Origin of the sequence: Puerhibacterium puerhi (genome assembly GCF_009846865.1) — a bacterium.
GTDB lineage: Bacteria > Actinomycetota > Actinomycetes > Actinomycetales > Cellulomonadaceae > Puerhibacterium > Puerhibacterium puerhi.
The window spans coordinates 1-55881 of the sequence record NZ_WUWN01000020.1; the positions used below are offsets into that span (position 1 = coordinate 1).

The following is a 55881-nucleotide window of genomic DNA, read 5'->3' on the forward strand; positions in this document are numbered from 1 at the left end:
CCGGCCGGTGCCGGCGCCCACGAGCGCGGGCTCGCCCTGCGCACCCTCGTCGGGGTCCACCTCGGCGGCGACGTCCTGCGCCACCGTCTCGGGCATCGCCACGCGGCCCGCGCCGACGTAGCGCGGCTTCGCCGCCGAGATCATCAGGCGCTCGCGCGACAGCCCGGACAGCGCGTGGCCGTCGCGGAAGAACCGCATCCGCGCGATGAGCTCCATCATCGGGTGCGTGAACCACACGACGACGGCGACGTCGATCACCGTGGTCAGGCCGAGGGTGAACGCGAAGCCCTGCACGCCGCCCACGGCGAGGTAGTACAGGATGATCGCGGAGATGAGGTTGACCGCCTTGGCCGCGTAGATCGTGCGGCGGGCGCGGCGCCAGCCGCGCTCGACGGCGTACTGCAGCGAGCGTCCGTTGCGCAGCTCGTCGCGGATGCGCTCGAAGTACACGATGAACGAGTCGGCGGTGAAGCCGATGGCCACGATCAGGCCGGCGACGCCCGCCAGGGACAGGCGGTAGCCCATGCCCCAGCTCAGCAGCGCGATGGTCGCGTACGTGATCAGGCCCGCCACGACCAGCGACGCCACGGTGAGCAGGCCGAGCGTGCGGTACTGGAACAGCGAGTAGACGACCACGAGCAGCAGGCCAATGAGGCCGGCGACGAGGCCGTTGCGGAGCTGCTCCGAGCCGAGGGTCGCGGAGATCTCCTGCTGGCTCTGCACCTCGAAGGTGATCGGCAGGGCGCCGAAGCTCAGCTGGTTGGCCAGCGTGGCCGCGCTGTCGCGGGTGAACTGGCCGGTGATCTGCGCCTGACCGTTGGTGATCGGGCCGTTGGTGATCGACGGCGCCGAGACGACGAGGCCGTCCAGCACGATCGCGAACTGGTTGCGCGGCGACTCCAGGGAGTTCAGGCGCGTGGTGGTGTCGGAGAACTGGCGCGCGCCCGTGGAGTCGAAGTCCAGCATGACGCCCCACTCGTTGGTGGTGACGCCGTTCGGGCCGGCGACCAGGCCGGAGGTCGCGTTCCTGATGTGGGTGCCCTCGAGCTCGACCGGGCCGAGGATCCACTTGGTGGTCCCGTCGGTGGAGCAGGTCACCAGCACGGCGTCCGGGTCGTCGCCGCCGCCGCCCTTGAGGTTCGCCGGGTCGGTGCAGTCGAGGTTCTGGAACTGCTCCTGGATCTCCGGGGTGATCTGCGCCAGGTCGCTCGGGTCCGCGGCGGCGGTGCCGGTGTCACCCGAGGGGGACGGCGACGGCGACGGCGAGGCCGACGGGTCCGCGGCGGCCGGCGCCGGCGCGGGCACGGTGCCCGCGGCGCTCTTGCCGGCCGGGCTGGAGCCGGCGCTCTGCGACGCCGACGGCGCCGGGCTGGCCTCGGCGGAGGCCGACGGCTCCGGGCTCGCGGCGGCGTCGCCGGAGGCCGACGGCTGCGGCGTCGGCGTCCCCATGCCGTACGTCAGCACGGGACGGAACCGCATCTGCGCGGCCTGGCTGACCAGGTCGACGGTCTCCTGCGAGGGGCGGCCGGGGATCCCGACGACGATGTTGGCCCCGCCCTGGCTCGTGATCTCCGCCTCGGTGACGCCCGAGGAGTCGATGCGCTGGCGGATCACGTTGATCGCCTCGTTCACCGTCTCGTCGGTGACCCGCGACCCGTCCGTGGTGGTCGGCGTCAGGATGATCTGGGTGCCGCCCTCGAGGTCGAGGGCGAGGCCCGGCGTGAGGCTCGCGCCTGCAGGGTTCTCGGTGGTCCGCCCGTCGAGCTGCGTGCCGACGACGAGCCCGGCGATCGGCAGCAGGATGGTCAGGACCATGAAGATCACGAGCGTGCGTACCGGCCGCGATCGCCGCGTGCTGGAGTTGGCCAACGTCAGTCTTCTCTCTGGTGCGCGCCGCCGGTGTGGTCGGCGCGGGATGGTGCCGGCCGGGGCGGCCCGGCCGGCACTGCGTCAGTGATGGGTCACTTGCCCTCGGCGTCGCCGTCGGCCTTGCGCTGCTGGTCCCGGTACTCGCGCTGGGCGGTGTCGAGGCCAGAGATGTCGTCCGGCACGTCGATGACGTCGGCAGAGCTGGACCCTGCCGGCGCGATGGTACCCGCCGAAGCCGACGGATCGGTGTCACCGGCCTCGACGGCGGTGTCCGCGGGCGCGTCGACGCGCTTGGCGATCGCGGCCCGCAGCCAGCGCGAACGCGTGCCCGGGGTGGACTCGATCGTGATGATGTCGTTCGCCTCGTCGACCTCGACGATGGTGCCGAACATGCCGGAGCCGGTCATGACCTCCTGGCCGGGCGCGAGCTCGTTGCGGAACGCCTGCGCCTCCCGCTGCTGCTTGCGCTGCCGCGACGTCATGAAGAACATCAGGCCGAGCAGCACGACGATGAGGATGAGGAAGGAGAGATCCACGGAGAGTCCTTGGTCTGGTGCGGTCGTGTGGTGCGTCGGCCCCTGCCCGGCGTGCGGCTGGGCGACCTGTCAAGTCTAGGCGCCGACCTTCATCCAACGTCGCCGGCCGCCGCCGGGTTCCCGCCGCCGAGGTCCTCGAAGAGGGTCCCGGCCGCGGCGCCCGGCGCCCCGGCGGGCGCGACGAGGCCCAGGTGGGCCCACGCGGCCGGCGTGGCGACGCGGCCGCGCGGCGTGCGGGCGACGAAGCCCTCGCGCACGAGGTACGGCTCGGCCACGGTCTCGACCGTGTCGGGCTCCTCCCCCACCGTCATCGCGAGGGTCGACAGCCCGACCGGGCCGCCCGCGAACCGGCGGCACAGCGCGTCCAGGACCGCCCGGTCGAGCCGGTCGAGGCCGAGCGGGTCGACCTCGTAGACCTCGAGCGCCGCCTGCGCGGCGTGGTGGTCGAGCACGCCGTCGCCGCGCACCTGCGCCCAGTCGCGCACCCGGCGCAGCAGCCGGTTGGCGATGCGGGGCGTGCCCCGCGAGCGTCCCGCGATCTCGTGGGCGGCCGCGTGCTTGATCTCCACGCCGAGCAGGCCGGCGGACCGGACGATGACGCGCTCCAGGTCGGCGGCGTCGTAGAAGTCGAGGTGGCCGGTGAAGCCGAACCGGTCGCGCAGCGGCGCGGGCAGCAGGCCCGCGCGCGTGGTGGCGCCCACGACGGTGAACGGCGGCAGCGCCAGCGGGATCGCGCTCGCCCCGGCGCCCTTGCCGACGACGACGTCGACGCGGAAGTCCTCCATCGCCACGTACAGCAGCTCCTCGGCCGGGCGGGCCAGGCGGTGGATCTCGTCGATGAACAGCACCTCGCCCTCCTCGAGCGAGGACAGCACGGCGGCGAGGTCGCCCGCGTGCTGGATGGCGGGCCCGCTGGTCACCCGCAGCGACGTGCCCAGCTCCGAGGCGATGATCATCGCCAGGGTGGTCTTGCCCAGGCCGGGCGGGCCGGACAGCAGCACGTGGTCCGGCGGTGCGCCGCGCGCGATGGCCGCCTGCAGCACCAGCGACAGCTGGTCGCGCACGGTGGCCTGGCCGACGAACTCCTCGAGCCGCTTGGGGCGCAGCGCGGCCTCGGCGGCGCGCTCGACGTCGTCGGCCGACGCGGTCACCAGCCGCTCGCTGGTGAACTGCGGTTCTTCGTAGCGGCCGTCAGCCACGGCGTCCGCCCAGCGAGCGCAGCGCCGCCCGGAGCGTGGCGGCGACGTCGGCGTCGGACACCGCCTCGGCGCCGGAGTCGGCCAGCACGGTGGCGACCGCCTCCTCGGCCACCTTGGCCGTCCAGCCGAGGCCGACCAGCGCCTCGACGACCTGGTCGCGGCGGTCGCCGGGGGCGGCCTCGGGGGCCGCGGCGCCCTCGGGCGCCTCGGCGTCGGGCGCGGCGAGCTTGCCGCTGAGCTCGAGCACGATCCGCTGGGCGCCCTTGGCGCCGATCCCCGGCACGCGGGTCAGCGCCTTGACGTCCTGGGTGGCGACGGCGCGGCGGATGGCGTCCGGGGTGTGCACGGCCAGCATCGCGAGCGCGATGCGGGGACCGACGCCGGAGACCGACTGGACGGTCTCGAAGATCTCCCGCTCGGCGGCGTCCGCGAACCCGTAGAGCGTCATCGAGTCCTCGCGCACCACGAGGGTGGTGGCCAGGTGCGCCTCCTGGCCGACCCGCAGGCCGGCGAGCGTGGCGGGCGTGGCGAGCACGAGGTAGCCGACGCCCCCGACGTCGAGCACCGCTCGGTCGAGCGTCACGTGCGAGACCACGCCGGTCAGGGAGGCGATCACCCGGGCTCCTTCCGTCGAACACCCGTACGACGGGCGCCACTCTAGCAATCGGCGGCGACACGCCGTCGGCGGCGCCGGCAGGGCCTCAGCGCGCGACGCGGCGGGCGCGGCCGCGGGCGGCGTGCTCCGCCGCGGCCCAGGCGCGCTGGGCGGGCGTGAGCTCGTGCCGGTCCCCGCCCTGCAGGGCGCCGGCGGGCCGCCACAGGTGGGTCACCGCGAGCGCCAGGGCGTCGGCGGCGTCGGCCGGCTGGGGCGGCTCGGCCAGACCGAGGATCTGCTGGACCATCCGCTGCACCTGCTCCTTGCCCGCCCGGCCGGAGCCCGTCACCGCGGCCTTGACCTCGCTGGGCGTGTGCAGCGCCACGGGCACGCCGCGCCGGGCGGCCGCCACCATGGCGAGCCCGGCGACCTGGGCGGTGCCCATGACCGTGCCGACGTTGTGCTGGGCGAAGACGCGCTCGACGGCGACGACGTCGGGCACGTGCTCGTCGAACCAGGCGTCGAGCCGCTCGGCGACGTGCAGCAGGCGCAGGTCGGGGCTCGTCTCCGGCGCTGTGCGGATCACGCCCACGGCCACGAGCTCGGCGCGCCGGCCGGACAGCGAGTCGATCACCCCGACCCCGCACCGGGTCAGGCCCGGATCGACCCCCAGAACGCGCACACCCTCACCCTCTCACGAGGGCGAGGGTGCGGCGGGGCAGGCGCGCGGCGACCGTCACTCCTCGTCGAGCGCCGCCATGACCTCCTCGGAGGCGTCGAAGTTGGCGTAGACGTTCTGCACGTCGTCGCTGTCCTCGAGGGCGTCGATGAGGCGCATGATCTTCCGGGCGCCCTCGACGTCCACCTCCACCTGCATCGAGGGGTGGAAGATCGCGTCGGCCGAGTCGTACTCGATCCCCGCGTCCTGCAGCGCGGTGCGCACCTGCACGAGGTCGGTCGCCTCGCACAGCACCTCGATGGTCTCTCCCTCGTCCGTGACCTCCTCGGCCCCGGCGTCGAGCGCGGCCAGCATGACGTCGTCCTCCGTCACGCCGTCGGACTTGGGGACCACGACGAGGCCCTTGCGGGAGAACAGGTAGGACACCGAGCCGGGGTCGGCCAGCGTGCCGCCGTTGCGCGTGAACGCGAGGCGCACCTCGGAGGCCGCGCGGTTCTTGTTGTCGGTGAGGCACTCGACCAGGACGGCGATGCCGTTGGTGCCGTAGCCCTCGTACATGATCGTCTGGTAGTCGGCGCCACCGGCCTCCTGGCCGGAGCCGCGCTTGACGGCACGGTCGATGTTGTCGTTGGGGACCGACGACTTCTTGGCCTTCTGGATGGCGTCGAACAGCGTGGGGTTGCCCGCCGGGTCGCCGCCGCCCGTGCGCGCCGCGACCTCGATGTTCTTGATGAGCTTCGCGAAGAGCTTGCCACGCTTGGCGTCGATCGCCGCCTTCTTGTGCTTGGTCGTGGCCCACTTGGAGTGACCGGACATGCGCTACCTAACTCCTTCGCGAATCTTCGACGAGGCGGGCGAACAGCGCGTGCACGCGGACGTCACCCGTGATCTCCGGGTGGAACGCGGTCGCCAGGAGCCTCCCTTGACGTGCTGCCACGATCTTACCGGCGGCGGCCCCCGCGTCCCTGCCGTCCGCCGTCGTGGCCGGGATCCGCGCCAGGACCTCGACGCCCGGGCCGGCCTGCTCGACCCACGGGGCGCGGATGAACGCCGTGCGCACCGGGCCGCCCGGGACGCCGGCCACCTCGAGGTCGGCCTCGAACGAGTCCACCTGGCGGCCGAAGGCGTTGCGCCGCACGAGCACGTCCATCCCGCCGAGCGTGCGCTGCCCGGCCGCCCCGCCCTCGATCCGGTCGGCGAGCAGGATCATGCCGGCGCACGAGCCGTAGACCGGCATGCCCTCGGCGATCGCCGCGCGCAGCGGCTCGTCGAGCTCGAAGAGCCGCAGCAGCTTGTCGATCGTCGTGGACTCGCCGCCGGGCACGACGACGCCGTCGACGGCCTCCAGCTCGCTGCGGCGGCGCACGGCCACGGCGCGCGCGCCCACCGCCGCCAGGGCGGCCGCGTGCTCGCGGACGTCGCCCTGCAGGGCGAGGACGCCGATCGTCGGGCCGGCGGCGAGCCCGCTCGCGGCGCGGGCCGCGGCGCCGGGCGCGGGGACGGTGGCGGCCGGGCCGGCCGGCGGGGTCACGGGGACTGTCACGGCCCAGGATTCTAGGCGCGGTCGGGCCGCAGCGGGTGAAATCCGGGCCGGTGGGCCGAACCGGCCGCCGAGGGCATGGTCACCGTCACGGGCGCGTGTCAGGATTCCTGAGTCGCACGACATGGCGATCCAGGGGGCGCCACCACCTGTCTGCGGCCCGTCGTCAGCGGGTCGCGTCAGGGGGCCCACCCGACGCCGTGGGCCTCCTTCGACGAGGGTGAGCGGGCGCGGCCGCGGTGGCGGCGCGTGGCCGCGCCGCCCCTGCCCCGCGCACCGCGGCCCTCGTTCCCCCCGTTCCCGGAGCCCGGCACCGGGCTCCGCTCCTGCCTCCCGCGCCGGCGGAGGAAGGAGGAGCGACATGGTCCACGACGCCGCGGCCCGCCTGGTGCCGCCCGTCCTGCCCCCGCTCGCGGTCGACCCCGTCGCCGCGCCGACCAGCGCAGCCCCGACGCCCGGGCACACCCGCCGCACGCTGCCGGCGGCGCCGCGGGCGGTGCCCGCCCACCTCAGACCGGAGGCCTGACCGGGCGCGGCGCGACGCCGGCCCGCCACACCCCCACCACGCACCCACCTGCGCACCTCGAGCGCGCGGGCCGTGCCGGGCGCGCCCCGACGCCGCCCGCGGCAGGTGCCCGTGACCGTCCGCCCCTCAGAGCTCCGAAGGCGAGCGCACCGTGGTCAAAGACGCACACCGAGCCGCGTCCCCCTCCCTGCCCGTGTTCTACGACCCGCGCGGCCGGCGCCAGCGGTGGGTCGTGGCGAGCATCGTCCTGGCCGTCCTGGCCGCCGCCCTCCTCGCGCTCCTCGTCGCGCCGCGGGTGCTGGCGCCGACCTGGCCCGCCGCCCGGAACGCCGACGTGTCGTACCCGGAACGGCTCCTCGCCCAGGGCGCGGAGGACGACATGCCGGTGCTCAGCGAGGACGGCGGCTTCGTCTTCCAGCGGGTGGCGCTCGTCGAGCGCTCGGGCTCCCGGGTCGTGCTCAAGGACCCGTTCAGCGACGAGGTGTTCCGCGAGCCGTCGGCGGAGGAGCTCGAGCAGATCGGGGACAGCCCGTACGTGCTCGAGACCTACGGGCGCCCGGCGGACCGCCAGCTCATGCTGACCTTCGACGACGGACCGGACCCGCAGTTCACGGCCGCCATCCTGGACGTGCTGTCCCGCGAGCACGTGCCGGCCACCTTCTTCGCGCTGGGCTCGAACGTCGACCGGTACCCGGAGCTGGTCGACCGGGCGGTCCGCGAGGGGCACATGGTGGGCAACCACACGATGAACCACATCGACTTCTACGCCAACGACGCGACGCTCAACCGCTTCGAGCTGATCGGCACCGACCGGCTCGTGCGCGCGGTCGCCGGGTACCAGACCCGCCTCTTCCGCATCCCCGAGGGCGACCCGTACGACAACCCGCGCGCGGTCCTGCAGGCCCAGCAGCTCGGCTACCTGCACGTGGACTTCGACCTCGACACGCTGGACTGGGACCACCCGCCGGGCGAGGAGATCCCCGTGCCCGAGCTGGACGGCGAGGGGCACGTGGTCCTCATGCACGACGGCGGCGGCGACCGGGCGCAGACGGTGGTGATGCTCGAGCGCCTGATCGCCGAGGCGAAGGCCCAGGACTACGAGTTCACGACGCTCGCGCCGCTCCTCGACGCCCGGAGCATGCCGCGGGAGGAGGTCTCGCCGGACACGGCCGACTACGCCACGCTCGTCGCGACGTCGAGCGTCCTGGTCGCGCCCAAGAACCTCGGCACGTGGCTGTTCTGGTCCGGGATCATCTCGCTGACGGCAATGTCGCTCCTGTACGTCGTGCTGGCCCTGATGGAGCGGCGGCGGCAGCGCAAGGCGTGGGCGATGATGCCGCGGCCGCGCGACCTGCCGATGGTGAGCGTGGTCCTGCCCGTCTTCAACGAGGAGCGGGTGATCACCAAGACGCTGGACGCCCTGCGCGCCAGCGACTACCCCAGGTTCGAGGTCATCGCGGTCGACGACGGGTCCACGGACGGCACCCTGGGGCTCCTGCGCGCCTACGCGCTGCGCTGGGGCCGCCTGCGGGTGCTCACCCAGGAGAACGGCGGCAAGTCGCGGGCGAGCAACAACGGCATCGCCCACGCCCGTGGCGAGGTGGTCGTCACCCTCGACGGCGACACCCTGTTCGAGCGGGACACCGTCCGGATGCTCGCGCGCCACTTCGTCGGCCCCGACAACGGCAGGCCGGTCGGCGCGGTCGCCGGGCTGGTGAAGGTCGGCAACCGGTGCAACCTCCTGACCGCCTGGCAGAGCCTCGAGTACATCTCCGGCATCTGCGTGACGCGCATGGCCGAGGGCTTCGTCGGGGCGATCTCGATCGCGCCCGGGGCGTGCGCCGCCTGGCGCCGCGACGCGCTCCTGCAGATCGGCGGCTACTCCCACGACACGCAGGCGGAGGACGCCGACCTCACGCTGTGCGTCCAGGCCCTGGGGTACGGCGTGGTCCAGGACAACGAGGCGGTGGCGTGGACCGAGGCGCCCACCCGGCTGCACGCCCTGGCCAAGCAGCGGCTGCGCTGGACCTACGGCAACATCCAGGCCCTGTACAAGCACCGGGACATGCTCTTCCGGCCGCGCTACGGCGTGCTCGGCCTCGTCACGCTGCCGTACGCGCTGATCTCGGTCCTGGTGCCGCTCGTGTTCATGCCGTTCGTCGTCCTGGTGGCGGTGACCAGCATCGTGGGCGGCAACTGGGAGAGCGTCGCCGCGTTCGCCGCCGCCGTGGCCCTCATCCACCTGATCATCTCGATCGTCGCCATCCGGCTGGTCCACGAGCGGCCCTGGCACCTGCTGGTCGTGCCGATCTACCGGCTGGTCTACGAGCCGCTGCGCGCGTACGTGCTGTACGGGTCGCTGGTGCGGATCGTGCGCGGCAGGATCGTCGGCTGGTACCGCCCGGAGCGCACCGGGACCGTCGTCGCGACGGCGCCCGCGCGGGTGCCCGAGCCCGTCGCGTGAGGGCGGTCGCGTGAGGGCGGCCGTGTGAGGGCGGCCGTGTGAGGGCGGCCGTGTGAGGGCGCGGGCACCGCTCACGCGGGGTCGTCCGCGACCTGCTCCAGCAGCAGGCCGGCGTCGAAGACGCCCGCGGGCTCGGCGCTGGTGCCGCACACCCCGTCGGACTCGCCCGGCGCCTTGACGTAGGCCTCCTCGACCCACGCGTCGGGGTCGAAGACGGTGTCGGGCAGGGTGCCGACCCGCTCGCCCTCCGGGTTGCACCACTCCAGGAGGTCGCCGGTGTCGGCAGCCCCGTTCATCGAGCTGTCGACCAGGACGTGCACCCGCCGCCCCAGCGCGTCCCACAGGTCGGCGGCGTAGTCCCGCAGCTCGGCCACCGGGCGCTGGTTGGAGACGTTGAGGGCGACGCCGGTGACGAGCGTGCCGTCGGGGTCGACCCGCTCGACGAGCTCGGCGGCCACCCGCGGGGCGAGCCACCGGGAGTGGCCGACGTCGAGGTAGACGGCGGTGCGCGGGTTGCCCTCCTGCAGCACCGCCAGGGCGTCGTGCAGCATCTGGACGCGCGCTGCCTGCCGGGCCGCGTCCATGTCGGGCACCGCCGCCAGCGCGTCGGGCTCGAGCACCAGGACGGCGGGCGTGTCCCCGATCGCGTCGCTCACCGAGCGGATCCAGGCGAGGTAGTCGTCGGCGTCCGCGCTGCCCCCGCTGGACTCCCCGCCCAGGTCCCGGTCCGGGATGCTGTAGGCGACGAAGAGCGGCACGGAGCCCTGCGCGGCGGCCGCGCGCAGGTTGTCCTCCACCGCCCGCGGGGTGTCCGTCGGCGGCCCCGTGAGCCACTGCGCGACGGGCGTCTCCAGCAGCGCCTCGATCCGGCGCTGCGAGCGGGCGTCCGGCGCCTGCCGCAGCGCCGCGGCCAGGTTCTGGAAGTACTGGTCCTGCGCGTCGAGGAGGTAGTCGGCGCGCCCCGGTGCGTTGCGCTCGACCGGCGCCCGCCCCGACGTCTCGGGCGGTGCGGGCTCCTCGCCGCCCGTGCACGCGGTCAGCGCCGCGGACGCCGCGACGCCGCAGGCCAGCGCCGCCCAGCGGCGCAGCGCCCCGGGCGGTGGCGCGCACGACGCCGCGGCCGGTGCTGGGCGCGCACGACCGCGAGGGGGGTGCCGGGGCGGTCGAGTCACCATCGCGCGGCCTTCCCGATCTCGGCGGCTGTGCCATCGACGCAGCTGCGCGACTCCCCCGTCCCGGTCCGCGCGCCCCGAGCGCGGCGTCCCGGCGTCGCTCGCGTCCCAGGCTAGCCCGCCCGCGCGACGGCGCACGCGCGGGGCCGCACGGGCAGGGCCGCACGGACGGGGCCGCACGGACGGCCGTCAGCCCTCGGCGACCGCCTCGTCGTCGTTCTCCGTGCCGAGGTGTCGCACGACGCCGTCCCACCCGCCCGCGAGGGCCTCGACGACGTCGGGCAGCACGGTCGGGAACACCTCGTGCGGCTGGGCCCGCAGCTCGTCGGCGCTGAGCCAGCGCAGCTCGTCGAGCACCTCGCGCTCGACCTCCGTCCAGCCGTCGGCGACCGGCACGTGGCCGGCGCCCACCCGGGCGACGAAGAAGACCTCGTCCTGGCGGCAGGTCTCGGCGAAGAAGTGGAAGATCCCGGCGCGGGTGAGCACCGGACCCTCGAGGTCCTCGGGGGCGAGCACCAGACCCGCCTCCTCGCGCAGCTCGCGCAGCGCCGCCTCGACCTCCGTCTCGCCGGCGTCGATCCCGCCGCCCACGGTGAACCACCACGAGCGGTCCGGCTGGTCGGCGTCGTGGCCGCGCACCAGCAGCGCGCGCCCCGCGTCGTCGAGCACGATGACGCGCGCCGCGCGCCGGTGGCGCAGGCCGTCCTCCCCGAGCACCCAGTCCGGGCCGAGCGAGGTGGTGGTGGCCAGCCCTTCCTCGGGCGTCACCGGCCGCGCTCCGCCCCGCGCGGCGGCGCCGTCCCGGCGTCGACGTCGGTGCCGCGGTCCAGCACCGGTGACCCTGCGGCGACGAGCCAGGAGCAGCGTGGGATGTGCATGCCGCAAGGCTAGTCCCGCCTGCCGTCCGCGCCGCGCGGCCGGCCGTCGAGAGCCTCGCCCGGCGAGCGCGGAGCGAGCGCCGGGAGGTCTCGTGCCCGTGCCGGCACGCCGGCGGGGCCCCCGGACGGTCGTGGGGGCGCGGCGCCGGGGGCGGGGGCGCGGGCCCCCCGCGGGGGGGGGGCCAACCCACCCCGCGCGGGCCCGGCCCGCCCCCGGGGCGCCCCCCCCGGCGGGTGGTGGCCCCGGCCGGCGGGGGCGCCCCCCCCCCCCCCACGGCGGGGCGGTCTCCTACCAGCCGCGCTCGGCCAGGCGCACCGGCGCCGGCTCGGCCTCGACGTTGATGCCCACCATCGCCTCGCCGAGGCCGCGCGAGACCTTGGCGATCACGTCGGGGTCGTCGTGGAAGGTGGTGGCCTGGACGATCGCCTTCGCGCGGGCCGCCGGGTCGCCCGACTTGAAGATGCCGGAGCCGACGAACACGCCTTCGGCGCCGAGCTGCATCATCATCGCGGCGTCGGCCGGGGTGGCGATGCCGCCGGCGGTGAACAGCACCACGGGCAGCTTGCCGGTGCGCGCCACCTCCGCGACCAGCTCGTACGGCGCCTGCAGCTCCTTGGCGGCGACGAACAGCTCGTCGGTGGGCAGCGACGTCAGCCGGCGGATCTCCTGGCGGATCTGCCGCATGTGCGTCGTCGCGTTGGAGACGTCGCCGGTGCCGGCCTCGCCCTTGGAGCGGATCATGGCGGCGCCCTCGGTGATGCGGCGCAGCGCCTCACCGAGGTTGGTGGCGCCGCACACGAACGGGACCGTGAAGGCCCACTTGTCGATGTGGTTGGCGTAGTCCGCCGGCGTCAGCACCTCGGACTCGTCGACGTAGTCGACGCCGAGGGACTGCAGGACCTGCGCCTCGACGAAGTGGCCGATGCGGGCCTTGGCCATCACGGGGATGGAGACGGCGTCGATGATGCCCTCGATCATGTCGGGGTCGCTCATCCGCGCGACGCCGCCCTGGGCGCGGATGTCCGCCGGCACCCGCTCGAGCGCCATGACGGCGACCGCGCCGGCGTCCTCGGCGATCTTCGCCTGCTCGGGGGTGACCACGTCCATGATGACGCCGCCCTTGAGCATCTCCGCCATGCCGCGCTTGACCCGCGCGGTGCCGACCTCGCCGAGGCCGGCCTCACCGGCGCCGGGACGCGTGCTGCTCTCGCTCACTTCTGGGACCTTCTCTCGCTGTGGTGCCGCCGGCCTCGTGCGGCCGGCGTCACGATCCTAAGCGCGCACAGCGGGCCCGGAACCCGCCATCGCGTCGGGCATCTGGTCGTCGAGCTCGACGGTGCGCGGCGACGGCGCCCGACCGGCCAGGTGCAGGGCGCGCACCCACCAGTGCCGGCGCACCCGCTGCGCCTGGGCCACCGCCTCGTTGTGGAAGCGCCGGGCGAGCTGGGCGCGGTACCACGTGGCCACGAGGGTGGCCAGGAGCTGCTCGCCAGGCGGGCCGGAGCGCAGGTCGGCGAGCACGTCGGCGTCACCGAGGGCGGAGCGCAGGGTGGCCGACAGCGCGCTCTCGGCGCGCTCGCGCCCCGCACCGAAGCCGTCCATCGCGAGGGCCTGCTCGGGCGAGGCGACCGGGCCGGCGTCGTCCACGACGGCGTAGGCGGCGTCGGCCACGAGCACGCTCGAGGCCGGGTCGAGCAGCCCCGAGCTCGCGAGGTCGACGGCGGCGCTCGCGCGCCGCACGAGCTGGGCGTCCAGGGCGATGCGGGAGGCGGCGACCTTGCGGTGCAGGCGGTCCAGCCGGGAGGCGGACACCCACGCGAGCCAGACCCCGACCGCGACGACGACCAGCGCCGCAAGGGCGGTCTCGGACCAGCTCATCGCCCGCTCCCCGCCTCGACGCCGTCGCCGCCGAGCAGGCGCCACGGCCCGCGGCGCCCGGCGGCCTGGCGCACGGGCATGGCCTCGCCCGCGGCGACCGCCATCTCGTACACGGCGAGCACCTGGTCGGTGACGGTCGACCAGTCGTAGCGGCGCACCCACGCGGCCGCGTGCTCGCGCCGCGCGGCGGTCGCGGCGCGGTCGGCGAGCGACTCGAGGACCGCCCGGGCGAGGTCGTCGGCGTCGCCGGTGCGGAACAGCGCGCCGGCCGCGCCGTCGTCGAGCACCCGGCGGAACGCGCCCAGGTCGCTGGCCACCACGCCGGCGCCGGCGCTCATCGCCTCGACCAGCACGATGCCGAAGCTCTCGCCGCCGGTCTGCGGGGCGACGTACAGGTCGACGGAGGACAGCAGCGCCGCCTTCTCGGCGTCGCTGATGCCGCCGAGGAACTCGACGCTGCCGGCCAGCGGGCCGAGCGTCTCGACCGCCTCGTCGCGCCCGGCGTCGCCCTGGCCGGCCACGAGGAACCGGGCGCCGGGGTGGGCGGCCAGGATCCGCGGGATCGCGGCGGTGAGCACCTGCAGGCCCTTGCGCGGCTCGTCGAGCCGCCCGAGGAACGCGACCGTGGGCGCCCCCGGCGTGCCCTGCCACCGCGGGTCCGGGGACGCCGCGGCGAAGGTGTCGGCGTAGACGCCGTTGGGGATGACGACGGCGTCGCCGCCCAGGTGGTCGACGAGCGTGCGGCGGGAGTCCTCCGAGACGGCGACCCGGGCGGCGATCTTCTCCAGGCTCTGGCGCAGCAGGGGGAAGGCCACCTGCAGCGCGCGGGAGCGCACCTGGGCGCTGTGGAAGGTGGCCACGACCGGGCCCTCGGCGATCCACAGGGCGAGCATCGACAGGCTGGGGGTCATCGGCTCGTGCAGGTGCAGCACGTCGAACGCGCCGCTCTCGATCCAGCGCCGCACCCGGGCCGCGGCACGGGGGCCGAAGGTCAGGCGGGCGACCGAGCCGTTGTAGCGCACGGCCACCGCCTTGCCGGCGGGCACGACGACGTCCGGCACCGGCGTGTCGTCGTCGGCGGGCGCGAGCACGGAGACCTCGTGGCCGCGCGCCTGGAGCGCCTGCGCGAGGTCGCGCACGTGGAACTGGACGCCGCCGGGGGCGTCGAAGCTGTACGGGCACACGATGCCCACCCGCAGCGGCCGGCTCGCGTGGGGCGCCGTCACAGCTCCCCCGCCTCCGCCCGCGTCTTGGCGTACCGCTCCGGGTCGAGGTCCTCGACGAAGACGCGCTGCAGCATGTGCCAGTCCTCGGTGTGCTCACGCAGCGCCGCGGCCAGGTGGTCCACCCAGCCCTGCGTCATGGCCGCCACCTGGCGGCGGCGACGCTCGGGCGCGGGCAGGTCGGGGTCGCCCGGCGGGACCTCGACGAACGGCGAGAACCACACGACGATCCCCCACGGGGTGCCGGCCGCGCGGCGGCGGGCCCCGGTGAGGCGCTCGTACGTGATCGCGGCGGTGACGAGGGGGACGTTCGCGGCCAGGGCGAGTGCCGCGGGCCCGGCCGCGACCCGGGCGCGGTGGCCGGCGAGGTCGACCTCGACGCCCGACGCCGCCAGGTCGCGGTCGGCCAGGAGCGGCACGACCCGGTTGCCGCCGCGCGCGCCGCGCACGAGCCGCCGGAAGACGTCGGGGTCGCCGAGCCCGAGCACGTCGATGCCGATGGACCGGCGGAAGCCGACGAACTCCTCGAAGAGCGCCTCGGGCTTGAGCCTCTCGGCGACCGTGAGCACCGGGGCGAGGTTCGGGGTGGCCCACGCGCCGGCGAGGTCCCAGTTGCCCAGGTGCCCCAGCGCGAGGGACAGGCCCCTGCCGCTCGCCACGTGCTCGACCACGTGGTGGCCGTCGGCCAGCCGCACCCGCGCCCGGATCTGCTCGGGCGTGGCGCCCTGGAGCGTGAACGCCTCGCGGAAGTACCGCATGTAGGAGCGCATGCCCGCGCGGGCCAGGCGGCGCACCGCGGCGGGGTCGAGCTCCGGCCGCACGCGCGCGTAGTTCGCCTCCATCCGGCGCACGCCCTCGGTGCGCCGCAGCCAGGTGAGGTCCGCGACGGCGGTGAAGGCCGCACGCAGCACCGGCTCCGGGATCCGCGGCGCGTGCCGCCACGCGAACGTGTACGCCTTCGCGACGTCGACGCGCAGGCCCATCACGCCGCCCCGCCCGCGACGCCGCCCTCGCCGGCCACGCCCGCCTCGCGCGAGCGCAGCTGGCGGTGCACCGCGCTGACGCGCTGGACAACCGTCACGAGGCTCGCCACCGCGAGCAGGCCGAGCACCACGACGAGCACGAGGACCGGCAGGCCGAGCTGGACCAGCCCCGTTGGCACCAGCGCGATCACCAGGCGGTCGGTGCGCTCGGCGATGCCGACGTGGGCGTCGGCGCCGACGCTCTCGGCGCGGGCCCGGGCGTAGGGCACCACGCCGCCGAGCACGAGGCAGGCCAGCGCCGCGCCCGCGCCCCACGTGGCGTAGGGCTCGTCCGGGTGCAGCACGAACCACAGGGTGATGCCGGCGAACACGGCGCCGTCCGACACGCGGTCGAGCGTGGAGTCGAGGAACGCGCCCCACGGTCCGGACCGGCCCGTCATCCGCGCCAGGACGCCGTCGAGCGAGTCGAACAGCGCGAAGACGCCGATGAGCAGGGCGCCGAGGAACAGGTGGCCGGTGGGCAGCAGGCCCAGCGCCAGCGCCGTGACCACCACGGTGCCGGCGATCGTCACCGCGTCGGGCGAGACGCCCATCCGCATCAGGGCGGCCGCGAGGGGGGAGAAGACGCGCTGCATCGTCGCGCGCAGGCCGGAGAACATCAGGCGGTCTCCCCCGGCGTCGGCTGCTGCGCGCCCGGCACCTGCGCGCCCGGCACCTGCGCGCCCGGCACCTGCGCGCCCGGCACCTGCTCGGCAGACGCCACGACCGCCGGCCACGCCGCGGCGAGGCGGGCGCGGGTGTCGGCGAGCAGCTCGGGCAGCGCCTTGGTCCGCCCGACGATCGGCAGGAAGTTCGCGTCCCCCAGCCAGCGCGGCACCACGTGCTGGTGCAGGTGCGCCGCGATCCCGGCGCCGGCGACCTCGCCCTGGTTCATGCCCAGGTTGAAGCCGGCGGGCGCGTAGACCGCCGTCAGCACCCGGATCGCGGTCTGCGTCATGCGGGCGAGCTCCACCGTCTCGTCGGCCGTGAGGTCGACGTAGCCGGGCACGTGCCGGTACGGCAGCACCATGAGGTGCCCGCCGTTGTACGGGTAGAGGTTGAGCAGGGCGAAGCAGGTCGCCCCGCGGGCGACGACGAGGCCCTGCTCGTCGTCGCCCGCGGCGATGCGGCAGAACGGGCACGCCGACGCCGTGGCGTCCGCCGGCTTGTCCTCGCCGCCGATGTAGACCATGCGGTGCGGCGTCCACAGCCGCTGCAGGTCGTCCTCCCGGGGGCCGAAGCCCGAGGCGTCCTCGACCGGCTGCCCCATCACACCTGCACCCGGTCGCGGACCGCGGCGACGATGCGCTCGACCGCCTCGGCGACCGGCACGCCGTTCTCCTGCCGCCCGTCCCGGTAGCGGAAGGAGACCGCGCCCGCCTCGGCGTCCTCGCCGCCCGCGATGAGCACGAACGGCACCTTCTCCTTGGCGGCGTTGCGGATCTTCTTGCCGAACCGGTCGTCCGACAGGTCGATCTCCGCCCGGATGCCCTGCGCCTTGAGCCGCGCGACGACGTCCTTGAGGTAGTCGTCGAACGCCTCGGCCACCGGCACGGCGAGCACCTGCACGGGCGCCAGCCAGGCAGGGAACGCGCCGGCGTAGTGCTCGATGAGCACGCCCATGAACCGCTCGATGGAGCCGAACTTGGCCGAGTGGATCATCACCGGCTGCTGCTTGGTGCCGTCGGGCGCGGTGTACTCCAGGCCGAACCGGGCGGGCTGGTTGAAGTCGTACTGCACCGTGCCCATCTGCCAGGTGCGGCCGATGGCGTCCTTGGCCTGGACCGAGATCTTCGGCCCGTAGAACGCCGCGCCGCCCGGGTCGGGCACCAGGTCCAGCCCGGTCTCGCGCGCCACCCGCTCCAGCACCGCGGTCGCCGAGGCCCAGTCCTCGTCCGAGCCGACGAACTTGTCGGGCTTCGAGTCGTCGCGGGTCGACAGCTCGAGGTAGAAGTCGGTCAGGCCGAAGTCCTTGAGCACGCTGAGCATGAAGTCCAGCAGGTGGCGCACCTCGCCCGGCGCCTGCTCGGGGGTGACGTAGGAGTGCGAGTCGTCCTGGGTCAGGCCGCGCACGCGGGTCAGGCCCTGCACCACGCCGGACTTCTCGTAGCGGTACACCGACCCGAACTCGAACAGCCGCAGCGGCAGCTCGCGGTAGGAGCGGCCGCGCGAGGCGAAGATCAGGTTGTGCATCGGGCAGTTCATGGCCTTGAGGCGGTACTTCGAGCCCTCGAGGTCCATCTCGGGGAACATCGTGTCCGCGTAGTACGGCAGGTGGCCCGAGGTGTGGAACAGCCCGTCCTTGGTGACGTGCGGCGTGCCGACGTAGGAGAAGCCCTCCTCGATGTGCCGCTGGCGGACGTAGTCCTCCATCACGCGCTTGATGACGCCGCCCTTGGGGTGGAACAGCGGCAGGCCGGAGCCGACCTCGTCCGAGAACGAGAAGAGGTCCATCTCGGCGCCCAGGCGGCGGTGGTCGCGGCGCTCGGCCTCGGCGAGCCGCTCCAGGTAGGCCTTGAGGTCGTCCTTGCTGGGCCACGCGGTGCCGTAGATGCGCTGCAGCTGCGGGTTCTTCTCGCTGCCGCGCCAGTAGGCGGCGGCGCTGCGCATGAGCTGCACGCCGTTGCCGATGAGGCGGGTGTTGGGCAGGTGCGGGCCGCGGCACAGGTCCTTCCAGACCACCGTCTCGCTCTCGCGCCCGGCGCCGCGGACGTTGTCGTAGATCGTCAGCACGCCGCCGCCGACCTCGACGTCCGCGCCCTCGGCGGCGTCGCCCGCGGAGCCCTTGAGGCCGATGAGCTCGAGCTTGTACGGCTCGTCGGCGAGCTCGGCGCGGGCCTCCTCCTCGGTCACGACCCGCCGCCGGAAGGTCTGGCCCTCCTTGATGATGCGCGCCATCGCCTTGTCGAGGGCCTTGAGGTCCTCGGGGGTGAACGGCGTGGCGACGTCGAAGTCGTAGTAGAAGCCGTCGGTGACCGGCGGGCCGATGCCGAGCTTGGCGTCGGGGTTGACCTGCTGCACGGCCTGGGCGAGCACGTGCGCGGCGCTGTGGCGCAGCACGGCGAGGCCGTCGGGCTCCGAGAGGGTCACGGGCTCGACGACGGCCCCCTCGGCCAGCGGCTGGTCGAGGTCGGTGAGCACGCCGTCGACGCGCACGACGACGACGTCCTTGCGGTCGGCGAACAGCTCGGCGCCAGTCGTCGGCGTCGCCACCGTCACCGCGCCCTGGGGCTCGCTGGGGGCTGAGGGGATCGACGAGGCGACGTCGGGCACGTGCTGCTCCTTCAGGTCGGTCCGGCCGGCAGACGAAGGCCGCCCGGCTCAGGGTCGCGCCCCGCAGACCTGCGGGGACACGTCGAGGGGCGCCGTCCGGCGGACGGCGCCCCTCGATCGTACCGACCTGCGCCGGAGGGTCGGACCCGCCCGGCGCCGCGAGTCGGGCCCGGCGCCGGACCCAGCGTCGGGCCCGGCGTCGGTTCAGCGTCGGTTCAGCGCTGGGGCGCGCGGGGGTCGGGGGCCCCGCGCCCCTCGCCGGGGCCCGTGCCCTCGTCGCCGTTGAGGTCCTTGGCCTTCTCGGCCGCGCGGTCGACGAAGCGGTCGACCTTGCCGGGCGCGACACCCTTGATCGCCGACGCCGCCCTGTCGACGTTCTCGTCGGTCACGAGCCGCTTGGCCCGCTCGAGGTTCTCCGGCGTCGCGAGCTTCCGTGCCTTGTCGAAGATGCCCATGCCACGAACCTAGCGCCGGGCGTGGCGCCTCGCAGCGGCCCGGCCCGCTCGCCTCGGGCCCACCGTCGCTGCACGATGTCGAGGTGCCCCCGCCGCTGCCGACGCCCCCGCCCCCCGACGACCCGTCGTACCCCGCCGCGGCCCGCGACGCCGTCGACCTCGCCGCGCTGGACCGTCACCTGGTCGAGTGCCGCGCGTGCCCGCGCCTGGTGGCGTGGCGCGAGGAGGTGGCCGTCACCAAGCGCGCCGCGTTCCGCGACCAGGAGTACTGGGCGCGTCCCGTGCCGGGGTTCGGCGACGCGCGGGCGCGCGTCGCCGTCGTCGGCCTCGCCCCCGCCGCCCACGGCGCCAACCGCACCGGCCGGATGTTCACCGGCGACCGCAGCGGCGACTTCCTGTTCGCAGCGCTGCACCGGGCCGGGCTCGCCGACCGGCCGGTGGCGCTGCACGCCGGGGACGGGCTCGCCCTGCGCGGGGTGCGGCTGGTGGCGCCGGTGCGCTGCGCGCCGCCGGCGAACAAGCCGACGCCGGACGAGCGGCGCCGCTGCGGGCCCTACCTGGCGCGCGAGCTCGAGCTGCTCGGCCGGGACGTGCGCGTGGTGCTGGCGCTCGGCGCGATCGGCTGGGGCGCCACGCTCGACACCCTCGCGGAGCAGGGCTGGGCGGTGCCCCGCCCCCGCCCGCGGTTCGCGCACGGCGCCGAGGTGGTGCTGCGCGCGACGGCGCCGGGCGGGCCGGACGGCGCGCGGCCGCCGACGCTGACGCTGCTCGGCTGCTTCCACGTCTCGCAGCAGAACACGTTCACCGGACGGCTGACCCCGGCGATGATGGACGCCGTCCTGGAGCGGGCCAAGGAGCTCGCCGGCCTCTGAGCGTCACTCCCCCAGCCGGCGCCGGAGCCAGGCGACACCCACCTCCGCCTGCGCCCGCTGGAACGCCCGCACGTGCGGGATGCCCGGCGGCGGGGGCTGCAGCGAGCCGTGGACGAAGTAGCCCACCAGGTCGGCCAGGTAGCAGGTCACGGCGTCGTCCTCGACGCCGGTGGGCAGCGGGTGGCGTCGCAGCACCTCCTCGGGCTCGGGGCCGCCCTCCAGCCGCACCGAGGGCAGCATCGCGACGAGGTCGAGGAACGGCGCGGCGCGCACGGCGTACGGCCAGTCCACGGCGACCGCGCCCGGAGCGTCCGGCGCCCGGGGCACGACCAGCGCGTTGTCGCCCCGCAGGTCGCCGTGGGCGAGGTGGGGCCCGGTCACCGCCTCGCGCACCGGCGCCGCCAGGGCGGCGAGCCGGTCGAGGTTCTTCGCCACCCAGGGGTCGTAGGTGTCGAGCCCCTGTGGCCGGTCGTCGGCCAGCACGGCCCACCGCCCGCTCGGCAGCTCGTCGGCGGCCTCCGGCAGCACGCCGGCGGGGACCTCGTGCGCGGCGACCCGCCGCGCGAGGTCGACGACGGCGTCCAGCTCGTCCGGGTGCCACGGCGTGCGCGGCGGACGGCCGGCGACGGCGTCGGCCGCGACGACCACCCAGCCGGGGCCGCCGTCGCCGGTGCCCACCTCCAGCGACCAGCGGACGCGCGGTGCCGGCACGGTCGGCGGCAGCACGGCGGCGCGGCGCGCCTCCTCCCGGTACAGGGCCCGGGCCACGTCGTTGCCCGGGCCGGTCGCCTTGACGAAGACGCGCCCTCGCGTGGTCTCGAGCACCGAGGCCATCCCCGGCGAGTACCCGCCGTCCCGGCTGGCCCAGCCCGTCACGCGGGCGCCGAGCCGGTCCTCCACCGCGGCGCGCACGGGCGCCGGCAGCTGCGGCCACACGGGGCGGCGGCGGGCGGGCTGGGGCGTCGGCATGCCGGGACGCTCTCACACCGCCCGGGCCCGGGCAACGTCATTCCGTGGCCGGGCGGCGCCCCCGCCCGGCCACGGACCCGGATCGTGCCCGGACCGGGCACGGTGCCGCGCAGCCCCGCTCAGCCCCGGGCCGGGACGAGGCGGCGCAGCTGGGTCACGTGCGCCGGGGTGAGCTCCTCGAGCGAGGCGACCTCGAGCAGCTTCATGGTGCGCACGATCTGCTCGGTGAGGATCTGGATCATCCGGTCGACGCCGGCCCGGCCGCCGGCCATGAGGCCGTACAGGTAGGCGCGGCCCACGAGGGTGAAGCGGGCGCCCAGCGCGATCGAGGCCACGATGTCGGCGCCGTTCATGATGCCGGTGTCGACGGCCACCTCCAGGTCGGTCCCGACCTCGCGCACCACCTTGGGCAGCAGGTGGAACGGCACGGGCGCGCGGTCGAGCTGGCGCCCGCCGTGGTTGGACAGCACGACGCCGTCCACCCCGAGGTCGGCGAGCCTGCGCGCGTCCGCGACCGTCTGCACGCCCTTGACCACCAGCTTGCCCGGCCACATCCCGCGGATCACGTCGAGGTCGGCGAAGCTGATCGACGGGTCCATCGCCGAGTCGAGCAGGTCGCCCACCGTGCCGCCGGTCGAGGTCAGGGAGGCGAACTCCAGCTTGGGAGTGGTCAGGAAGTCGTACCACCACCACGGGCGCGGGATGGCGTCCAGCACGGTGCGGGCCGTCAGCTGCGGCGGGATGGAGAAGCCGTTGCGCCGGTCGCGCAGCCGCGCCCCGGCGACCGGGGTGTCCACGGTGAAGAACAGCGTGTCGAACCCGGCCTTGGCCGCCCGCTCGGTCAGCGCGTAGGAGACCTCGCGGTTCTTCATCACGTACAGCTGGAACCAGTTGCGCCCGCGCGGGTTGGCCGCCTGCACGTCCTCGATCGAGGTGGTCCCGAGCGTGGAGAGGGTGAACGGGATGCCCGCGGCGCCCGCCGCGGAGGCGCCGGCGATCTCGCCCTCGGTCTGCATCAGCCGGGTGAACCCGGTCGGCGCGATGCCGAACGGCAGCGCCGACGGCCCCCCGAACACCGTGGTGCCGGTGTCCACGGTCGAGACGTCCTTGAGGATCGACGGGTGGAACTCCACGTCGCGGAACGCCTGGCGGGCGCGCGCGAGCGAGATCTCCCCCTCCGCGGCGCCCTCGGTGTAGTCGAACGCCGCGCGGGGCGTGCGGCGCTTGGCGATCGCGCGGAGGTCCTCGATGGTGAGGGCCGCCTCGAGGCGCCGCTTGCGCAGGTCCAGCTGCGGCTTCTTGAAGCGCATCAGCTCGAAGACCTCGGCGGGCTTGGGAACCTGACGTTGAACCACGGGATGTCCTAACGGGGGCGGTATCGGGTGGGGGTGAAGGTGGCGGCGACCAGGGCGCGCAGGTCCTCCAGGTCGCCGTCGACCAGGCCGCGGGCGCGCGCCTGGACCAGGAGGTTGCCGATGGCGGTGGCCTCGACGGGGCCCGCCACGACGGGCAGCCCGGCGCGGTCCGCCGTCGCCTGGCACAGCAGCGCGTTCTGCGCGCCGCCGCCGACGACGTGGATCGTCGCGACGGTCCGCCCGGCCAGCTTGGCGGCCGTGTGCACGGCGTCGGCGAAGGCCTGCGCCAGGCTCTCGACGATGCTGCGCACGTGCTCGCCCGGCGTGGCCGGCACCGGCTGGTCGTGCTCGCGGCACCAGTCGGCGATGCGCGCGGGGATGTCCCCGGGCGGCAGGAACCGCGGGTCGTCGACGTCGAAGACGGCGACGGGCGCCGTGACGTGCGCCGCCTCGGCGAGCAGGCCCTGCAGCGTGGCCGAGCGCTGGGCGGCGGTCGAGCCGCGCTCCCAGGTGCGGATCGACTCCGACAGCAGCCACAGGCCCATCACGTTGTGCAGGAACCGCGTGCGCCCGTCGACGCCGCCCTCGTTGGTGAAGCCGGCCTGGCGGGCCTCGTCGGTCAGCACCGGCGCGTCGAGCTCGAGGCCCACCAGGCCCCAGGTGCCGCACGAGACGTACGCGACGTCCCGGTCGGCCGCCGGCACGGCGACGACGGCCGAGGCCGTGTCGTGCGAGCCGACGGCGGTGACCTCGAGCGGGCGGCCCACCTGCGCGGCGACGTCCGTCGTGAGCGCACCGAGCGCCGTGCCGGGGTCCACGAGCGGCGGCAGGATGCCCGCCGGGATCCCGACCAGTTCCGCCAGCCCGGTGTCCCACTCCCCCGTGCGCGGGTCGAGCAGCCCGGTGGTCGAGGCGTTGGTGCGCTCGGCCACCTGCGCGCCGGTCAGCCAGTACGCCAGCAGGTCCGGGACGAGCAGCAGCCGGTCGGCCAGGTCGAGCACCGGGCCCTCGGCGGCGAGCTGGAACACCGTGTTGAACGGCAGGTGCTGCAGCCCGTTGCGCCGGTACAGCGCGGCGGCGTCGACGCGGGCGTGGACGGCCTCGACACCGGCCGCGGACCGCGCGTCGCGGTAGTGGTACGGCACGCCGAGCAGGCGCCCCTCGCGCAGCAGCCCGTAGTCGACCGCCCACGAGTCGATGCCGACGCCGGCGATCTCCCCGGGCGCCTCCCGCTCGGCCGCCGCCAGACCCTCGAGCACCTGCCGGTACAGCTCGAGCAGGTTCCAGTGCAGGCCGTCGCGGGTGCGCACCGGGTCGTTGCCGAACCGGGCCACGTGCCGCAGCTCCAGCTCGCCGCCGCCGACGCGGCCGAGGATCACCCGGCCGCTGGTGGCGCCGAGGTCGACGGCCGCGAGCGTGCCCGCCCGCCGCGACCTCGGCACCCTCGCGCCAGTCGTGCTCGCGGTCATCGCAGGAACGCCGCCGCGACGCCGGCGTCGACCGGCACGTGCAGCCCGGTGGTGTGCGAGAAGTCGGGCGTGCACAGCGCGAACACCGCGTTCGCGACGTGCTCGGGCAGCACCTCGCGCTTGAGCAGCGTGCGCTGGGCGTAGAACTCGCCGAGCTTCTCCTCGGGGATGCCGTAGGTCTTGGCCCGGTTGGCGCCCCAGCCGGACGCGAAGATGCCCGAGCCACGCACCACGCCGTCGGGGTTGATGCCGTTGACCTTGATGCCGTGCTCGCCGAGCTCGGCGGCCAGCAGCCGCACCTGGTGCGCCTGGTCGGCCTTGGTCGCCGAGTAGGCGATGTTGTTCGGCCCGGCGAACACCGAGTTCTTCGACGAGATGTAGACGATGTCGCCCCCGAGGCCCTGGTCCACCAGGATGCGCGCGGCGTTCTTGGCGACCAGGAAGGAGCCCTTGGCCATGACGTCGTGCTGCAGGTCCCAGTCGGCCTCCGTGGTCTCGAACAGCGACTTCGACAGCGACAGCCCGGCGTTGTTCACCACGATGTCGACGCCGCCGAAGGCCAGCACCGCCTCGCGCAGCGCCGCCTGCACCGCCGCCTCGTCGGCGACGTCCGCCGCCACCCCGACGGCGACGTCGGCGGAGCCCAGCTCCGCGGCGACGGCCTGAGCCTTCGCGGCGTCCAGGTCCGCGACGACGACGCAGGCGCCCTCGGCCGCCAGCCGCGTGGCGATGGCCTTGCCGATGCCCGAGGCGGCTCCGGTGACGAACGCGATGCGGGTGGCCAGCGGCTTGGGCTTCGGGCGACGGCGCAGCTTGGCCTCCTCCAGCGCCCAGTACTCGATGCGGAACTTCTCCGCCTCGTCGATGGGCGCGTAGGTGCTCAGCGCCTCGGCGCCGCGCATCACGTTGATCGCGTTGACGTAGAACTCCCCCGCCACGCGCGCGGTCTGCTTGTCCGCGCCGTAGGAGAACATCCCGACGCCCGGCACCAGGACGATCGCCGGGTCCGCGCCGCGCATGGCCGGGGGCTCCTCGCCGCGGGCACGGGCCGCCGCGGCGCCGCGCTCGTAGTAGGCGGTGTAGTCGGCGCGGTAGGCCTCGTGCAGCGCCGGCAGGCGGTCGACGATCTCCTCGACGCTCGCCGTGGCCGGCAGGTCGACGACCAGCGGCTTGACCTTGGTGCGCAGGAAGTGGTCGGGGCAGCTCGTGCCCAGGGCCGCGAGCGCCGGGTGCTTGGCGTGGGCCAGGAAGTCGAGCACCACGTCCGCGTCGGTGTAGTGGCCCACCTGCGGCGCGTCGTGCGAGGCGATCGCGCGCAGGTGCGGCGCGAGCGCTGCGGCCTTGGCGCGGCGCTCGGCCGCGGGCAGCGGCCCGTAGCCGGCCAGGGGCGCGCCGAACGGCTCGGGCCGCCCGTTCGCCTCGATGTACGCCGCGGCGGTCTCGATGATCCAGCGGCTGTTGCGCTCGGCCTCCTCGGAGGTCTCGCCCCAGGCCGTGATGCCGTGCCCGCCCAGGATCGTGCCGACCGCCTCCGGGTGGGCGGCCTTGATGGCGGCGATGTCGAGGCCGAGCTGGAAGCCGGGGCGGCGCCAGGGCACCCACACGACCTTGCCCCCGAAGATCTTGGCGGTGAGGTCCTCGCCGTCGGCGGCGGTGGCGATCGCGATGCCGGCGTCCGGGTGCAGGTGGTCCACGTGCGCCGCGTCGACCAGGCCGTGCATCGCGGTGTCGATGCTCGGGGCCGCACCGCCCTTGCCGTGCAGGCAGTAGTCGAACGCGGCGACCATCTCGTCCTCGCGCTCGACGCCGGGGTAGACGTCGACGAGCGCGCGCAGCCGGTCGAGGCGCAGCACGGCCAGGCCGCGCGCGGTGAGCGTGCCGAGGTCGCCGCCCGAGCCCTTGACCCACAGCAGCTCGACGGGCTCGCCCGTCACCGGGTCGGTGGCGGTGCCCTTGGCCGAGGTGTTGCCCCCGGCGTAGTTGGTGTTGCGCGGGTCGGCGCCCAGGCGGTTCGAGCGGGCGATCAGCTCATCCACGACAGGGGGGACGGCCGGGTGGGTCATGGGATCACTCCGTGGTTCGGTGCGGGTCGGTGCGGGTCGGTGCGGGTCGGTGCGGGTCGGTGCGGACGCTCAGGCGCCCCAGGAGGCCTGGGTGCCGCCGACCCGCTCGGCGGCGATGCGCTGCTGGTAGCCGGACTCGGCGTAGGCGCGCACCGGGTCCTCGGGCAGGCCGCGCGAGGCCCGGTAGGCGGCCAGGTCGGCACGCACGTCGGTCCAGAACGCGTCCATGAAGATCGCGTTGGCGCCCAGCACGTCGCCCTCCTGCTGCGCCTTGGCCAGCGCCTCGCGGTCCAGCAGCAGCGCCTTGGCCACGGCCTCCTGGACGTTGAGCACCGAGCGGATCTGGCCGGGGATCTTGTCCTCGACGTTGTGGCACTGGTCGAGCATCAGCTGCACGCCGCTGCCCGGCTCCAGCCCGCCGCCGCGCACCACCTCGACGATGATCCGGAACAGCTGGTACGGGTCCGCGGCGCCGACGATGAGGTCGTCGTCGGCGTAGAAGCGGGAGTTGAAGTCGAACGACCCGAGCCGCCCCAGGCGCAGCAGCTGCGCCACGATGAACTCGATGTTGGTGCCCGGGGCGTGGTGCCCGGTGTCCAGGCAGACGAACGCCCGCTCCCCCAGCGCGGTCACGTGGGCGTAGCTGGTGCCCCAGTCCGGCACGTCCGTGTGGTAGAACGCCGGCTCGAAGAACTTGTACTCCAGCACCAGCCGCTGGTCGTCGGCCAGCTGGGCGTAGATCTCGGCCAGCGAGGAGTGCAGCAGGTCCTGGCGCGTGCGGATGTCCGCCTGGCCCGGGTAGTTCGAGCCGTCGGCGAGCCAGATCTTCAGGTCGCGCGAGCCGGTCTGCCCCATGATCTCGATGCACTCGAGGTGGTGGTCGATCGCCTTGCGGCGCACGGCGGCGTCGGTGTGCGTCAGCGAGCCGAGCTTGTACGCGTCGTCCTGGAACGTGTTGGAGTTGATCGTGCCCAGGTCCACGCCCTGGTCCTGCGCGTACGCCCGCAGGGCGGCGTAGTCGTCGACCCGGTCCCACGGGATGTGCAGGGCGACGGTGGGGGCCAGGCCGGTGAGCCGGTGCACGGTCGCCGCGTCGGCGATCTTCTCCTGCGGCGTGCGCGGCGTGCCGGCGGTCGCGAACACCTTGAAGCGGGTGCCGGAGTTGCCGTACGCCCAGGAGGGCACCTCGATCGCGAGGCGATCGAGCACGGGGACGATGTCGTCGAAGGTCATCAGATGTCTCCTTGCTGGGGGTCCGCGGCGCCCTCGGCGCCCTGCGTCGGGGGCGCCGGCACCGCCGCGCCGTCGGCGCGCTCGCGTGCCGGCCCGCCCGCCGCCGCGGCGGCGAGCTGGGTCTCGAGGTGGAAGACCTCGGTGAGCGTGGTCATCTGGTCGTCCGGTCCCGCGCCGTCGAAGAACCGCGACATGGCCGCCTGCCAGCGGGCGTTGACGTCGCGCTGCGCCATGCCGGCGCGCGCCGCGTCGATGTCGTCACACTCAACGTAGCCGACCACGGTGCCGTCGGGGGCGGTGAAGATCGAGTAGTTGTGCCAGCCGGTCTCGTGCAGCGCCTGCAGCATCTCGGGCCACACGGCGGCGTGGGCGGCCGCGTACTCGTCCAGCAGCTCGGGGCGCACGCGGAAGGTGAACAGCACGCGGCTCATCGCACCGCCCCCGAGCGCGCCGCGGCCGCCTGCGCGGGCCGGGCCGGCGCGGCACCGCCGGCCGGCGTGCCGTAGCGCTCCGCCTCGATCTCCTCGAGGGAGCGGCCCTGGGTGCGGGGCGCCCAGATCGTCCCGACGAGCAGCGCCACCACGAGCAGGCCCAGGATCAGGTAGCCCAGCGAGTGCAGCCCGATCGAGGTGAGCAGCACCGGGAACACGCTGCTGAGCAGGCCGACCATGACGCGGGCGAGCATGAACAGCACGCCCTGGGCGCTGGCCCGGTACCGCGTGGCGAACAGCTCCGCGGTCCACAGCCCGTAGAACGCCTGGGCGCCGATGCCCGAGGACACGCCCCAGCCGACGGCGAAGACGTAGAGGGAGACCGCGCCGGGCGGGGCGTAGATCAGCACGGCCCAGGCGACGACGCCGAGGGCGGCGCCGGCGAGGTACAGCCAGCGGCGGTCGACGCGGTCGGCGTAGCGCATGAAGCCGAACCAGGTGGCCGCCACGGTGCAGCCCCACAGCAGCACCTGCAGGAGGTTCTGCGACGTCGGGTCGGTCAGCCCCGTGGCCTCGTAGACGCGCGGCTGGAAGATGCCGGCCTGGCCCGCCACGGTGTTCCACACGGCGTAGACGCCGAGCAGGAAGAGCAGCGGCACGAGGTTGCGCCGCTCGCGCAGCAGGTCCACGACCCCGGAGAAGAACCCGCGGCGCCGCCCGGCGGCCGCCGCCTCGGCCTTGCTCTCGGTCCACAGCCGCGACTCCGCCAGGCCCCGGCGCACCCACCAGGTGATCGCGGCCACGACGCCCAGGTGCAGGAAGATCAGGCGGTTGCCGAGCAGCCCGAGCGGCTCCACCAGCACGGCCAGCCCGAAGCCGACCATCGGGCCGACCGACCAGGCGAGCTGCGCGGTGCCGACGTGCTTGGCCCGCTCGTGCGCGGGCGCCTCCTCGGCGATGTAGGTCCACGACGCCGGCACGCCCGCACCCACGGCGACACCCATGAGCACCACGCCCGCGAGCAGCATGCCGACGTTGCCCGCCAGCGTGACGACCACGGCCCCGACGAGGAAGACGATCAGGTCGTAGGTGTAGATGAACTTGCGTCCCAGGTGGTCGCACAGCGGCCCGCCGATCGCGGCACCGATCGCCGCGCCGAACGCGTTGGCGCTGAGCGCCGCCACGAGCCCCGCGACCGTGTCGTCGAACCCGAGCTGCGCCTGCCACGCCGTCAGGCTCGTGGCGATCGCGATGATCGCGCCGGCCTCGATGTAGTTGGACATGGCCACCGCCACGGTGGCCTTCCACCCGGTGGTCCTGCTCGCTCCCATGCGCACTGCGTCGGTCCCTCCGTCTTCGTCGACGTCGCGGCCAGGTTCGGCCCGATTCGTCCGTGAATCGATTCAACCGTGACGCACGCTACACGGACGGCAGCCGAGCCCGCAAGACCGGCGCCCCGGCGCCCCGGCTCTCGGCCCGTCGCGCCCTCGGACGCCACCACCAGGACGGATACTGGTCCGGACCCGTCACCCCCGGAGGAGCCGTGCCCCAGCCGTCCCGCCGACGCCGCGCGTCGATCTCCGACGTCGCGCGCCTGGCCGGCGTGTCCGTCGGCACCGTCTCGAACGTGCTCAACCGGCCGCAGCGGGTCTCCGCGGCCACCCGCGAGCGGGTCGAGGCCGCGATCGCGGAGCTGCGGTTCGTCCCGAACGGCTCCGCACGCCAGCTGCGGGTCGGCTCGATGACCACCGCCGGGGCGATCGTGCTGGACCTGACCAACCCCTTCTTCACCGACGTCGCGCGCGGCATGGAGGACCGCCTCGCCCAGGACGACTGGACCCTGATGGTGGCCAGCTCGGAGGAGGACCCCGAGCGCGAGACGCGCTTCCTGCGCCTGTTCGAGGAGCACGGCGTCCAGGGCGTGGCGCTCGTGCCGTCCACCGAGGACGTCGACCGCCTGCTCGCGCTGCACGAGCGCGGCGTGCGCGTCGTGCTCCTCGACCGCCCCTCGCCCGTGCCGGAGCTGGCCTCCGTGGCGGTCGACGACGTCGCGGGCGCCGCGATGGCGGCGCGCCACCTGCTCGCGCAGGGGCACGAGCGCCTCGTCTTCCTCAACGGGCCGCGGACCATCCACCAGTGCGCCGACCGGCACGCCGGCGTCGTCGCCGCGCTCGCCGCGGCAGGCCTCGACCCGCACGAGGCCCTGGAGGAGGTCACGGTGCCGCTCAACGCCGACGGCGGCGAGCAGGGCGCGCGCGAGCTGCTGGCGCGCCGCACCGGGCGGCCCGTGGCCGTGCTGTGCGTCAACGACCTCGTGGCGCTCGGCGTCCTGCGCACGCTGCGCCGCGAGGGCGTCGACGTCCCCGGCGAGGTCGCCGTCGTCGGCTACGACGACGTCACGTTCGCCGCCGAGCTGACCATCCCGCTGACCTCGGTGCGCCAGCCGACCCACGACCTCGGGTGGACCGCGGCAGACCTGCTCGTGCGCGGCGGCGCTGCCGAGAGCGTCGTCTTCCAGCCGGAGCTCGTGGTGCGCGAGTCGAGCGGCGGGGCCGCCTGACGGCCGGTCAGCGGCCGCGGGCGGAGCCGAAGCCGAACGGGATGGGGATCGGCCCGCAGCAGCAGACGCCGCGCACCTGGGCGTTGGTCAGCAGCCGGGCGGCCTGGTAGCAGGCCAGGAGCTGGGCGGCCACCGGCACCACGCCCCGCACCACGCCGCGCTGCGCCACGATGCGGCGCACCGCGGCCGAGCAGGTGGTGTCCCCGTGCGCGACCCCGTAGGCGCAGCGCCACCCCTTGCGGGGCGAGAGGTGGCGCTGGTAGGCGCGGACGGCGGCGTCGACGGCTCGGGCGGCGGGCGTCATGCACGCCACGGTACGAGCACCCGTCGCCGCCCGCGCGCGGCGACGGGTGCGGCCGCCGCGCCGCCACCCCGGGACGCCGCCACCCCGGACGTCGCCGCGGGCGACCGGCGCGCGCCGCGCCTAGCCTGGACGGATGGCCAGGCGGCGGGTCCGCGCCGTGGTGAGCGGCATCGTGCAGGGCGTGGGCTTCCGCGCGGCGGTGGAGGACGCCGCGGTGGGCCTGGGCCTGGCCGGCTACGTCCGCAACACCGCCGAGGGCACCGTCGAGGTCGAGGTCGAGGGCGACGGCGGCGCCGTCGAGACCATGCTGGCGTTCCTGCACGAGGGCCCCCGCGCCGCGCGGGTGACGAGCGTCCAGGTGCGCGACGTCGCGGTGCGCGACGACGCGGGCTTCGACGTGACGGGCTGACCCCGGGCGCCCGGGCGGGTGATCTCCGGCGCCCGCCGCGCGCCTGTCGGACCCGCGGCGCAGGATGCCGCCATGCCCGCCGACCTCGCGCTCCCGCCGGAGCCCGCCCGCGCCCCGGACCTCGACGACGACTTCGCCGGCGGGCGCCTGGACGCGCGGCGCTGGGTCGACCACTACCTGCCCCACTGGACGACGCCCGAGCGGTCGCGGGCGCGGCTCGACCTGGACGGCGCGGGCCTGCGGCTGCGGATCGACCACGACCAGCCGGACTGGCGGCCCGAGGACGCGCCGCTGCGGGTCTCGCACCTGCAGACGGGCACCTTCTCCGGCCCCGCGGGGTCGCCGCGCGGGACGCACCGGCACCGCCCCGGCCTGCGGGTGCGCACCGCGACGCCGCTGCGGCTGCTGTGGGCGCCCACGGCGGGCCGGGTCGAGGTGACCGTCAGCGCCACCCGCGACGCCGGGTGCATGCTCGCCGTCTGGCTGGTCGGCACGGAGCACCTCTCCCCCGGCCACAGCGGCGAGATCTGCCTGTGCGAGATCGACGCCGAGGCGGTCGGCCCCGACCGCGCCCGGGTGCGGTCGGGCGTCAAGTCCCACGGCGACCCGGGCCTGACCACGGACATGGCCGAGGTCGAGGTCGAGGGCGACGCGACCCGCCCGCACACCTGGACGGCGGTCTGGGGCGCGGGCACCACGGTGATCGGCTGCGACGGCGTCGTGGTGCGGCGGCTCGCCCAGGCGCCGGCGTACCCGCTGTTCCTCATGGTCGACCTGTTCGAGGTGGCGCCGCCCGGGCCCGCGAGCGAGTACCCGAAGACGGCGCGGGTGCACCGCGTGCGCGGCTGGCGCGGCCCGGCCTGACCGCGGCCCGGTCGCGGCGGCGGGTCAGCCCTGACCCAGCCCCTCCTCGCGGGCCCGGACGATCGCCGCGGAGCGGTCGGGCACCGCCAGCTTCGTCAGCACGTTGCTCACGTGGTTGCGCACGGTCTTGGGGCTGAGCACCAGCCGGCGGGAGATCGCGGTGTTGTCCAGGCCGCGCGCGATGAGGTCGAGCACCTCCCGCTCCCGGTCGGACAGCTGCGGGAACGGCACCCTGCTCCCCGCCCGGCCCCCGACCACGTACGCCATCGCGCGCTCGGCCACCGTGGGCGCGAGGATCATGGCGCCCCCGGCCACCGCGTGCACGGCGCGCTCGACCTCGGCCGGCCCGGCCGACTTCACCAGGTAGCCCCGGGCGCCGGCGCGCACGGCGGCCACGACGGCGTCGTCGGACTCGTGCATCGTCACCACGAGCACCCGCGCGCCCGGCCGGGAGCGCACCAGCTCGCGGGTGACGTCCACCCCGGACCCGTCGCCGAGGTCGAGGTCCATGAGCACGACGTCCGCGGCGACGCCCGCGCCCGCGCCGTCCAGCCCGAGCAGCGCCCGGGCCTCGGCCGCCGAGGCGGCCTGCCCGACCACCTCGGTCCCGGCGAGCGAGCCGAGCAGCGCCACCATGCCGAGCCGGAACACGGGGTGGTCGTCGACGACGGCGACCCGCACGGCGGCGCTCATCCGGCCACCCCCGGAGCCGCGGCGCCCGACACGGCGCCCGACACAGCGCCCGACACGGCGCCCGACACAGCGCCCGACACAGCGCCGGGCAGAGGCCCGGCCGCCGGGGCGCCGCCCCCGCGCCCCGGCAGCAGCGGCAGCTCGGCGCGCACGCGGGTGCCGGCGCCGACCTCGCCGGGCCGGACGGGCTCGATCGCGAGCGCGCCGCCCAGCTCGGCGGCGCGCTCGCGCATCGAGCGGGTGCCCACGCCGGCCGGCGTCCCCGGCGCGATGCCCCGCCCGGCGTCCTCGCACGTCACCGTCAGCGTGGTGGGCCCGACGTCGACCGCGAGGCGGCACTCGGCGGCGCCGGAGTAGCGCGCGGCGTTGACCACCGACTCGCTGGCGATGGCGTAGGCCGCCGCCGCGACGTTCGGGTCGAGCCCGGCGCACGGGTCGCACCGCAGGTCGACGACGAAGCCGGCCACCGCCTGGCGGCCGGCCAGCTCCGAGAGCGCCGCCTCGAGGCCGAGGTCGTCGAGGGACGGCGGCAGCAGGCTGCGCGACAGCGCCCGGACGTCCTCGGTGCGCTGGCGCACCTCCTCGCCGAGCGCGTCGAGCACCGCCGCGGCGGCGGCCGGGTCGGTGGTCAGCGCGTTGCGGGCACCCTGCAGGCCCAGCCGCAGCCCGCTGAGCCACGGGCCGATGCCGTCGTGCAGCTCGCGCCGGATGACGCGGCGCTCCGCCAGGCGCGCCGCCGTCGTCGCCTCGCGCGCCGCCTCCAGCTCGCGCGCCGCCTGCGCCAGCGCGAGGCCGGCCCCCAGCACGGGCAGGATCTGGTCCAGCGCGTCGCGGGTGCGCGGGTCGAGCCGCTCCCCCGCGCGCGCGGTGACGCGCAGCCGGCCGAGCACGCGCCCGCCGTGCACGACGTCGCGCGCCGTCTCGCCGGGCGCGTCCGCGCCCGCACCCTGGGCCACGCCGGCCGCGGACGGCGCCGCCGGCCACTCGATCGTCGCCTGCTCCAGCCGCAGCCCCTCACGCACCCCGGCCGCGAGCGCGGCGACCAGCCCGGCGGCGTCGCCCGCCGACGCCAGACGACGCCCGACGCTGAGCGCCGCCCGCCCGGGGTCGCCGCCGTCGCCGTACACGAGGACGTGCACCCGCCGGCGCAGCCACGCGTGCAGGGGCTGGACCGCGAGCGCGACCCCGACGGCGGCGACGACCTGGGCGGCCGCCCCGCGGACGACGGTGGCGGCGACCACGACGACGACGGCGTACACGAGCGCGAGGCCGAGGGCGAGCATCCCGGCGACGGTGGCCCGCGAGAGCACGAGGTCGAGCCCCCAGAGCCGGTTGCGCAGCACGCACACGAGGATCGCCGCGGGGAAGAGCGCCTGGCAGGCCAGGTGGGTCAGCGGCAGCGCGTACGCCACGTCGGGCGACGCCCAGGTGGCCAGCAGCGGCACGAACGACAGCGCCATGAGGGCGGTGCCGAGGGCCAGCAGGCCGAGCCCGCGCCGGTCGGCGACGGGGCCGCGGCGCCACCGCCACGCCGTGGCGCCGGCGGTGAGCAGGCCCATGACGACGACCCCGGCGATCGCCGCCTGCGGCGCGTCCGGCGGGGCCAGCAGGAAGCCGGCGATCGACGCCGTCCCGCCGGCGACGCCGCACCAGGCGACCGGCCCGAGCCGGCCCGAGCGGACCAGCCAGGGCACGAGCACGAACAGCGACAGCGTGCCCGGCACCCAGGCCCAGCCGTACGCGGCGGCCAGCCCCTCGAGCGGCGGCAGGCCCGGGTGGGTGGAGGCGTAGCTGCGCCAGGCCCCGCCCAGCGCCGAGACGCCGCCGCCGAGCGCCGCGAGCGCCGTCAGCCACCCGACGACGTGCGGGCGGCGGGCCAGCACGACCGCCGCGACCGCGCCGTAGACGAGGGCGACGGTGGCGTCCACGAGCACGAAGAGCAGGTCGCCCAGGAGCACGGTGACCCCCGAGGCGACCTGCAGGGCGACGGCGGACAGCCCGAGCGTGCCCGCGAGGACGGCGACGGTCCAGGCGGTGCGGGGCATCCCGGCGCGGCCGGGCCCGGGCTCGGCCACGGCCCCACGGTAGGGGCGCGGCCGAGGCCCGGGCCAGGACGCGGCGCGGATCTCACCCGGCGCGAGCACCGGGGTGCTCCCGCGCGGCGGCCGGGTGCGTCACCGCCGGTCGCCGAGGGCGAACCCGAGCGCCGTGACGGCCAGCCAGACCGGCCCCACGAAGCCGGCCAGGTACTGGAAGGGCGAGACGCCGGTGAGGAGCGTCAGGCCGCCGAGGACGAGGCCCACGACGCCGATCCACCGCGGGGCGGCGCCGTGCCGCAGGGCGGCCACGCCGAGGGCGACGCCGCTGACGCCCGCCCCGACCCAGAGCCACGGGATCGTGGCGACCCAGTCGGCGTAGAACGCGCCGGACTCGGCCACGAGCCTGCTGGGCTCGGCCACGGCGAAGGTGAACTGCGTGTCCAGGCCGGTCCCGAGCAGCCCGGCGACGGCGACGAGCACCAGCCCCCAGGACGCGACGGTCGGCAGCAGCGAGCCGGCCGGCGCCTGCACGTCGAGGCGGCGCTTGAGGCCCGCGGCGAAGACGAGCACCAGCAGCGCGCTCGCCAGCGCGGCGGTGTGCATGACCAGCAGGGTCCCGGTCTTCGTGCCGAGGTCAGCGACGATCGCGTCGGGGTCCCCGGCCACCTCCTGCCAGTTGGAGCTGAGGGCCATCGAGGCCTGGATGCCCACGACGCCGAGCACGCCGGCGAGCGCGCCGGTCCAGGCCCAGCCGCGGGCGACCCCGGTCCGCCCGCGGCGGGCGGTCGCCGGGCCGGACGGCGCCGGTGACGGCGAGCCGGACGACGGGGTGGCTGCCGGCGCGGACGCCGACGTGGTGAGGGGGCTGTTGTCCATGGGAGGTCCTTCGGTCCGGTCGCGGCGGGCGCCGCGACGTGTGCTGATGACAGGAAGAACCGTCCGCCGGGGCGTGTCCCGGGCACCAGGGACGGGTGTCCCGAGACCCCGGGCGATCGCGATGCGGACATGATGCATGCATCAACGCATGCGTCAGCTAGCCTCGCCCGCATGGCCGATCGGATCCTGCTGCCCTGGGAGGGCGAACCGCCGCGGTCGGTCGCCCTGCAGATCGCCGCGCGCACCGCGCGGCGCATCGTCGAGGGGTCCCACCCCGCCGGCGAGCTGCTGACCGAGGCCGCCCTGGCGCAGGAGGCGGAGGCGAGCCGCACCCCCGCGCGCGAGGCCATGCTGCAGCTGCAGACCTGGGGCCTGGTGCGGCTCATGCCGAAGAAGGGCGCCGTCGTCACCGCCGTCTCCCCGGCCGAGCGGCGCGACCTGCTCGACCTGCGCGCGATGTGCGAGACCCGCGCGGTCGAGGTCCTCGCCGAGCGGCCCGCCGAGCGCGCGGCGCTGGTCGCCGCGCTCGGGGAGACCGTCGACGCCCAGCGCGACGCCGTCGAGCGCGGGGACGGGCTCGGGTTCGCCGCGCTCGACCTGGCGTTCCACATGCAGGTCATCGCCGCGGGCGGCAACCAGGTCGTCGTCGAGACGATCGACCGGCTCGGGCCGCGCTACGCCCGCATGACGCACCACGCCGTCGCCGGCGACCTCGCGGCCGCCCGCGGCTTCCGCGCCGAGCACGAGGACCTGGCCCGCCTGGTCGCCGCCGGCGACGCCGCCGGCTACGGGGCGACGGTGCGGGCGCACATCGCGGCCGCCTACTTCCCCGGGGAGGCGCGGTGAGGGGCACCGCGGCGTGGCTGCGCGTCGCGCCCGCCGTGTTCCTCCTCGCGTGGGGCGGCAACCACTTCACGCCGCTCATCCACCTGTACGAGGACCTGGGCCACTACGCGCCGTGGCAGGCCAACCTCCTGCTGGGCCTGTACGTGCTCGGGCTCGTGCCCGGCCTGCTGGTCTCCGCGGCCGTCTCCGACTCGCACGGGCGCAAGCCGGTGCTCCTCGGCGGCCTGGTCGCCAGCATCCTGGGCAGCGTCCTGCTCGGCTGCGGGCTGCACGCGTTCGCGCTGCTGTGCGCCGGACGGGCGCTGGCGGGAGTGGGCGTCGGCGTCGCCATGTCGGTCGGCACGAGCTGGATCAAGGAGCTGTCCTCGCCGCCGCACGACCCGCTCCCGCCGCGCGGCGCGGGGGCGCGCCGGCCGTCGCTGACGCTGACCCTCGGGTTCGGCGTCGGCGCCGCCGTGACCGGCGCGCTGGCGCAGTGGGGCCCGGAGCCCGCCCGGCTGCCCTACGGGCTGCACGTGCTGCTGAGCCTCGCGGCCCTGGTGCTGCTCCTGGCCGCCCCCGAGACGCTCGGGGCGGCGCGGCGCGCCGCCGGGCCGTGGTGGCAGGACCTGCGGGTGCCGGCGGCCGGCCACCGCCGGTTCGTCGGGCTCGTGGTCCCGGCCGCGCCGTGGATCTTCGGCGCGGCCGGCGTCGCCTACGCCGTCATGCCCGCCGTCGCCGCCCCGCGGCTCGGCGACGCGACCACCGGCTACGCCACCCTGCTGACCGTGCTGACCCTCGGCTGCGGCGCGATCGTGCAGCCCTTCGTGGCGCGGCTCGAGGCCCGGTCCGGGGGCCGCGCGCTGCCCGTCGGCATGCTGCTGATGACCGCGGGCACGGCGCTGGCCGCCGTCGCGAGCCTCGCCGGCGAGCCCCTCCTTGCGCTCGGCGTCGCCGTGGTGCTGGGCTGCGGCTACGGCGTCACGGTGGTGGCGGGGCTCGCGCACGTCCAGGCGATCGCGACGCCGCACGACCTGGCCGGGCTCACCGGCGTGTACTACTCGCTCGCCTACACCGGGTTCCTGCTGCCCACGGTGCTCGCCGCGCTCCTGCCCGTCGCGCCGTACCCGGCCTCGCTCGCCGTCGTCGCCCTGGCGTGCGCCGGGTGCCTGGCGCTCGTGGCCCGGCGCGCCGGGCGGTTCCGCGGCGAGACCCGCTGAACCACCCGCCCCGGGTGCCCCGCGGCCGGGGGTCGGGCCCTAGCGTGGCAGTCCCGAGCGACGGGAGGCCGCGATGGGCCAGGAACGTTCCGAGCCCCGCGCCGAGCCGCACATCGAGCCCCGCGCCGAGCCGCAGCGCGACCCGCGTCCTCGCCTCGCCGACCGGGTGCGCGCGCTGCTCGCCGACCGCCCGGACGTGCGGGAGGTGCGCATGTTCGGCGGCACCGCGTTCATGGTGGCCGGCCGGCTCGCGGTCAGCGCCTCGGCCACGGGCGGGCTCCTGGCGCACGTCACCGAGGAGGACGCCGCCGCGCTGCTGGAGCGCGACGACGTCGAGCGCCCGGTCATGGGGCGGCGCACGATGAGCCACGGCTGGCTGGCCGTGCCCCGCGCCGCCCGGCTGCCCGACGACGAGCTGCGGGCCTGGGTCGACCGGGCCGTCGCCGCGGGCCGACCGGCCAGGGCCGAGCGGCCAGGGCCGACCGCTCAGCGCTGACCCCTCAGGGCTGCTGGGCCCGGCGGATGACGTCCTGCGCGGTGTCCGTCAGCGTCCTGCCGTCGCGGGCGGACCGGTCGATCAGCTCCTCGTACGCCTCGGCCATGTCGACGTCGAGCTGGTGGGCGAGCACGCCCTTGGCCTGCTCGACCGCCACCCGGCCGCCGAGCGCCCGGGCCAGGCGGCCGTCCACGTCCCGCTCGGCCAGGCGCTCGGGCTGGACGACGGCGAGCGTGAGCATGTCGGCGAACGCCTGGGCCGTGCGCACCTGCTCCGCGTCCGGGGCGCGCTCGTCGCGGCGGAACATGTTGAGGCCACCGACCGTGCCCCCTCCCAGGCCAGCGGGGCGGAGTGCACGCCCAGGAAGCCGGCCCCGACGATCACCGGCCCCACGGTGGGCCAGCGCTCGAGGATCTCCCGCCGCCCGGTCGCCAGCACCGGCTCCCCGGTCTCCAGCAGGTCCACGCAGGGGCCCTCCGCGCTCATGGCCTGGTAGAGCTCCAGCTGCGTCGCCGCGTGGGACGTCGAGCTGAGGGTCTCCAGCCCGGCGTCCGTGCGGACGAGCAGCCCGGCGGCGTCACCGCCGGCGAAGCGGGTGGCGTCGCGGGTCAGCCGCAGGAGCAGGTCCGTCAGGTCGTGCTCGTGCAGGAGGGCCTTGGCCGCGGCGGCGAAGGAGTCGGCGGGGGTGCGCGGCGTCATGGCTCCTCGGTCCTCTCGGTCTCGACCACGCGGGCGTCGTCGTACGTGAAGACGAGCCGCCGGGCGAGGATGTCGTGGGCAACGGTCTCCAGCGTGGTGGTCCTGGCGAAGGCGTGGGCCCGCATGACGGCCAGCGCGTCGCTCGGCGAGATGCGCAGCTGGGCGGTGACCATGCCGGTGGCCTGGTGGATCTGCGCCCGCGTCGACCAGTCGAGCGAGTCCAGCTCGCCGAGCAGGGCCAGGCCGACGGCGTCGGCCAGGAACTGCGCGTCGTCCAGGCTGCGGGCGAGCCGGCCGGCGGCGAAGAGGCTGAGCACCCCGACGACGCGGCCGGCCACGCGCATGGGGACGGCGTAGGCGACCCCGGGGCCGCCGACGGTCCGCACCATGTGCGAGAAGAGGGGGAACGCCTCGTCGACCGGCCCGTCCTGGTCGACCTGCGTGACGACGACGCGGTTCTCCGCGAGCGCGGCCCGTCCCGGCCCCTCCCCGAGCGTCTCCTCGAGGCTGTCGATCTGCGTGGACACGCCGTCGGAGGTGCTGACGGTCAGACGCGCCTCGGGCGTCGCGGACAGGGTCAGCGCACCGCTCTGCGCGCCGAGGATCTCGACGCAGGCCCGGCACAGCCGCGAGGGCATCGCCATCCCGGCGTCGATGCCCGCGAGGGTCCGCGCGAGCAGGCCCATCAGCTCCGGCGCGCTCACCCCGTCCTCCGTCCTGTCCCTGCCCTCGGCGTCCCGCCGAGCCGTCACCATCCCCGCCGAGGGCGGCACCGGTCGCGCTCGCACCGGTGCGGCTGCTCCGCAGGGGTCGCGGTCAGGGGCTGCGCTCGTCGACGATGTCCCCGCGGCCGCCGAGGGCGAGGGAGCGCAGGATCGACTCGGCGACGACCCGCTCGCTCACGTCGCGGCGCAGGGACGCGGAGCGTAGCACCCGGTGAGCCTCGTCACGCGAGCACCCGTTGCTCGCCATGATCGCGCCGAGCGCCCGCTCGACCGCGACGGCGTCCGTCATGGTCCGGTACAGCCCGGCGGCGGCGTCCTCGAGGTCCGCGAACCCCAGGTGCACCCGCACCCCGGCCGCGACCAGCCCGGCGAACGCCTCCGCCGTCTCGACCAGCGCCGACGGCCACTCGCCTGCCCCCCGCGCGTAGACGTTGAGCGTGACCGTGACGCCCGGGGCCGCCAGGGCGGGCACGGCGATCGAGGAGGCGAAGCCCTCCCGCACGGTCTGCTCGCGCCAGGCCTCCCAGCGCGCGTCCTGCGCCACCGACGCGACCACGAGCGTCGACTCCTTGGCCGCCGCCTGGATGCAGGGGCCGTCGCCCGCGCGGAGCTCGGCACGGTCGCACCGCTCGGCACCGTCGGCGCTGCTCGCGGCGAGCAGCGTGAGGCCGTGCGCGCGCACCGTGATGCACGCCTCGAGGTCGGGGCCGAGGGCCGCGGCGGCCCGGGCGGCGTACTCGTGGAGGTAGGTGCTGGCAGCCATGGGTCGGGTCCCGTCCGGCGGCCGGGGCCGAGCGCCCTGGCCGCGGGGAGGTGGTCACGGTCTCGCCGCGCCGTGGCGGCAGGCGGTCCGCCCCGGACCTCCACCGTACGTCAACGGGAGCGGGCCGGGTCCTCGACGTCGAGCAGCGCCTGCAGGATGCGGCGGGCGGCCTCGCTCCGCGACACGTTCCGGTTCGACGAGGCCGAGCCGAGGATGCGGTGGGCCTCCTCGGCGGAGCACCCGTTGGTGTGCATGATCGCCCCGACCGCGCGCTCGACCAGCACGGCGTCGGCCAGCTCCGCGTGCCGGCGCGCCGGCACGTCGCTGGGCCCGGCGACCAGGGTGCGGACGTGCGCGGCGGCCAGCTGGGCGTAGCCGTCGGCCGCGACGAGCAGCCCGGCGTCCCACGGGTCGGCCGCGCGGGAGTACAGGGTCAGCGCGAGGTCGACGCCGGGGGCGACCGACGCCGGCACCGCCAGCGCCGAGGCGAAGCCCTCGCGCGCCGCCTGCGCCGCCCAGTCGGGCCACCACGTCTCGTGGGCCACGCGCGCCACGAGCTGCACGCGGTGGCGGTCCATCGCGGCGCCGCTCGGCCCGGCAGCGGCCCGCGCGCCGGCGGCCTCGCACCGCGCCGCCGCGCGCGAGCTGCTCGCCGTCGGCGTCTCGGCCCCGTCGTGGCGCACCGTCACGGTCGCGTCCACCTCGGCCCGTAGGACGGCGGCGGCGCGCAGCACGAAGTGGTCCAGCACGCCCCACGACGTCATCGCCGCTCTCCCCCTCACCGCGCACCGACCACCTCACCGTGCACCGCCCGCCGCCGCGCGGCGGGCCCCTCGCAGGCTAGGGCACCGGGCCCGTGCCCGCCCGCCGCACCCAGGGACCGCCGGTCCCCCGATCACCGCTCCCCTCCCGCGCGGGCCGTCGGCGCGCCACGGTGGTGGTCATGGACATCTCCGGACGCACCGTCTTCATCCCCGGCGCCACGAGCGGCATCGGCCTCGCCCTCGCGCTGCGCCTCCAGGCCCGCGGCGCCACCGTCGTCGTGGGCGGCCGGCGGGCCGCGCTGCTCGAGCAGATCACGGCCGAGCACCCCGGCCTGCACGCCGTCCAGGTCGACGTCGCCGACCCCGCCTCGGTCGAGGCGGCCGCGCGCCGCGTGCTCGCCCAGCACCCGGCGCTGGACACGCTCGTGACCATGGCCGGCATCATGCAGCCCGAGGACTGGACCTCCGCCGGCTTCCTCGCCACCGCCGAGCAGACCGTCACGACCAACCTGCTCGGACCGATCCGCCTGCTGGCCGCGTTCGTCGAGCACCTGCGCACGCGCCCGGGCGCGGCGGTGATGACCGTCTCCTCCGGCCTGGCCCACGTGCCGCTGCGGGTCACGCCCACCTACAACGCCACGAAGGCTGCGGTCCACATGCTCTCGGAGAGCATCCGGCTGCAGCTGGAGCCGGCGGGCGTGCGGGTGCTCGAGCTGGTGCCGCCGTCGGTGCGCACCTCCCTCATGCCGGGCCAGGAGGACAGCCCGATCGCGCTGCCCCTCGACGACTTCGCCGACGAGGTGGTCACGCTGCTCGAGAAGGACGACGGCACGGTGCGCGAGATCCTCGTCGAGGGCGTGAAGTTCCTGCGCTTCGCCGAGGTCGAGGGCGCCTACGACGCGACGGTGGCCCGGCTCAACGCGAGCGACCCGCACGCCGCCGGCTGAGCAGGCGGGCCGGGAGCGGGCGGCGGCCGCCCTCAGGCGGCGACCCAGGGCCGGTCCGTCCGCGCGTGGTCCACGGCCCAGTCGAGCGCCAGGTCGGCCACCCGCTCCCACCCCGGGGCCCCGCACGTCCAGTGGTCGCGGCCGGGGAGCTCCTCGTAGTCGGTGACCGCGGGCGAACGACGGTAGTGCCGGGCGTTCGCCCGGTTCACCGACGGCGGCATGATGTGGTCCTTCTCCCCGGCCACGAACAGCAGCGGGGCGCGGTCGGCCGTGTAGTCGACCCACGTCTCCTGCGGGCCGGGCTTGAAGTTCGCGAGGAGCCCGTAGTCGAACACCCAGCGCCCGGGGGCGGGGATGGCGTACCGCTCCCACACCTGCCGCGACGCCTCGGCGTCGAGGGTGTTGGTGAAGGCGTAGCGGAACTCCTCCGGCGTGAACCCCACCGCGGCGCCGCGGTTGCTGGGCCGGCGCAGCGCGGGGTAGAGCGACCGCGCCTGCGACCACGGGTTGACGCGGACGCCCTCGGTCGGGGCCGAGTCGATCGCGACGCCCGCCGAGCCGAGCCCGCGGGCGAGCAGCAGCTGCGTCAGCGTGCCGCCGAAGGAGTGGCCGACGATGATCGGCGGCGTCTCGACGGACTCGACGACGCGCGCGAGGTGATCGACCGTCTCGGGGACGGTGAGGCGGGCGATGCGCTCGGGGTCCTCCCGCAGCGCCTCCACCTCGATCTCGAAGCCGGGGTACCCGGGCGTCAGGACGGTGAAGCCCTTGGCCTCGAGGTACGGGACCCAGTGCTCCCAGCTGCGGGGGGTCATCCACAGCCCGTGGACGAGGACGACGGTGTCGGGACCGGCGGTCGTGGGCGTGCTGCTCATGGGACTGCTCCTTCGGCGGTCGGCGGCGCGCACGGCTGCCAGGGTGCCGGTGCACGTGCGCGATGCCCGTGCGTCGGTGCACGGGTTCCGGCCCGGCCGGACGGCGTGGCGGGCCGCGCGTCGCGGCGAGGTCGGGACGGAGCGCTCCCCCCTCGCCGTCGAGCGTACGACGGCGCCACGCGACCGTCATCGGCCGCCCGCGGTGGCGAGATGTTGCACCGAGTGCATCGCTGCACCTAGTGTCGAGACATGCCTGCCACGCCCGACGCCCTCGACCGGCGTGCCGCGCTCAAGGCGCGCCACCGGCAGGCGATCGTCGCCGCCGCGGCCGCGCTGATGGACGAGCGGGGCAGCGCCCGGTTCTCCGTGGACGAGCTCGCCGCGCGGGCCGACGTCTCCCGGCGCACCGTCTTCAACCACTTCGCCACGCTCGACGACGTGGTCATCGCCGCGGCCTCCACGATCCTGGGGGACGTCGTGGACGAGCTGGGCGCCCGCGCCGGCGCGGCCGGCCCCGACGCCGACGTGCTGGACCAGATGGCGGCCGCCACGCGGGCCGAGCACCTTGTCCCGCTGATGGCCCGCCTGGTGCGCATGCTCGGCGGCGAGAGCGGCGCCGGCACCACGCTGCCGGCCCGTGAGGCGGCCCTCGTCCAGCGCACGTTCGCCCTGCTGGACGAGCGGCTCACCGCGACGATGGTCGGCCACCACGCCGAGCTGGACGACCTGGCGGTCGAGCTGCTGGTCGTGGCCTTCATGGCCGGCGCGCTCATGCTGTTCCGCCACTGGTACGCCGCGACCGGCGCCGTCGACGACGCGCGCTCCCGCCGCCTGTGGGACGAGCTCCAGGGGCACCTGGTCGACCTCCTGCGGCACGGCCAGGGTGCGCCGCAGGACGCGCGGTGAGGCCCGCCTGACACCGCGGTCCGCGCCGCGGCGCCCCCGCCCCGGCGCCCCCCGTCCTGACGCCTTCCTCCCGACTCCCCCGATCGATCCGAAAGGTCACCATGGCTGAGCTCCTCTACCGGGTGGGGCGCGCCTGCGCTCGCCACGCCCGGGCCGTCATCGCCGCGTGGGCGGCGGTGCTCGTGCTCGCCGGCGGGGCGTTCGCCCTGTTCGGCGGCACGCTCGCCTCGAGCTTCGACATCCCCGGCACGCCCACCGCCCAGGTGACCCAGAAGCTGCAGGACGCCCTGCCGGACGCCTCCGGCGGCACCGGCCGCGTCGTGCTGCGCACCACGGACGGCGCCGCGTTCACCGAGGCGCAGCGGGCGGAGATCGTCGACCGCGTCGCGCAGGCGGCCGGCGTCGACGGCGTGGCCCAGGTCGTCGACCCGTTCACCACCGAGGCCGAGCTGGCGAAGCAGGCGCAGCAGGTCGCCGACGGCCGCGCCCAGATCGCCTCCGGCCGCGAGCAGGTCGCCGCGGGCCGCGAGCAGCTCGACGGCGGCCAGGCGCAGCTGGACGCCGCCCGCCAGCAGGCCGAGGTCGCGGGCCAGGCCGCGACGGCGGCGCCGCAGCTGGACGCCCAGCAGGCCCAGCTCGACGCGGGGCGCGCGGAGCTCGAGGAGCAGGCCGCGCAGCTCGAGGAGCAGGCCGCCGCCCTGGAGGACGGGGCCCGGCTCCTGGAGCTCGCCGACGGGATCCGCACGGTCTCGCAGGACGGCTCGGCAGCGATCGTGACCGTGGCGTTCACCGAGCCGCAGCTCGACGTGTCCAGCGGGGCCAAGCAGGGCGTGCTCGACGCGTTCGACGCCGCGCCGATCGACGGCGTCCAGGTGGACGCCTCGTCCGAGCTGCTCGAGGCCGTGCCGAGCGTCTTCGGCCCCGGCGAGGCGGTCGGCCTGGTCGTCGCCGCCGTCGTGCTGGTCGTCATGCTCGGCACGCTGGTGGCAGCGGGCCTGCCGATCCTCAACGCCCTCATCGGCGTCGGCGTCGGCGCGATGGCCACGATGGCGCTCTCCGGCGTGGTGCAGATGGCCTCGGTGACCCCGATCCTGGGCCTGATGCTCGGGCTCGCGGTGGGCATCGACTACACGCTGTTCATCGTCAACCGCCATCGCCGCCAGCTCAAGGACGGCTACGACGTCGACGAGTCGATCGCGCTGGCCAACGGCACCTCCGGCAACGCCGTCGTCTTCGCCGGCGCCACCGTGCTCATCGCACTCCTGGCGCTCAACGTCACCGGCATCCCGTTCCTCGGCCTCATGGGCTCGGCCGGCGCGCTGTGCATCGCCGTGGCCGTGCTCGTGGCCGTGACGTTCACGCCCGCCGTCCTGCGCCTGGTGGGCCCGCGCGTGCTGTCGCGCACCGAGCGCGCCGCCCTCACCTCCCGCGGCGCCGCGCCCGCGAGCACCGCCGGTGCCGCCCAGGCGGCGCCCGTCGCCCGGCCCGCGCCGATGCGCACCGGCCGCGCCGTGCTGCGTGTCGTGGTCGGCGTCGGCGCGCTCGCCGTGGTGGCCCTCCCGGCCCTGGACCTGCGGCTCAACCTGCCCGACGGGTCGTCGGAGGCGCACGACTCCACCCAGTACCAGGCCTACGCCACGGTCGCCGAGAAGTTCGGCGAGGGGCAGAACGGCACCCTGCTGGTGGTGGCGGACCTGCCCGCCGGACTCGACGACGACGCGGTGGCCGGGCGCCGGCTCGCCGTCGCCGAGCGGCTCCACGAGCAGGACGACGTCGTAGCGGTCGCCCCGATCGGCGCCGCGGAGGACAACAGCCTGCTGGCGTTCCAGGTCGTGCCGGCCGAGGGCCCGACGAGCGAGTCGACGGAGCGGCTCGTGCACACGCTGCGGGGCCTGGACCTCGACGGGGTCAGCGAGCTCGGCGTGGCCGGCTCCGCCAGCGGCAACGTCGACATCTCCGACAAGCTCGCCGACGCCCTGCCCACCTACCTGGCGGTCGTCGTCGGGCTGTCGCTGCTCATCCTGGTCCTGGTGTTCCGGTCGCTGTACGTGCCGGTGATCGCGACGCTCGGGTTCGTGCTGAGCTACTTCGCCACGCTCGGCGGCACCGTGTGGATCTACCAGTGGGGCAACCTGGCAGGCCTGTTCGGCGTCGAGACGCCGGGCCCGATCCTCAACTTCCTGCCCACGATCCTGGTCGGCATCCTGTTCGGCCTGGCGATGGACTACATGCTGTTCCTGACCTCGGGCATGCGCGAGGCCTACGCCCACGGCGCGCCGGCCCGCCTCGCGGTGGTCCAGGGCGTGCGGGCCGGCCGGGCGGTGGTCGTCGCCGCGGCGCTGATCATGATCTCCGTCTTCGGCGGGTTCATGTTCTCCCACTCGGCGATGATCCGGCCGATCGGGTTCGCGCTGGCGTTCGGCGTCCTTGTCGACGCCTTCGGAGTGCGGATGCTCATCGTCCCCGCGCTCATGCACCTGGCCGGCGACAAGGCGTGGTGGCTGCCGCGCTGGCTCGACCGCCTGCTGCCGGACGTCGACGTGGAGGGCGCCTCGCTCGAGCGGCGCCACCCGCACCACGACGCCGTTGAGCCCGCCGCGCAGGCCGAGGCCGCGGCGTCGGAGCCGCCGCGGGCCTGACCGCCGCGCACCGCGCGCCCGCCCCGCCGCCCGCACCGGGCGGCGGGGCGGGCGCCGTCGTGCGCCGCGCGCGCCTGGCAGCTGCTCGGCGCGCAGGTCGACGTGGGCGCGGCGGAGGTGGGCGCCGGCGAGGCCGGCGCCTGAGAGGATCGGCCATGGCCTACGTGCGACCGGACCTCCCGCGACAGGTCTTCACCGACGCCGCCGGGCGCCCGATCCCCTACGGCCACCGCTGGGACCACCTCGACGGCCCGCCCGAGGCGGCGTACTCGGTCGCCGAGCACCCGGAGCGGTTCGCCCCGCTGCACGACGTCGCCGACGCGCTCGTCGCCCACCTGGCGGCGACCTACGCGGTGGAGGTGGCCACCGTCGGACCGCGGGACCTGCGCGGGCCGGCGGCCGACCGCGCCCTGCGCGCGGCCCGCCTGACGCCCAGCTCTCCCGACGCCGCACCGCTGACCGTCGTGCGGACCGACCTGCCCGGTGTCGTCGTCGAGGCGGGCGCCCTGCTCGTCGAGCCGTTCCCCGTCTGCGGCTGCGACGCCTGCGACGACCCGCTCGAGCGGGTCGTCGAGGACCTCGAGGAGACCGTCGGCGCGGTGGTGACCGGCAGCCTGCACGAGTGGGTCCGCGGCGGCCGGCTCGGCCGCCAATTCTGGGTCGGCCACGCGCTCTCCGTCCCCGGCGGCACGCGCTCGGGCGAGGGACGTCGCAGCGGTCCGCGCGCGCAGCTCCTCGCCGCCCGCGAGCGCCTCGCGGCGCTGCCGGGCGGCCGCTGGCAGCCCTGGGCCCGGGCGGCGGCCGACGCCTAGCTCCTTGGTGTCACGACACGTCGCGGTCCGCCCACGAGGCCGCGATCCGCGACAGGTCCTGCGCGACGATCCGCAGCCGGGTGGCGTCACCGTCCCCGGCGGCGAGGGCGTAGCCGAGCAGGAACGTGGTCAGCGGGCCGGCCGGCCGGGCGACGTGGTCGGAGACCTCGTCGGCGAGCCCGACCAGCGCGTCGACGTCGATCGCGTCCTCCGGCACGCCGAGCCGCACGGCCACGTGCGCCACCCAGGCGGCCAGCTCGTCGGGGGTCGAGGCCATCAGGGTCCCTCCGCTCGCCACGTGTCGGCGTGCTGGATCGCGCTCGCCGGGGCTCGGCGACCTCCACCATGGTCGGCCCGCCGGTGGACCGTCGCACGGCCGGCCCGGGCTCCGGCGGGCGCGGACCCAGGTACGGGTCGCTCGTCGCGGGACGGCGTGACGGCCATCGGTCAGCCCTCGTCGGCGGCCGGCGGGCCGCCGGGCCCGCCCGTGAGGCCGCCGACGATGGCGCGGACCGTGGCGGCGACGAGCGCCCGGTCGGGCGGCCCGGCGTCGAACGCCCGGTGGATGGGCCAGCCCTCGACGAGCACGTCGAGGGCGCGGCAGACCGGCTCGGGGAAGTGCAGGCCCAGGCTCTCGCGGCTGCGCAGCACCCAGGCGCGCGCCGTCGCGCCCACGCCGGCGTGGTGGTTGGCGTACGCGTACATCTCGAAGATCAGCGTCATCTCGCGCGCCGTCGCGTAGCGCGGCCCGCAGATCAGGTCGACGACCGCCTCCTCGGCCTCCGCAGGCGTGCGGGCGGCCTCGAGCGTCCGGCGGTAGGTCGCGGACATCCCGGTCGACAGCCGCTCGAACGCCTGGCCGAGCAGGTCCTCCAGGCCGTCGAAGTAGTAGGTCAGGGACCCCAGCGGCACCTCGGCGCGGGCGGCGATCCGGCGGTGCGTGGTACCCGGCACGCCGAGCTCCGCCACGACGTCCAGCGCGGCGTCGAGGATGCGCTCCTTGCGGCCGGGGTCGTTGGGCACCTCCCGGCGGGTTCCGCTCACGTGCCCATCCTCCCCGACCTGCCGCCCGACGGCGAGTGTGTACGCTTGTACAGCCTTGCTCGCCCAGCCCGTGGAGCCCCCGTGACCGCCAGTCTCCGCGCGCGCCGCAACGCGGTGTTCGCGCTGTTCTTCCTGCCCGGGATCACCATCTCCTCCTGGGTGACCCGCACCCCGGACGTCCGCGACCTCGTCGGCGCCTCGACGGCGCAGATGGGCCTGATCCTCTTCGGCCTGTCCGCAGGGTCCATGATCGGCATCCTGTCCTCCGGGCCCCTCGTCGCCCGGTGGGGCACGCGGCCGGTGATGACCGTCGGCACGCTCGCCGTCGCCGCGGGCGCGGCGGTCATCGGCGCCGGCGCGGCGCTCGGGTCGGGCGCCCTCGTGGCGCTCGGCCTGGGCGTCTTCGGGTTCGGCATGGGCGGCGGCGAGGTCGCCCTCAACGTCGAGGGTGCGGAGGTCGAGCGCGGGCTCGGCCGCTCCACGATGCCCGCCATGCACGGCTTCTTCAGCCTCGGCACGGTGGTCGGCGCCGGCGCCGGCATGGTGCTCACCGCCGTTCGGTTCCCCGTCGGCGTGCACCTCGCCGTCGTCGCCGTCGTCGTGGTCGCCGCGCTGCTCGTGGCGGTCCGGGTGGTCCCGGCCGGCGTGGGCCGGCGTCCGCGCGCGGCGGACGGCGTCGCCGCGCCCGCGCCGCGCCCGGCCGTGTGGCGGGACACGCGCCTGCTGCTGATCGGCGGGATCATCCTCGCCCTGGCGATGGCGGAGGGCACCGCGAACGACTGGCTGCCGCTGGTCATGGTCGACGGCCACGGCTTCGACGCCGCGCTCGGCTCGGCGGTGTACGCCCTGTTCGCCGCCGCGATGACCCTGGGACGGTTCGTCGGCGGCACGTTCGTCGACCGGTTCGGCCGGGTGGCCGTGCTGTGCGTCAGCGCGCTCGTCGGGGCCGCCGGCCTGGCGCTGGTGATCTTCGTCGACCACCAGTGGGTGGCCGCCGGGGCCGCGCTGCTGTGGGGCCTCGGCGCCTCGCTCGGGTTCCCGGTCGCGCTGTCGGCGGCCGGCGACTCCGGCGAGCACGCCGCGGCCCGCGTGTCGCTCGCGGCGACCATCGGCTACGTCGCGTTCCTCGTCGGCCCACCGGTGCTGGGCTTCCTCGGCGAGCACCTCGGCCTGCGGCACGCGCTGATCGTCGTCCTGGTCCTCGTCGCCGCCGCGGCGTTCATCACGCCGGCGGCGCGCGCGCCGCAGCCGGCGGGCGCGCCGGCGCCGGTGGACGCGTCCGAGCGGGTCTGACGGGCCGACCTGGCCGACCGGGGCCGCCCGGGCCGCCCGGGGCTGCTCGGCGCCGGCTCGGGACGGCTCGACGACGGCGCCGGGCGATACTGGCCCCGACCCGGCACAGGGACGAGCTCCAGGAGGCTGCGCATGAGTGACCAGAGCACGGCTCCGGGCGCACCCCGGCGCGCGCCGCGCCGCGCGGACGTCGCGATCGGCGCCGCCTGCGCGGCGTCGTCGGTCGCGCTCCTGCTGGCCGTGCCCGTCCTCGTCGCGGCCGATCCCGAGGCGGCGGGCCTGGTGCGGGTGACGCCGGGCGAGCTGGGCTGGTGGGCGTTCGCCGCGGGCCTCGTCCTGCAGGGGGCGCTGCTGGCGTGGGTGCGCACCGCCCCCGCCACGATCCTCGTGGCGGTCGCAGCCGTGGGCGCCGCGCTCTCCTGGACCGCGCCTGCCGGCGTCTACGGCCTGACGAGCGTCGCGGTGCTCGCCGCGGTGCTCCTCGCCGCCCTGCGCACGCCCGTCGGCCGCCTGCGGACCGCCCTCGCCGGCGCCGCCCTGCTGGTCCTGGCGGGCGAGGTCGTCGACGGCGTGCGCGCCGAGGGCCTCACCGCGGTCACGGCCGTGCTCGCCGCCGTCGTCCAGTCCGTGGCGATCGTCGGGGGCCCGCTGCTCGTGGCCCTGGTCGTGCGGGCCCGCCGCGACGTGCGCGAGGCGCGCCGGGCGGAGCAGCGGGCCCGCAGCGCCGAGCGCGACGCGCTCGTGCAGGCCGCCGTCGCCCGCGAGCGCACGGCGATGGCGCGCGAGCTGCACGACATCGCGGCCCACCACCTGTCCGGGATCGCCCTCATGGCCGCGGCGATCGACCGGCAGATCGACACCGCGCCGGCCCGGGCGCACGAGGCGGCCCGCCAGGTGCGGGCCCAGAGCACCGCCGTCCTCGACGACCTGCGCCGGCTCGTGGGCCTGCTGCGCGACGACGCCGAGGCGCCCCGGGCGGTCGAGTCGCTCGCCACCGTGCGCGAGCTCGTCGAGCGCGCCCGGGACCGGGCCCCGGTCGAGCTGCGCGTGCTGCCGGGCGACCGCCGCGCACCGGGCGCGGGCGTCGGACCGCTCGCGCAGCTGGCCGCCTACCGCACCGTGCAGGAGGCCCTGGCCAACGCTGCGCTGCACGCCCCCGGCGCCGCGTGCGTCGTCGAGGTCGACGACACCGCCGACGAGCGCGTGGTGGTGCGCGTGGTCAACGCGCCCGCCCCGGCGCCCGCGGTCGGCCGCACCTCCGCGGGCGGCTTCGGCCTGCGGGGCATGCGCGAGCGCGCCGACCTGGTCGGCGCCGACCTGCGGTACGGGCCCACGGCCGCGGGCGGCTGGGAGGTGCGGCTCGACCTGCCGCGCGAGGCACGTCCGTCGTGGGCAGCCGCCGCGGGAGGCCGGTCGTGATCCGCGTCCTGGTCGCCGACGACCAGCCCCTGTCCCGCGCGGGCCTGGCCGCCCTGCTCGGCGCCGAGCCCGACCTCGAGGTGGTCGGCGCCGCCGCCGACGGCGCCGAGGCGCTCGAGCTGGCGCAGCGGCTGCGCCCCGACGTGGCGTGCCTGGACGTCCGCATGCCCGGGCCCGACGGGATCGAGGTGGCGCGCCGCCTGTGCGGCCCGGGGGCCGACCCGCAGGTGCCGGTGCTCATGCTGACCACCTTCGACCTGGACGACTACGTGTTCGGCGCGCTCGAGGCCGGCGCGTCGGGGTTCCTGCTCAAGGACGCCGACCCGGACACGATCGTGCGCGCCGTCCGGCAGGTGGCGGCCGGCAACGGCACGCTGGACCACTCGCTGACCCGGCGCGTCATCCGGGAGTTCGTCGACCGGCGGCGGCTCCAGCCGGTCTCCGGGCGGGTCGCCGACGGCCTGCTCACCGCCCGGGAGCGGGACGTGCTGCTCCACCTGGCGCAGGGCATGTCCAACGAGGAGATCGCCGCCGCGCTCGTCGTGGAGGTCTCGACCGTCAAGTCGCACCTGGCCCGGATGCTGCCCAAGCTCGGCGTCCGCTCCCGGCTCCAGGCCGTCGTGTGGGCCTACCAGAACCGCGTGGTCACGGTCCCCGGGCCGGACGCGGGGCGCTGACGCCTCCGTCGAAGGATGCAAGGCGCCAGGTTCCACCCTGCGGGGCTGGGGCGGGCGCGCGGGGCCTCCTAGCGTCGAGGACGCCACAGTCCCCCTCGCCGAGGAGCCCGCATGCCTCCCGCCCCCACCCTCCCCCGCAGCCGCACGACGACGGCCGTGCGGCTCGAGCAGGTCGTCAAGACCTATCCCGGCGGCCCGACGCCGGTCGTCGCGCTGGACGGGGTGTCCCTGACCGTCCCCGCCGGCGCGTTCGTCGCGGTCATGGGCCCGTCGGGGTCCGGCAAGTCGACGTTCCTCACCTGCGCCGCCGGGCTGGACCGGCCCACGAGCGGCCGCGTCGTCGTCGGCGACGTCGACCTGACGGCCCTGTCCCCGGACGCGGTGACCCGCTTCCGGCGCGAGCACGTCGGGTTCGTGTTCCAGGGCTACAACCTGATCGGCCACCTCACCGTGGCCGAGAACGTCCGGCTGCCCCTGACGCTGGCCGGGACGCGCCCGGACGAGGCGTGGCTGCGCGAGCTGCTCGCCGCGGTCGGGCTGGAGGGGCTCTCGGAGCGCCTCCCGGGCGAGCTGTCGGGCGGCCAGGCGCAGCGCGTCGCGATCGCGCGTGCGCTGGTCGCCCGGCCCGACGTCGTCTTCGCGGACGAGCCGACCGGGGCGCTGGACGGCAGCACCGCCGACGCGATCCTGCGTCTGCTGCGCTCGACGGCCCACCGGTTCGGCCAGACGCTCGTGCTCGTGACGCACGACCCGCGCGCCGCCGCGTTCGCCGACCAGGTGCTGTTCCTCGCCGACGGGCGGTTCCGGGGCCAGCTGGTCGACCCCACCGTCGAGCAGGTCGCCGCCCGCGTCCTGGGGCTGGGGCGATGACCGCGCGCGCGGCCCTGCGCTCCGTCCTCGTCGTCAACCGTCCCGGGTTCACGGCCCCGGCCGCGGTCGTGGTGCTCGCCGCCGCCCTGCTGGCCGCCACGGCGGCCTGGCTGGAGGCCGGCCTGCGGGACGACCTGCCGCTGCTGAGCAGCGTCGCGGGCTCGTTCGCCGGCACCGTGCTGCTGGTCACCGTGCTCGTGGTGACCACCGTGCTGTCCGCGGCGCTGCGGCGGCGCCGGCACGAGCTCGCCCTGCTGTGCACCGTGGGCGCCACGCCGCGCCAGGTGCACCGCATGGTCGGCGCCGAGACGCTCGCGCTCCTGGTGCTCCTGGCGCCCCTGGGCGCCGCGGCGGGCACGCTGCTCGCCCCGCGGCTGGGCCCGCTGCTGCGCTCCGCCGGCGTGCTGCCCGCCGGCGCCGCCCTCGGCCCGTCGGTGACCCCGGTCGTCGCGGCGCTCGCCGTGCTGGCGCCCGCGGCGCTCGGGGCCGCGCGCCTGGCCGCGCGCGAGGTGACCCGCGTGAGCCCGACCGCCGCGGTGCGCCGGAGCGCCGTCGACCCGGCGGGGCTCCCCCGGGGCCGGCGCGCCGCCGCGGCAGCCACCGCCGGGGCGGGCGTCCTGGCGGCCGGCACGCCGTTCGTCGTCCCGGGGATGCTCGGGACGGCCGCCGGGGTCACGTCCGCCGTGCTGCTCGTCGTCGCCGCAGGGCTCGCGGGGCCGCTCCTGGAGCGCGCGGCCGCGGCGCGCGTCGCCGCCGCGACCCGCGGCTCCTCGCACGCCGCCCTGACCCTCGCCGTGGCCAACGCGCGGGGGTTCTCCCGCCGGCTCAGCGGCGCCGTCGTGCCCCTCGCCCTGCTCGTCGCCGTGGGCACCGTGCAGACGGGCGTCGACGGCGCGGTCGCCGCGGCGACCGCGGAGCAGCTGCGCGCCGGGGTACGCGCGGACCTCGTCGCCGTGTCCCCGGACGGCGTGACCCCCGCGCAGGCGGCGGCGATCGAGGCGCTGCCCGGCGTCGCGGCGACGGCGACCACGGCCCAGGTGGAGGCCGCCGTGCGGATCGAGGGGCCGGACGAGGACCTGCCGTGGCTGGACGGTCTGCAGTGGGAGCCGACCGCGCTGCGCGCCGTCGGCGGCGCGCCGCTGCTCGACCCGGGCGTCCGGGCGGGCACGCTGGCCGACCTCGACGGGCCCGGGACGGTCGCCGTGAGCGCCGAGGCGCTGGCGTTCACCGGCAAGGGCGTCGGCGACACTGTCGACGTCCGGCGCCCCGGCGCGGCCGCCGAGCGGGCCACCGTCGTCGCCGTCTACGACCGCGGGCTCGCGTTCGGCGACCTCCTCGTCGCCGGGGCGACGGCCGGCGGGACCGTCGACGCCGTGCTCGTCGCGACCGACCCCGGGTCCGGCCCGGCAGTGCGCGCCGCGATCGCCGGGCTCGGGCTGCGCGCCGTGGACGGCCGGACCTATGCCGGCGACGCCGCCGACGACGCCGCGGCCGGCCAGCGCCTCTCGCTGGTCCTGCTGCTGTCCCTGCTCGGGTTCGTCGCGGCGGCCGCGGCCGGCACGCTGGCGGCGTCGACCGCGGGCCGGCGGGGCGAGCTCGCCCTGCTGCGGCGCACGGGCGCGACGCGGCCGCAGCTGATGGCGATGGCGGCCCTGGAGACCCTCCTGGTGGTGGTCACCGCGGTCGCCGTCGGCACGGTGGCGGTGCTGCCCGCCCTCGCGGGCGCGGGCTACGGCCTGCTCGGCACGCCGGTACCCGCGCTCGACCTGCGCGCGTGGGGCGGGTTCTCGCTGGCCGCCGCCGTCGTCGCCGCGCTCACGATCCCGACGGCGGTCTGGCGCCTCACCGCGCCCCCGCGCACGGTGCGCACGCGGTGAGCGCGGTGAGCGCGGTGAGCGCGGTGAGCGCGGTGAGGCCGGCCCGGGGTCAGGCGCGCAGGGCGGCGTGGAGCCGGGCGGCCTGGCGCGTCAGGTGGTCGCGCTCGGGCACGGTGCTCGCCGCGCGGGCCGCCTCGGCGTACAGCCGCGCCGCCGTCGCGAGGTCACCGTCCCGCTCGTGCAGGTGGGCGGCGACCGCGGCGTGGCGGGGCAGCGCCGGGTCCAGCTGCGCGAGCGCGGCGAGGCCCGCGCGCGGCCCGTCGGCCTCCCCCAGCGCCACGGCGCGGTTGAGCCGCGCCACGGGGCTGTCGGTGAGCCGGACCAGCTCGTCGTACCACTCGACGACCTGCACCCAGTCGGTCTCCTCGACCGTGCGGGCGTCCGCGTGCAGCGCCGCGATCGCTGCCTGGGCCTGGTACTCCCCCAGCCGGTCGCGGGCGAGCGCCGCCTGCAGGATGCCCACGCCCTCGGCGATCTGCGCCGTGTCCCAGCGGCCGCGGTCCTGCTCGGCGAGCGGCACCAGGACCCTGTCGGGCCGGGTGCGCGCCGCACGCCGGGCGTGGTGCAGCAGCATCAGCGCCAGCAGCCCGGCCGCCTCGGGGTCGTCGACCCGGGCCGCGAGCTGGCGCGCCAGCCGGATCGCCTCGGCGGCGAGGTCGACGTCGCCCGAGTAGCCCTCGTTGAACACGAGGTACAGCACGCGCAGCACCGTGCGCACGTCGCCGGGCTGGTCGAACCGCACGCCGGCGACCGTGCGCTTGGCACGGCTGATCCGCTGCGCCATGGTGGCCTCGGGCACGAGGTACGCCCGCGCGATCTGGCGCGTGCTCAGGCCACCGACGGCGCGCAGCGTGAGCGCGACCGCCGACGCCGGCGTGAGCGACGGGTGGGCGCACAGGAAGTACAGCTGCAGCGTGTCGTCGCGGTGGCCGGCCGGGGCCGGCGCGGGCTCGGCCTCGACCCGCTCCTCGCGCCGCCGCCGGGAGTCCTCGGCGCGCACCGCGTCGAGGTATCGCCGCCACGCGACCGTGACGAGCCACCCCTGGGGGTCGCGCGGCGGGTGGGCGGACCACGTCCGCACGGCCTCGACGAGCGCGTCCTGGACGGCGTCCTCGGCCGCCGCGAACGGTGCGCCGCGGCGGACGAGGACGCCGATCACCGTGGGGACGACCGCCCGCAGCAGGACCTCGTCCACCCCGGCCTCACTCCGTGGCGGTGCGCTGCTCGGCGAGGACCGGCCGCAGCTCGAGCCACTCGTGGATCGGCGCGCCGCCGGCGCCGGGGGCGGCGGAGAGCTCGCCGGCCAGCTCGACCGCCCGGTCGTAGCTGTCGACGTCGATCACCATCCACCCGGCGATCAGGTCCTTGGTCTCGGGGAAGGGCCCGTCCGTGACCGGCGGCCGGCCCTCGCCGTCGTAGCGGACGAACGTGCCCTCGGGCGCGAGCGCCTGCCCGTCGACGTACTCGCCGCTGGCCTCCAGGCGGGCGGCGAAGTCCCGCATGTACCGCATGTGCGCGTCGATCTCGTCGGGGGTCCACCGGTCCATCGGCACGTCGTTGACCGGCGCGGGCGCCCCTCGGTA

General features: G+C 76.2%; 55 protein-coding genes (1 of these 55 only partly in view). 18 read left to right on the top strand and 37 right to left on the bottom strand.

What is annotated here, in order from left to right:
- From secD to pdxT, 7 genes are all read right to left on the bottom strand, one after another.
- A partial coding sequence (secD, locus tag GSF02_RS11700; protein WP_159796531.1) for a protein translocase subunit SecD occupies positions 1-1815 on the bottom strand: 1815 nt, incomplete at its 3' end.
- A 146-nt stretch (positions 1816-1961) separates the two neighbouring features.
- A complete protein-coding gene (gene yajC / locus GSF02_RS11705; protein ID WP_235915514.1) occupies positions 1962-2405 on the bottom strand; it encodes a preprotein translocase subunit YajC in 444 nt (147 codons plus the stop codon).
- 89 nt (positions 2406-2494) lie between these two features.
- Entirely contained in the window at positions 2495-3604 is a 1110-nt protein-coding gene (gene ruvB / locus GSF02_RS11710) for a Holliday junction branch migration DNA helicase RuvB (protein ID WP_159796389.1), read from the bottom strand.
- On the bottom strand, positions 3597-4220 hold the full coding sequence (ruvA, locus tag GSF02_RS11715) for a Holliday junction branch migration protein RuvA (protein WP_159796392.1): 624 nt from the start codon (positions 4218-4220) through the stop codon (positions 3597-3599). The genes ruvB and ruvA overlap by 8 nt, the downstream gene beginning before the upstream one ends.
- Positions 4221-4305: 85 nt before the next feature.
- Complete coding sequence (gene ruvC, locus GSF02_RS11720) at positions 4306-4881, bottom strand: crossover junction endodeoxyribonuclease RuvC (RefSeq protein WP_159796395.1); 576 nt, start codon at positions 4879-4881, stop codon at positions 4306-4308.
- Between the two features lie 54 nt (positions 4882-4935).
- A complete protein-coding gene (locus tag GSF02_RS11725) occupies positions 4936-5694 on the bottom strand; it encodes a YebC/PmpR family DNA-binding transcriptional regulator (RefSeq protein WP_159796398.1) in 759 nt (252 codons plus the stop codon).
- A gap of 7 nt (positions 5695-5701) precedes the next feature.
- Complete coding sequence (gene pdxT, locus GSF02_RS11730) at positions 5702-6322, bottom strand: pyridoxal 5'-phosphate synthase glutaminase subunit PdxT (RefSeq protein WP_159796537.1); 621 nt, start codon at positions 6320-6322, stop codon at positions 5702-5704.
- 457 nt (positions 6323-6779) lie between these two features.
- Here pdxT and GSF02_RS11735 point away from each other — a divergent pair, with 457 nt between their 5' ends.
- Both GSF02_RS11735 and GSF02_RS11740 read left to right on the top strand, forming a co-directional pair.
- On the top strand, positions 6780-6944 hold the full coding sequence (locus tag GSF02_RS11735; protein ID WP_159796401.1) for a hypothetical protein: 165 nt from the start codon (positions 6780-6782) through the stop codon (positions 6942-6944).
- A 151-nt stretch (positions 6945-7095) separates the two neighbouring features.
- Positions 7096-9408: a bifunctional polysaccharide deacetylase/glycosyltransferase family 2 protein gene (locus GSF02_RS11740; protein WP_159796404.1), complete on the top strand. Its 2313-nt coding sequence runs from the start codon at positions 7096-7098 to the stop codon at positions 9406-9408.
- 71 nt (positions 9409-9479) lie between these two features.
- Here GSF02_RS11740 and GSF02_RS11745 read toward each other — a convergent pair whose 3' ends face one another.
- From GSF02_RS11745 to GSF02_RS11790, 10 genes are all read right to left on the bottom strand, one after another.
- Positions 9480-10583 carry a glycoside hydrolase family 6 protein gene (locus tag GSF02_RS11745; RefSeq protein WP_159796407.1) on the bottom strand — a complete coding sequence of 368 codons (1104 nt, stop codon included), beginning with the start codon at positions 10581-10583 and terminating at the stop codon, positions 9480-9482.
- A 186-nt stretch (positions 10584-10769) separates the two neighbouring features.
- On the bottom strand, positions 10770-11348 hold the full coding sequence (locus GSF02_RS11750) for an NUDIX hydrolase (RefSeq protein ID WP_159796410.1): 579 nt from the start codon (positions 11346-11348) through the stop codon (positions 10770-10772).
- A gap of 399 nt (positions 11349-11747) precedes the next feature.
- Entirely contained in the window at positions 11748-12674 is a 927-nt protein-coding gene (gene pdxS, locus GSF02_RS11755) for a pyridoxal 5'-phosphate synthase lyase subunit PdxS (RefSeq protein WP_159796413.1), read from the bottom strand.
- A gap of 57 nt (positions 12675-12731) precedes the next feature.
- Positions 12732-13337: a hypothetical protein gene (locus GSF02_RS11760; RefSeq protein ID WP_159796416.1), complete on the bottom strand. Its 606-nt coding sequence runs from the start codon at positions 13335-13337 to the stop codon at positions 12732-12734.
- Positions 13334-14536, bottom strand: coding sequence for a glycosyltransferase family 4 protein (locus GSF02_RS11765; RefSeq protein ID WP_201308899.1), 1203 nt, complete (start codon positions 14534-14536; stop codon positions 13334-13336). Before GSF02_RS11765 ends, GSF02_RS11760 begins: the two co-directional genes overlap by 4 nt.
- 23 nt (positions 14537-14559) lie before the next feature.
- The gene (locus GSF02_RS11770; protein ID WP_408003892.1) at positions 14560-15537 is read right to left on the bottom strand and encodes a phosphatidylinositol mannoside acyltransferase; all 978 of its coding nucleotides are present in this window, start codon (positions 15535-15537) and stop codon (positions 14560-14562) included.
- A gap of 5 nt (positions 15538-15542) precedes the next feature.
- Positions 15543-16202 carry a phosphatidylinositol phosphate synthase gene (gene pgsA, locus GSF02_RS11775; RefSeq protein WP_159796425.1) on the bottom strand — a complete coding sequence of 220 codons (660 nt, stop codon included), beginning with the start codon at positions 16200-16202 and terminating at the stop codon, positions 15543-15545.
- Positions 16202-16852, bottom strand: a complete 651-nt coding sequence (locus tag GSF02_RS11780) for an HIT family protein (protein WP_159796428.1) — start codon at positions 16850-16852, stop codon at positions 16202-16204. Before GSF02_RS11780 ends, pgsA begins: the two co-directional genes overlap by 1 nt.
- A complete protein-coding gene (gene thrS, locus GSF02_RS11785) occupies positions 16852-18855 on the bottom strand; it encodes a threonine--tRNA ligase (RefSeq protein ID WP_408003890.1) in 2004 nt (667 codons plus the stop codon). The genes GSF02_RS11780 and thrS overlap by 1 nt, the downstream gene beginning before the upstream one ends.
- A 215-nt stretch (positions 18856-19070) precedes the next feature.
- A complete protein-coding gene (locus tag GSF02_RS11790; protein WP_159796431.1) occupies positions 19071-19310 on the bottom strand; it encodes a hypothetical protein in 240 nt (79 codons plus the stop codon).
- An 83-nt stretch (positions 19311-19393) separates the two neighbouring features.
- Between GSF02_RS11790 and GSF02_RS11795 the strand changes: the two genes are divergently transcribed.
- Complete coding sequence (locus tag GSF02_RS11795) at positions 19394-20182, top strand: uracil-DNA glycosylase (protein ID WP_328799024.1); 789 nt, start codon at positions 19394-19396, stop codon at positions 20180-20182.
- A gap of 3 nt (positions 20183-20185) precedes the next feature.
- Here GSF02_RS11795 and GSF02_RS11800 read toward each other — a convergent pair whose 3' ends face one another.
- The 7 genes from GSF02_RS11800 to GSF02_RS11830 all read right to left on the bottom strand — a co-directional run bounded on the left by GSF02_RS11800 (position 20186) and on the right by GSF02_RS11830 (position 29033).
- The gene (locus GSF02_RS11800) at positions 20186-21151 is read right to left on the bottom strand and encodes a phosphotransferase (protein ID WP_159796434.1); all 966 of its coding nucleotides are present in this window, start codon (positions 21149-21151) and stop codon (positions 20186-20188) included.
- Between the two features lie 119 nt (positions 21152-21270).
- Positions 21271-22506, bottom strand: a complete 1236-nt coding sequence (locus GSF02_RS11805) for an alpha-hydroxy acid oxidase (RefSeq protein WP_159796437.1) — start codon at positions 22504-22506, stop codon at positions 21271-21273.
- An 8-nt stretch (positions 22507-22514) separates the two neighbouring features.
- The gene (locus GSF02_RS11810) at positions 22515-23975 is read right to left on the bottom strand and encodes a rhamnulokinase (RefSeq protein WP_159796440.1); all 1461 of its coding nucleotides are present in this window, start codon (positions 23973-23975) and stop codon (positions 22515-22517) included.
- Entirely contained in the window at positions 23972-26038 is a 2067-nt protein-coding gene (locus GSF02_RS11815; protein WP_159796443.1) for a bifunctional aldolase/short-chain dehydrogenase, read from the bottom strand. The genes GSF02_RS11810 and GSF02_RS11815 overlap by 4 nt, the downstream gene beginning before the upstream one ends.
- Before the next feature lie 69 nt (positions 26039-26107).
- A complete protein-coding gene (gene rhaI, locus GSF02_RS11820; RefSeq protein ID WP_159796446.1) occupies positions 26108-27271 on the bottom strand; it encodes an L-rhamnose isomerase in 1164 nt (387 codons plus the stop codon).
- Positions 27271-27702, bottom strand: coding sequence for an L-rhamnose mutarotase (locus GSF02_RS11825; protein ID WP_159796449.1), 432 nt, complete (start codon positions 27700-27702; stop codon positions 27271-27273). Before GSF02_RS11825 ends, rhaI begins: the two co-directional genes overlap by 1 nt.
- Positions 27699-29033 carry an MFS transporter gene (locus GSF02_RS11830; RefSeq protein WP_201308894.1) on the bottom strand — a complete coding sequence of 445 codons (1335 nt, stop codon included), beginning with the start codon at positions 29031-29033 and terminating at the stop codon, positions 27699-27701. The genes GSF02_RS11825 and GSF02_RS11830 overlap by 4 nt, the downstream gene beginning before the upstream one ends.
- A 212-nt stretch (positions 29034-29245) precedes the next feature.
- Between GSF02_RS11830 and GSF02_RS11835 the strand changes: the two genes are divergently transcribed.
- Complete coding sequence (locus GSF02_RS11835) at positions 29246-30262, top strand: LacI family DNA-binding transcriptional regulator (RefSeq protein WP_159796452.1); 1017 nt, start codon at positions 29246-29248, stop codon at positions 30260-30262.
- Positions 30263-30269: 7 nt separating this feature from the next.
- Here GSF02_RS11835 and yidD read toward each other — a convergent pair whose 3' ends face one another.
- A complete protein-coding gene (gene yidD, locus GSF02_RS11840; RefSeq protein ID WP_159796455.1) occupies positions 30270-30566 on the bottom strand; it encodes a membrane protein insertion efficiency factor YidD in 297 nt (98 codons plus the stop codon).
- A 133-nt stretch (positions 30567-30699) separates the two neighbouring features.
- Here yidD and GSF02_RS11845 point away from each other — a divergent pair, with 133 nt between their 5' ends.
- On the top strand, positions 30700-30975 hold the full coding sequence (locus tag GSF02_RS11845; RefSeq protein WP_159796458.1) for an acylphosphatase: 276 nt from the start codon (positions 30700-30702) through the stop codon (positions 30973-30975).
- Between the two features lie 72 nt (positions 30976-31047).
- Positions 31048-31839, top strand: a complete 792-nt coding sequence (locus tag GSF02_RS11850; protein WP_159796461.1) for a glycoside hydrolase family 16 protein — start codon at positions 31048-31050, stop codon at positions 31837-31839.
- Between the two features lie 24 nt (positions 31840-31863).
- On the opposite strand, the gene GSF02_RS11855 is transcribed toward GSF02_RS11850, so the two are convergent.
- The 3 genes from GSF02_RS11855 to GSF02_RS11865 form a co-directional block, all read right to left on the bottom strand.
- Positions 31864-32532 (bottom strand): response regulator transcription factor, encoded by a 669-nt coding sequence (locus GSF02_RS11855; protein ID WP_159796464.1) that lies wholly within the window; start codon positions 32530-32532, stop codon positions 31864-31866.
- Positions 32529-34607 (bottom strand): histidine kinase, encoded by a 2079-nt coding sequence (locus GSF02_RS11860; RefSeq protein ID WP_201308895.1) that lies wholly within the window; start codon positions 34605-34607, stop codon positions 32529-32531. Before GSF02_RS11860 ends, GSF02_RS11855 begins: the two co-directional genes overlap by 4 nt.
- 99 nt (positions 34608-34706) lie before the next feature.
- The gene (locus GSF02_RS11865) at positions 34707-35447 is read right to left on the bottom strand and encodes a hypothetical protein (protein ID WP_201308896.1); all 741 of its coding nucleotides are present in this window, start codon (positions 35445-35447) and stop codon (positions 34707-34709) included.
- Between the two features lie 171 nt (positions 35448-35618).
- On the opposite strand from GSF02_RS11865, the gene GSF02_RS11870 reads away from it, so the two are divergent.
- The 3 genes from GSF02_RS11870 (at position 35619) to GSF02_RS11880 (ending at position 37988) form a co-directional block, all read left to right on the top strand.
- On the top strand, positions 35619-36293 hold the full coding sequence (locus tag GSF02_RS11870; RefSeq protein ID WP_159796467.1) for a GntR family transcriptional regulator: 675 nt from the start codon (positions 35619-35621) through the stop codon (positions 36291-36293).
- On the top strand, positions 36290-37492 hold the full coding sequence (locus GSF02_RS11875; RefSeq protein WP_235915515.1) for an MFS transporter: 1203 nt from the start codon (positions 36290-36292) through the stop codon (positions 37490-37492). The genes GSF02_RS11870 and GSF02_RS11875 overlap by 4 nt, the downstream gene beginning before the upstream one ends.
- 73 nt (positions 37493-37565) lie before the next feature.
- Entirely contained in the window at positions 37566-37988 is a 423-nt protein-coding gene (locus GSF02_RS11880) for a TfoX/Sxy family protein (RefSeq protein ID WP_159796470.1), read from the top strand.
- Between the two features lie 4 nt (positions 37989-37992).
- On the opposite strand, the gene GSF02_RS11885 is transcribed toward GSF02_RS11880, so the two are convergent.
- The 4 genes from GSF02_RS11885 to GSF02_RS11900 form a co-directional block, all read right to left on the bottom strand.
- Positions 37993-38295 carry an ANTAR domain-containing protein gene (locus tag GSF02_RS11885; RefSeq protein WP_159796473.1) on the bottom strand — a complete coding sequence of 101 codons (303 nt, stop codon included), beginning with the start codon at positions 38293-38295 and terminating at the stop codon, positions 37993-37995.
- Between the two features lie 388 nt (positions 38296-38683).
- Positions 38684-39391, bottom strand: coding sequence for a GAF and ANTAR domain-containing protein (locus GSF02_RS11890; RefSeq protein ID WP_159796476.1), 708 nt, complete (start codon positions 39389-39391; stop codon positions 38684-38686).
- A 112-nt stretch (positions 39392-39503) separates the two neighbouring features.
- Positions 39504-40175, bottom strand: coding sequence for a GAF and ANTAR domain-containing protein (locus GSF02_RS11895; RefSeq protein ID WP_159796479.1), 672 nt, complete (start codon positions 40173-40175; stop codon positions 39504-39506).
- Positions 40176-40285: 110 nt separating this feature from the next.
- The gene (locus tag GSF02_RS11900) at positions 40286-40939 is read right to left on the bottom strand and encodes an ANTAR domain-containing protein (RefSeq protein WP_159796483.1); all 654 of its coding nucleotides are present in this window, start codon (positions 40937-40939) and stop codon (positions 40286-40288) included.
- A 179-nt stretch (positions 40940-41118) separates the two neighbouring features.
- Between GSF02_RS11900 and GSF02_RS11905 the strand changes: the two genes are divergently transcribed.
- Complete coding sequence (locus tag GSF02_RS11905; protein ID WP_159796486.1) at positions 41119-41886, top strand: SDR family oxidoreductase; 768 nt, start codon at positions 41119-41121, stop codon at positions 41884-41886.
- A 32-nt stretch (positions 41887-41918) separates the two neighbouring features.
- Here GSF02_RS11905 and GSF02_RS11910 read toward each other — a convergent pair whose 3' ends face one another.
- A complete protein-coding gene (locus tag GSF02_RS11910; RefSeq protein ID WP_159796489.1) occupies positions 41919-42761 on the bottom strand; it encodes an alpha/beta hydrolase in 843 nt (280 codons plus the stop codon).
- Positions 42762-43010: 249 nt separating this feature from the next.
- On the opposite strand from GSF02_RS11910, the gene GSF02_RS11915 reads away from it, so the two are divergent.
- From GSF02_RS11915 to GSF02_RS11925, 3 genes are all read left to right on the top strand, one after another.
- Positions 43011-43667, top strand: coding sequence for a TetR/AcrR family transcriptional regulator (locus GSF02_RS11915; protein WP_159796492.1), 657 nt, complete (start codon positions 43011-43013; stop codon positions 43665-43667).
- A 101-nt stretch (positions 43668-43768) separates the two neighbouring features.
- Positions 43769-46306, top strand: coding sequence for an MMPL family transporter (locus tag GSF02_RS11920; RefSeq protein ID WP_159796495.1), 2538 nt, complete (start codon positions 43769-43771; stop codon positions 46304-46306).
- 155 nt (positions 46307-46461) lie between these two features.
- Complete coding sequence (locus GSF02_RS11925; protein WP_159796498.1) at positions 46462-47118, top strand: DUF6226 family protein; 657 nt, start codon at positions 46462-46464, stop codon at positions 47116-47118.
- Positions 47119-47128: 10 nt separating this feature from the next.
- Here GSF02_RS11925 and GSF02_RS11930 read toward each other — a convergent pair whose 3' ends face one another.
- Positions 47129-47395, bottom strand: a complete 267-nt coding sequence (locus tag GSF02_RS11930; protein WP_159796501.1) for a DUF6457 domain-containing protein — start codon at positions 47393-47395, stop codon at positions 47129-47131.
- A 170-nt stretch (positions 47396-47565) separates the two neighbouring features.
- Positions 47566-48162, bottom strand: coding sequence for a TetR/AcrR family transcriptional regulator (locus GSF02_RS11935; RefSeq protein ID WP_159796504.1), 597 nt, complete (start codon positions 48160-48162; stop codon positions 47566-47568).
- An 81-nt stretch (positions 48163-48243) separates the two neighbouring features.
- Between GSF02_RS11935 and GSF02_RS11940 the strand changes: the two genes are divergently transcribed.
- The 5 genes from GSF02_RS11940 to GSF02_RS11960 all read left to right on the top strand — a co-directional run bounded on the left by GSF02_RS11940 (position 48244) and on the right by GSF02_RS11960 (position 54298).
- A complete protein-coding gene (locus GSF02_RS11940) occupies positions 48244-49455 on the top strand; it encodes an MFS transporter (protein ID WP_159796507.1) in 1212 nt (403 codons plus the stop codon).
- A 132-nt stretch (positions 49456-49587) separates the two neighbouring features.
- A complete protein-coding gene (locus GSF02_RS11945) occupies positions 49588-50874 on the top strand; it encodes a sensor histidine kinase (protein WP_159796510.1) in 1287 nt (428 codons plus the stop codon).
- Positions 50871-51551, top strand: a complete 681-nt coding sequence (locus tag GSF02_RS11950) for a response regulator (RefSeq protein ID WP_159796513.1) — start codon at positions 50871-50873, stop codon at positions 51549-51551. Before GSF02_RS11945 ends, GSF02_RS11950 begins: the two co-directional genes overlap by 4 nt.
- Before the next feature lie 111 nt (positions 51552-51662).
- A complete protein-coding gene (locus tag GSF02_RS11955) occupies positions 51663-52421 on the top strand; it encodes an ABC transporter ATP-binding protein (RefSeq protein WP_159796516.1) in 759 nt (252 codons plus the stop codon).
- Positions 52418-54298, top strand: a complete 1881-nt coding sequence (locus GSF02_RS11960) for an FtsX-like permease family protein (RefSeq protein ID WP_159796519.1) — start codon at positions 52418-52420, stop codon at positions 54296-54298. Before GSF02_RS11955 ends, GSF02_RS11960 begins: the two co-directional genes overlap by 4 nt.
- Positions 54299-54347: 49 nt before the next feature.
- Here the strand turns inward: GSF02_RS11960 and GSF02_RS11965 are convergent, their stop codons facing one another.
- Complete coding sequence (locus tag GSF02_RS11965; RefSeq protein WP_159796522.1) at positions 54348-55493, bottom strand: RNA polymerase sigma factor; 1146 nt, start codon at positions 55491-55493, stop codon at positions 54348-54350.
- Positions 55494-55500: 7 nt separating this feature from the next.
- Positions 55501-55881, bottom strand: the 3' portion of a protein-coding gene (locus GSF02_RS11970; RefSeq protein ID WP_201308897.1) for a YciI family protein. The gene runs 27 nt beyond the window's last position; the window shows 381 of its 408 coding nt (coding positions 28-408); its start codon lies beyond the right edge, outside the window; the stop codon is at positions 55501-55503.

Bases quoted from the DNA above. Each gene is read 5' to 3' on its own strand.
- GSF02_RS11865 (WP_201308896.1), bottom strand. From the start codon at position 35,447: ATGGACAACAGCCCCCTCACCACGTCGGCGTCCGCGCCGGCAGCCACC.
- GSF02_RS11895 (WP_159796479.1), bottom strand. From the start codon at position 40,175: ATGGCTGCCAGCACCTACCTCCACGAGTACGCCGCCCGGGCCGCCGCG.
- GSF02_RS11880 (WP_159796470.1), top strand. From the start codon at position 37,566: ATGGGCCAGGAACGTTCCGAGCCCCGCGCCGAGCCGCACATCGAGCCC.
- GSF02_RS11815 (WP_159796443.1), bottom strand. From the start codon at position 26,038: ATGACCCACCCGGCCGTCCCCCCTGTCGTGGATGAGCTGATCGCCCGC.
- GSF02_RS11790 (WP_159796431.1), bottom strand. From the start codon at position 19,310: ATGGGCATCTTCGACAAGGCACGGAAGCTCGCGACGCCGGAGAACCTC.
- GSF02_RS11885 (WP_159796473.1), bottom strand. From the start codon at position 38,295: ATGTTCCGCCGCGACGAGCGCGCCCCGGACGCGGAGCAGGTGCGCACG.
- GSF02_RS11900 (WP_159796483.1), bottom strand. From the start codon at position 40,939: ATGACGTCGTGGGGCGTGCTGGACCACTTCGTGCTGCGCGCCGCCGCC.
- GSF02_RS11845 (WP_159796458.1), top strand. From the start codon at position 30,700: ATGGCCAGGCGGCGGGTCCGCGCCGTGGTGAGCGGCATCGTGCAGGGC.
- GSF02_RS11855 (WP_159796464.1), bottom strand. From the start codon at position 32,532: ATGAGCGCCGCCGTGCGGGTCGCCGTCGTCGACGACCACCCCGTGTTC.
- GSF02_RS11825 (WP_159796449.1), bottom strand. From the start codon at position 27,702: ATGAGCCGCGTGCTGTTCACCTTCCGCGTGCGCCCCGAGCTGCTGGAC.
- GSF02_RS11955 (WP_159796516.1), top strand. From the start codon at position 51,663: ATGCCTCCCGCCCCCACCCTCCCCCGCAGCCGCACGACGACGGCCGTG.
- GSF02_RS11800 (WP_159796434.1), bottom strand. From the start codon at position 21,151: ATGCCGACGCCCCAGCCCGCCCGCCGCCGCCCCGTGTGGCCGCAGCTG.
- GSF02_RS11760 (WP_159796416.1), bottom strand. From the start codon at position 13,337: ATGAGCTGGTCCGAGACCGCCCTTGCGGCGCTGGTCGTCGTCGCGGTC.
- GSF02_RS11870 (WP_159796467.1), top strand. From the start codon at position 35,619: ATGGCCGATCGGATCCTGCTGCCCTGGGAGGGCGAACCGCCGCGGTCG.
- GSF02_RS11850 (WP_159796461.1), top strand. From the start codon at position 31,048: ATGCCCGCCGACCTCGCGCTCCCGCCGGAGCCCGCCCGCGCCCCGGAC.
- pgsA (WP_159796425.1), bottom strand. From the start codon at position 16,202: ATGTTCTCCGGCCTGCGCGCGACGATGCAGCGCGTCTTCTCCCCCCTC.
- GSF02_RS11910 (WP_159796489.1), bottom strand. From the start codon at position 42,761: ATGAGCAGCACGCCCACGACCGCCGGTCCCGACACCGTCGTCCTCGTC.
- GSF02_RS11960 (WP_159796519.1), top strand. From the start codon at position 52,418: ATGACCGCGCGCGCGGCCCTGCGCTCCGTCCTCGTCGTCAACCGTCCC.
- GSF02_RS11780 (WP_159796428.1), bottom strand. From the start codon at position 16,852: ATGGGGCAGCCGGTCGAGGACGCCTCGGGCTTCGGCCCCCGGGAGGAC.
- GSF02_RS11745 (WP_159796407.1), bottom strand. From the start codon at position 10,583: ATGGTGACTCGACCGCCCCGGCACCCCCCTCGCGGTCGTGCGCGCCCA.
- GSF02_RS11810 (WP_159796440.1), bottom strand. From the start codon at position 23,975: ATGACCGCGAGCACGACTGGCGCGAGGGTGCCGAGGTCGCGGCGGGCG.
- GSF02_RS11735 (WP_159796401.1), top strand. From the start codon at position 6,780: ATGGTCCACGACGCCGCGGCCCGCCTGGTGCCGCCCGTCCTGCCCCCG.
- GSF02_RS11725 (WP_159796398.1), bottom strand. From the start codon at position 5,694: ATGTCCGGTCACTCCAAGTGGGCCACGACCAAGCACAAGAAGGCGGCG.
- GSF02_RS11905 (WP_159796486.1), top strand. From the start codon at position 41,119: ATGGACATCTCCGGACGCACCGTCTTCATCCCCGGCGCCACGAGCGGC.
- GSF02_RS11920 (WP_159796495.1), top strand. From the start codon at position 43,769: ATGGCTGAGCTCCTCTACCGGGTGGGGCGCGCCTGCGCTCGCCACGCC.
- GSF02_RS11830 (WP_201308894.1), bottom strand. From the start codon at position 29,033: ATGGGAGCGAGCAGGACCACCGGGTGGAAGGCCACCGTGGCGGTGGCC.
- GSF02_RS11930 (WP_159796501.1), bottom strand. From the start codon at position 47,395: ATGGCCTCGACCCCCGACGAGCTGGCCGCCTGGGTGGCGCACGTGGCC.
- yidD (WP_159796455.1), bottom strand. From the start codon at position 30,566: ATGACGCCCGCCGCCCGAGCCGTCGACGCCGCCGTCCGCGCCTACCAG.
- GSF02_RS11925 (WP_159796498.1), top strand. From the start codon at position 46,462: ATGGCCTACGTGCGACCGGACCTCCCGCGACAGGTCTTCACCGACGCC.
- rhaI (WP_159796446.1), bottom strand. From the start codon at position 27,271: ATGACCTTCGACGACATCGTCCCCGTGCTCGATCGCCTCGCGATCGAG.
- GSF02_RS11945 (WP_159796510.1), top strand. From the start codon at position 49,588: ATGAGTGACCAGAGCACGGCTCCGGGCGCACCCCGGCGCGCGCCGCGC.
- GSF02_RS11915 (WP_159796492.1), top strand. From the start codon at position 43,011: ATGCCTGCCACGCCCGACGCCCTCGACCGGCGTGCCGCGCTCAAGGCG.